The sequence below is a fragment of the Streptomyces nojiriensis genome (genome assembly GCF_017639205.1).
Lineage (GTDB): Bacteria > Actinomycetota > Actinomycetes > Streptomycetales > Streptomycetaceae > Streptomyces > Streptomyces nojiriensis.
Window position 1 is genome coordinate 55240 of sequence record NZ_CP071139.1, and the last position, 54434, is coordinate 109673.

The 54434-nt window shown below is 70.9% G+C and carries 58 protein-coding genes, 1 tRNA gene and 4 pseudogenes (1 of these 63 running past the window's edge); 30 read left to right on the forward strand and 33 right to left on the reverse strand.

What is annotated here, in order from left to right; all coding sequences use genetic code 11:
- The 5 genes from JYK04_RS40880 to JYK04_RS00330 form a co-directional block, all read right to left on the reverse strand.
- Window positions 1–67: the 5' portion of a hypothetical protein gene (locus JYK04_RS40880; RefSeq protein ID WP_229876902.1), read on the reverse strand. Its footprint begins 560 nt before the window's first position; the window shows 67 of its 627 coding nt (coding positions 1–67); it begins with the start codon at window positions 65–67; its stop codon lies beyond the left edge, outside the window.
- Window positions 64–228 (reverse strand): hypothetical protein, encoded by a 165-nt coding sequence (locus JYK04_RS00315; RefSeq protein ID WP_189747467.1) that lies wholly within the window; start codon window positions 226–228, stop codon window positions 64–66. Before JYK04_RS00315 ends, JYK04_RS40880 begins: the two co-directional genes overlap by 4 nt.
- A 400-nt stretch (window positions 229–628) precedes the next feature.
- On the reverse strand, window positions 629–1195 hold the full coding sequence (locus JYK04_RS00320; RefSeq protein ID WP_189747465.1) for a hypothetical protein: 567 nt from the start codon (window positions 1193–1195) through the stop codon (window positions 629–631).
- 148 nt (window positions 1196–1343) lie between these two features.
- On the reverse strand, window positions 1344–1538 hold the full coding sequence (locus tag JYK04_RS00325; protein ID WP_033215998.1) for a ferredoxin: 195 nt from the start codon (window positions 1536–1538) through the stop codon (window positions 1344–1346).
- Between the two features lie 5 nt (window positions 1539–1543).
- Window positions 1544–2755 carry a cytochrome P450 gene (locus JYK04_RS00330; RefSeq protein WP_189747463.1) on the reverse strand — a complete coding sequence of 404 codons (1212 nt, stop codon included), beginning with the start codon at window positions 2753–2755 and terminating at the stop codon, window positions 1544–1546.
- A 448-nt stretch (window positions 2756–3203) separates the two neighbouring features.
- Between JYK04_RS00330 and JYK04_RS00335 the strand changes: the two genes are divergently transcribed.
- Window positions 3204–3482, forward strand: coding sequence for a hypothetical protein (locus JYK04_RS00335; protein WP_189747461.1), 279 nt, complete (start codon window positions 3204–3206; stop codon window positions 3480–3482).
- A 9-nt stretch (window positions 3483–3491) separates the two neighbouring features.
- Here JYK04_RS00335 and JYK04_RS00340 read toward each other — a convergent pair whose 3' ends face one another.
- The 7 genes and pseudogenes from JYK04_RS00340 to JYK04_RS00365 all read right to left on the reverse strand — a co-directional run bounded on the left by JYK04_RS00340 (window position 3492) and on the right by JYK04_RS00365 (window position 8933).
- Window positions 3492–4859: an ISL3 family transposase gene (locus JYK04_RS00340; RefSeq protein ID WP_244372101.1), complete on the reverse strand. Its 1368-nt coding sequence runs from the start codon at window positions 4857–4859 to the stop codon at window positions 3492–3494.
- A gap of 490 nt (window positions 4860–5349) precedes the next feature.
- On the reverse strand, window positions 5350–6300 hold the full coding sequence (locus JYK04_RS00345; protein WP_189747459.1) for a hypothetical protein: 951 nt from the start codon (window positions 6298–6300) through the stop codon (window positions 5350–5352).
- Window positions 6297–6641: a PadR family transcriptional regulator gene (locus JYK04_RS00350; RefSeq protein WP_189747457.1), complete on the reverse strand. Its 345-nt coding sequence runs from the start codon at window positions 6639–6641 to the stop codon at window positions 6297–6299. The genes JYK04_RS00345 and JYK04_RS00350 overlap by 4 nt, the downstream gene beginning before the upstream one ends.
- A gap of 252 nt (window positions 6642–6893) precedes the next feature.
- Entirely contained in the window at window positions 6894–7358 is a 465-nt protein-coding gene (locus tag JYK04_RS40885; RefSeq protein ID WP_229876901.1) for a hypothetical protein, read from the reverse strand.
- Window positions 7359–7530: 172 nt separating this feature from the next.
- On the reverse strand, window positions 7531–7998 hold the full coding sequence (locus tag JYK04_RS41815) for a hypothetical protein (protein WP_229876900.1): 468 nt from the start codon (window positions 7996–7998) through the stop codon (window positions 7531–7533).
- 132 nt (window positions 7999–8130) lie between these two features.
- Window positions 8131–8643: pseudogene (locus tag JYK04_RS00360) on the reverse strand (S1 family peptidase); the annotation flags it as partial.
- A 2-nt stretch (window positions 8644–8645) separates the two neighbouring features.
- Window positions 8646–8933 (reverse strand): hypothetical protein, encoded by a 288-nt coding sequence (locus JYK04_RS00365; RefSeq protein ID WP_189747455.1) that lies wholly within the window; start codon window positions 8931–8933, stop codon window positions 8646–8648.
- Window positions 8934–9231: 298 nt separating this feature from the next.
- On the opposite strand from JYK04_RS00365, the gene JYK04_RS00370 reads away from it, so the two are divergent.
- On the forward strand, window positions 9232–10086 hold the full coding sequence (locus JYK04_RS00370) for a class I SAM-dependent methyltransferase (protein WP_189747453.1): 855 nt from the start codon (window positions 9232–9234) through the stop codon (window positions 10084–10086).
- Window positions 10087–10880: 794 nt separating this feature from the next.
- Here JYK04_RS00370 and JYK04_RS00375 read toward each other — a convergent pair.
- The 3 genes from JYK04_RS00375 to JYK04_RS00385 all read right to left on the reverse strand — a co-directional run bounded on the left by JYK04_RS00375 (window position 10881) and on the right by JYK04_RS00385 (window position 12363).
- On the reverse strand, window positions 10881–11141 hold the full coding sequence (locus JYK04_RS00375; RefSeq protein ID WP_189747451.1) for a hypothetical protein: 261 nt from the start codon (window positions 11139–11141) through the stop codon (window positions 10881–10883).
- The gene (locus JYK04_RS00380; RefSeq protein WP_189747449.1) at window positions 11141–11377 is read right to left on the reverse strand and encodes a hypothetical protein; all 237 of its coding nucleotides are present in this window, start codon (window positions 11375–11377) and stop codon (window positions 11141–11143) included. Before JYK04_RS00380 ends, JYK04_RS00375 begins: the two co-directional genes overlap by 1 nt.
- A gap of 728 nt (window positions 11378–12105) precedes the next feature.
- Window positions 12106–12363, reverse strand: coding sequence for a hypothetical protein (locus JYK04_RS00385; protein WP_189747447.1), 258 nt, complete (start codon window positions 12361–12363; stop codon window positions 12106–12108).
- Window positions 12364–12599: 236 nt separating this feature from the next.
- On the opposite strand from JYK04_RS00385, the gene JYK04_RS00390 reads away from it, so the two are divergent.
- Window positions 12600–13874, forward strand: a complete 1275-nt coding sequence (locus tag JYK04_RS00390) for a helix-turn-helix domain-containing protein (RefSeq protein WP_189747445.1) — start codon at window positions 12600–12602, stop codon at window positions 13872–13874.
- 373 nt (window positions 13875–14247) lie between these two features.
- On the opposite strand, the gene JYK04_RS00395 is transcribed toward JYK04_RS00390, so the two are convergent.
- Window positions 14248–14505, reverse strand: coding sequence for a hypothetical protein (locus tag JYK04_RS00395; protein ID WP_189747443.1), 258 nt, complete (start codon window positions 14503–14505; stop codon window positions 14248–14250).
- A gap of 18 nt (window positions 14506–14523) precedes the next feature.
- Between JYK04_RS00395 and JYK04_RS00400 the strand changes: the two genes are divergently transcribed.
- Both JYK04_RS00400 and JYK04_RS00405 read left to right on the forward strand, forming a co-directional pair.
- A complete protein-coding gene (locus JYK04_RS00400) occupies window positions 14524–14937 on the forward strand; it encodes a hypothetical protein (protein ID WP_189747440.1) in 414 nt (137 codons plus the stop codon).
- A 159-nt stretch (window positions 14938–15096) separates the two neighbouring features.
- Window positions 15097–15459 carry a hypothetical protein gene (locus JYK04_RS00405; RefSeq protein ID WP_189747438.1) on the forward strand — a complete coding sequence of 121 codons (363 nt, stop codon included), beginning with the start codon at window positions 15097–15099 and terminating at the stop codon, window positions 15457–15459.
- 59 nt (window positions 15460–15518) lie between these two features.
- Here JYK04_RS00405 and JYK04_RS42255 read toward each other — a convergent pair whose 3' ends face one another.
- Window positions 15519–16394: a hypothetical protein gene (locus JYK04_RS42255; RefSeq protein ID WP_229876899.1), complete on the reverse strand. Its 876-nt coding sequence runs from the start codon at window positions 16392–16394 to the stop codon at window positions 15519–15521.
- A 203-nt stretch (window positions 16395–16597) separates the two neighbouring features.
- Complete coding sequence (locus JYK04_RS00415; protein ID WP_189747434.1) at window positions 16598–17242, reverse strand: L,D-transpeptidase family protein; 645 nt, start codon at window positions 17240–17242, stop codon at window positions 16598–16600.
- Between the two features lie 234 nt (window positions 17243–17476).
- On the opposite strand from JYK04_RS00415, the gene JYK04_RS00420 reads away from it, so the two are divergent.
- The 3 genes from JYK04_RS00420 to JYK04_RS00430 all read left to right on the forward strand — a co-directional run bounded on the left by JYK04_RS00420 (window position 17477) and on the right by JYK04_RS00430 (window position 19398).
- Window positions 17477–18349, forward strand: coding sequence for a DUF2690 domain-containing protein (locus tag JYK04_RS00420; protein ID WP_189747432.1), 873 nt, complete (start codon window positions 17477–17479; stop codon window positions 18347–18349).
- A gap of 571 nt (window positions 18350–18920) precedes the next feature.
- Window positions 18921–19193 carry a hypothetical protein gene (locus JYK04_RS00425; RefSeq protein WP_189747430.1) on the forward strand — a complete coding sequence of 91 codons (273 nt, stop codon included), beginning with the start codon at window positions 18921–18923 and terminating at the stop codon, window positions 19191–19193.
- Between the two features lie 49 nt (window positions 19194–19242).
- A complete protein-coding gene (locus JYK04_RS00430) occupies window positions 19243–19398 on the forward strand; it encodes a hypothetical protein (protein WP_189747428.1) in 156 nt (51 codons plus the stop codon).
- A gap of 119 nt (window positions 19399–19517) precedes the next feature.
- Here the strand turns inward: JYK04_RS00430 and JYK04_RS00435 are convergent, their stop codons facing one another.
- The 4 genes from JYK04_RS00435 to JYK04_RS00450 all read right to left on the reverse strand — a co-directional run bounded on the left by JYK04_RS00435 (window position 19518) and on the right by JYK04_RS00450 (window position 22737).
- Window positions 19518–20336: an endonuclease domain-containing protein gene (locus JYK04_RS00435; protein WP_189747426.1), complete on the reverse strand. Its 819-nt coding sequence runs from the start codon at window positions 20334–20336 to the stop codon at window positions 19518–19520.
- 131 nt (window positions 20337–20467) lie between these two features.
- On the reverse strand, window positions 20468–20854 hold the full coding sequence (locus tag JYK04_RS00440) for a hypothetical protein (protein ID WP_189747425.1): 387 nt from the start codon (window positions 20852–20854) through the stop codon (window positions 20468–20470).
- 278 nt (window positions 20855–21132) lie between these two features.
- Window positions 21133–21483: a hypothetical protein gene (locus JYK04_RS00445; protein ID WP_189747423.1), complete on the reverse strand. Its 351-nt coding sequence runs from the start codon at window positions 21481–21483 to the stop codon at window positions 21133–21135.
- Between the two features lie 312 nt (window positions 21484–21795).
- Window positions 21796–22737, reverse strand: coding sequence for a helix-turn-helix domain-containing protein (locus tag JYK04_RS00450; RefSeq protein WP_189747421.1), 942 nt, complete (start codon window positions 22735–22737; stop codon window positions 21796–21798).
- 364 nt (window positions 22738–23101) lie between these two features.
- Between JYK04_RS00450 and JYK04_RS00455 the strand changes: the two genes are divergently transcribed.
- Both JYK04_RS00455 and JYK04_RS00460 read left to right on the forward strand, forming a co-directional pair.
- The gene (locus JYK04_RS00455; RefSeq protein ID WP_189747419.1) at window positions 23102–23848 is read left to right on the forward strand and encodes an SDR family oxidoreductase; all 747 of its coding nucleotides are present in this window, start codon (window positions 23102–23104) and stop codon (window positions 23846–23848) included.
- Window positions 23849–24115: 267 nt separating this feature from the next.
- Entirely contained in the window at window positions 24116–24868 is a 753-nt protein-coding gene (locus JYK04_RS00460; protein ID WP_189747417.1) for an SDR family NAD(P)-dependent oxidoreductase, read from the forward strand.
- A 563-nt stretch (window positions 24869–25431) separates the two neighbouring features.
- On the opposite strand, the gene JYK04_RS00465 is transcribed toward JYK04_RS00460, so the two are convergent.
- Entirely contained in the window at window positions 25432–26391 is a 960-nt protein-coding gene (locus JYK04_RS00465; protein ID WP_189747415.1) for an alpha/beta hydrolase family protein, read from the reverse strand.
- A 169-nt stretch (window positions 26392–26560) separates the two neighbouring features.
- Between JYK04_RS00465 and JYK04_RS00470 the strand changes: the two genes are divergently transcribed.
- Window positions 26561–27157, forward strand: a complete 597-nt coding sequence (locus JYK04_RS00470; RefSeq protein ID WP_189747542.1) for a TetR/AcrR family transcriptional regulator — start codon at window positions 26561–26563, stop codon at window positions 27155–27157.
- 805 nt (window positions 27158–27962) lie between these two features.
- On the opposite strand, the gene JYK04_RS00475 is transcribed toward JYK04_RS00470, so the two are convergent.
- Complete coding sequence (locus JYK04_RS00475) at window positions 27963–28616, reverse strand: potassium channel family protein (RefSeq protein ID WP_189747413.1); 654 nt, start codon at window positions 28614–28616, stop codon at window positions 27963–27965.
- A gap of 275 nt (window positions 28617–28891) precedes the next feature.
- Between JYK04_RS00475 and JYK04_RS00480 the strand changes: the two genes are divergently transcribed.
- On the forward strand, window positions 28892–30250 hold the full coding sequence (locus tag JYK04_RS00480) for a chloride channel protein (RefSeq protein WP_189747411.1): 1359 nt from the start codon (window positions 28892–28894) through the stop codon (window positions 30248–30250).
- Window positions 30251–30882: 632 nt separating this feature from the next.
- Here JYK04_RS00480 and JYK04_RS00485 read toward each other — a convergent pair.
- Entirely contained in the window at window positions 30883–31353 is a 471-nt protein-coding gene (locus JYK04_RS00485) for a lamin tail domain-containing protein (protein WP_189747409.1), read from the reverse strand.
- 720 nt (window positions 31354–32073) lie between these two features.
- Between JYK04_RS00485 and JYK04_RS00490 the strand changes: the two genes are divergently transcribed.
- Window positions 32074–32349 (forward strand): hypothetical protein, encoded by a 276-nt coding sequence (locus JYK04_RS00490; protein WP_229876908.1) that lies wholly within the window; start codon window positions 32074–32076, stop codon window positions 32347–32349.
- Between the two features lie 186 nt (window positions 32350–32535).
- Here JYK04_RS00490 and JYK04_RS00495 read toward each other — a convergent pair whose 3' ends face one another.
- Window positions 32536–33876, reverse strand: coding sequence for a hypothetical protein (locus JYK04_RS00495; RefSeq protein ID WP_189747405.1), 1341 nt, complete (start codon window positions 33874–33876; stop codon window positions 32536–32538).
- 157 nt (window positions 33877–34033) lie between these two features.
- On the opposite strand from JYK04_RS00495, the gene JYK04_RS00500 reads away from it, so the two are divergent.
- From JYK04_RS00500 to JYK04_RS00525, 7 genes and pseudogenes are all read left to right on the forward strand, one after another.
- Window positions 34034–34258 (forward strand): hypothetical protein, encoded by a 225-nt coding sequence (locus tag JYK04_RS00500; protein WP_229876898.1) that lies wholly within the window; start codon window positions 34034–34036, stop codon window positions 34256–34258.
- A gap of 208 nt (window positions 34259–34466) precedes the next feature.
- A pseudogene (locus tag JYK04_RS40895) lies at window positions 34467–34814 on the forward strand (helix-turn-helix domain-containing protein); the annotation flags it as partial.
- Window positions 34814–35479, forward strand: coding sequence for a VOC family protein (locus tag JYK04_RS00505; protein ID WP_202185909.1), 666 nt, complete (start codon window positions 34814–34816; stop codon window positions 35477–35479). The pseudogene JYK04_RS40895 and the gene JYK04_RS00505, both read left to right, overlap by 1 nt.
- Before the next feature lie 28 nt (window positions 35480–35507).
- On the forward strand, window positions 35508–35942 hold the full coding sequence (locus JYK04_RS00510) for a YdeI/OmpD-associated family protein (RefSeq protein WP_189747401.1): 435 nt from the start codon (window positions 35508–35510) through the stop codon (window positions 35940–35942).
- Window positions 35943–36023: 81 nt separating this feature from the next.
- Window positions 36024–36491 carry a DoxX family protein gene (locus tag JYK04_RS00515; protein ID WP_202185910.1) on the forward strand — a complete coding sequence of 156 codons (468 nt, stop codon included), beginning with the start codon at window positions 36024–36026 and terminating at the stop codon, window positions 36489–36491.
- A gap of 234 nt (window positions 36492–36725) precedes the next feature.
- Window positions 36726–37001 (forward strand): early set domain-containing protein, encoded by a 276-nt coding sequence (locus JYK04_RS00520; RefSeq protein ID WP_189747399.1) that lies wholly within the window; start codon window positions 36726–36728, stop codon window positions 36999–37001.
- A gap of 299 nt (window positions 37002–37300) precedes the next feature.
- Window positions 37301–37651: a VOC family protein gene (locus JYK04_RS00525; protein ID WP_189747398.1), complete on the forward strand. Its 351-nt coding sequence runs from the start codon at window positions 37301–37303 to the stop codon at window positions 37649–37651.
- A 64-nt stretch (window positions 37652–37715) separates the two neighbouring features.
- Here the strand turns inward: JYK04_RS00525 and JYK04_RS00530 are convergent.
- Window positions 37716–37844: pseudogene (locus JYK04_RS00530) on the reverse strand (IS5/IS1182 family transposase); the annotation flags it as partial.
- Between the two features lie 62 nt (window positions 37845–37906).
- On the opposite strand from JYK04_RS00530, the gene JYK04_RS00535 reads away from it, so the two are divergent.
- Complete coding sequence (locus JYK04_RS00535) at window positions 37907–38992, forward strand: hypothetical protein (protein WP_189747396.1); 1086 nt, start codon at window positions 37907–37909, stop codon at window positions 38990–38992.
- Between the two features lie 125 nt (window positions 38993–39117).
- Here JYK04_RS00535 and JYK04_RS00540 read toward each other — a convergent pair whose 3' ends face one another.
- From JYK04_RS00540 to JYK04_RS00550, 3 genes are all read right to left on the reverse strand, one after another.
- A complete protein-coding gene (locus JYK04_RS00540; protein ID WP_202185911.1) occupies window positions 39118–39864 on the reverse strand; it encodes a lytic polysaccharide monooxygenase auxiliary activity family 9 protein in 747 nt (248 codons plus the stop codon).
- A gap of 58 nt (window positions 39865–39922) precedes the next feature.
- Window positions 39923–41260 (reverse strand): fibronectin type III domain-containing protein, encoded by a 1338-nt coding sequence (locus JYK04_RS00545; protein WP_189747394.1) that lies wholly within the window; start codon window positions 41258–41260, stop codon window positions 39923–39925.
- Between the two features lie 417 nt (window positions 41261–41677).
- Entirely contained in the window at window positions 41678–41890 is a 213-nt protein-coding gene (locus JYK04_RS00550; RefSeq protein ID WP_189747392.1) for a hypothetical protein, read from the reverse strand.
- Between the two features lie 58 nt (window positions 41891–41948).
- On the opposite strand from JYK04_RS00550, the gene JYK04_RS00555 reads away from it, so the two are divergent.
- Window positions 41949–42524 (forward strand): hypothetical protein, encoded by a 576-nt coding sequence (locus JYK04_RS00555; protein ID WP_189747390.1) that lies wholly within the window; start codon window positions 41949–41951, stop codon window positions 42522–42524.
- A gap of 361 nt (window positions 42525–42885) precedes the next feature.
- On the opposite strand, the gene JYK04_RS00560 is transcribed toward JYK04_RS00555, so the two are convergent.
- Entirely contained in the window at window positions 42886–43866 is a 981-nt protein-coding gene (locus JYK04_RS00560) for a phage baseplate protein (protein WP_189747389.1), read from the reverse strand.
- Between the two features lie 713 nt (window positions 43867–44579).
- On the opposite strand from JYK04_RS00560, the gene JYK04_RS00565 reads away from it, so the two are divergent.
- The 7 genes and pseudogenes from JYK04_RS00565 (at window position 44580) to JYK04_RS00595 (ending at window position 51338) form a co-directional block, all read left to right on the forward strand.
- Complete coding sequence (locus JYK04_RS00565) at window positions 44580–45677, forward strand: hypothetical protein (RefSeq protein WP_189747387.1); 1098 nt, start codon at window positions 44580–44582, stop codon at window positions 45675–45677.
- Between the two features lie 229 nt (window positions 45678–45906).
- A tRNA-Gly gene (locus JYK04_RS00570) sits at window positions 45907–46025 on the forward strand.
- 569 nt (window positions 46026–46594) lie between these two features.
- Window positions 46595–48073: an MFS transporter gene (locus JYK04_RS00580; protein ID WP_202185912.1), complete on the forward strand. Its 1479-nt coding sequence runs from the start codon at window positions 46595–46597 to the stop codon at window positions 48071–48073.
- A 334-nt stretch (window positions 48074–48407) separates the two neighbouring features.
- Window positions 48408–48806: pseudogene (locus tag JYK04_RS42260) on the forward strand (zinc-ribbon domain-containing protein); the annotation flags it as partial.
- A 3-nt stretch (window positions 48807–48809) separates the two neighbouring features.
- On the forward strand, window positions 48810–50156 hold the full coding sequence (locus tag JYK04_RS00585; RefSeq protein ID WP_229876874.1) for a zinc-ribbon domain-containing protein: 1347 nt from the start codon (window positions 48810–48812) through the stop codon (window positions 50154–50156).
- 174 nt (window positions 50157–50330) lie between these two features.
- On the forward strand, window positions 50331–50639 hold the full coding sequence (locus JYK04_RS00590; RefSeq protein WP_229876873.1) for a hypothetical protein: 309 nt from the start codon (window positions 50331–50333) through the stop codon (window positions 50637–50639).
- 207 nt (window positions 50640–50846) lie between these two features.
- Window positions 50847–51338: a hypothetical protein gene (locus tag JYK04_RS00595; protein WP_189747061.1), complete on the forward strand. Its 492-nt coding sequence runs from the start codon at window positions 50847–50849 to the stop codon at window positions 51336–51338.
- A 118-nt stretch (window positions 51339–51456) separates the two neighbouring features.
- Here JYK04_RS00595 and JYK04_RS00600 read toward each other — a convergent pair whose 3' ends face one another.
- Window positions 51457–52395 (reverse strand): MerR family transcriptional regulator, encoded by a 939-nt coding sequence (locus JYK04_RS00600; protein ID WP_189747059.1) that lies wholly within the window; start codon window positions 52393–52395, stop codon window positions 51457–51459.
- A gap of 162 nt (window positions 52396–52557) precedes the next feature.
- The gene (locus JYK04_RS00605) at window positions 52558–53613 is read right to left on the reverse strand and encodes an MBL fold metallo-hydrolase (protein ID WP_189747057.1); all 1056 of its coding nucleotides are present in this window, start codon (window positions 53611–53613) and stop codon (window positions 52558–52560) included.
- Between the two features lie 312 nt (window positions 53614–53925).
- On the opposite strand from JYK04_RS00605, the gene JYK04_RS00610 reads away from it, so the two are divergent.
- Window positions 53926–54132 (forward strand): hypothetical protein, encoded by a 207-nt coding sequence (locus JYK04_RS00610; protein ID WP_189747056.1) that lies wholly within the window; start codon window positions 53926–53928, stop codon window positions 54130–54132.
- Window positions 54133–54434 lie beyond the last annotated feature (302 nt).

A 54434-nucleotide genomic window follows, 5' to 3' on the forward strand; every position in this document is an offset into this window, starting at 1 on the left:
GGACCCGGTGGCCGAGCAGCGGGTGTGCCTCGTGTCCGAGGCCGAGGTCGCGACCGGTGTTCTTCACGCCTCGCCCCCGTCGGTGTTCTCCCGCTCCTTGTCCTGACAGCCGAGGAACCGGGCCAGGCCCCGGTACGCGCGAGCCGGCAGGTCGGCAAAAGGGGCGCCGTAGCCGGGCCGGGCGGGGATCCGGCGGGTGTGCTCCGGGCCGTTGGTGGGTGTGCTCATCAGGGGCCTCCGTGCTGCCAGTGGAATCCCAACACCCCTGACGCTAGGGATCCGGGCAGAAGCCCCTCAACGTTCTCGCGGGAAATTGCGGACCTTCACCCGTGCGCTGCGGCGGCCCGCCTGATCAGGGTGGCGCGGGCGCGCGCCAGGCAGCGATGGCCGGATCGTGGGGCGGGGGGGCTCGGCAGCGGCCCGGGCCAGGGCAGCCACGCCTGGTCGTCGAGGGCGACGCCGCGCTCGCCTTGATGGCGTCGGGTCAGCGTGGTGGCCGCCCCCTGCAGTTCGCCGGGCAGCCGCGTTTCCCGCCGGATATGCAGTGCCCGGTACGGCCCGGTCGAGGCCGGTGCGCTCGTCGGCGATGCCGCGTTCAGGGAGGAGCGATCCGGGGCGGCCCCTTCTCCTAGGGGGCGGCGGGATCGGCTCCTGGCCTGCCGAGTTTCCGGAGGAAGCGTGTCCAGCGTGATGCACCCGGGCCGTCTTCGGGTGGGGCCGGCAGCATGAACTGAACGACCGGGTGCGGGCACCAGGTGAGGTCGCGGACGCAGTCGCCCGGGATGCCCAAAACCTCGACGAGCGCCGCGAGGGAGGCCTCGTCGTCGGTGTGCCGGCGGTCGAGCCACACGGTGACGCCCGTGTCCTCCACCTCGGTGAACTGGCTCAGCACGAAGAAGCGCCCGCCCAGTCGGAACGTGGCGACGTCCACAGCGCCCAGGTCCTCCCAGCTCTGCTCCACCTGCAGCACCAGCCTGTCCGCGTACGCCTTCATAGGCGGTGGGAGCACACCGATCGGCCGGTGGGAGAGGGCGATCGAATCCCACATCCCGTACTGCACCGCGGGATTCGGATTGCCCTGGTATCCGGGCGCGGGCTCCCAGTCAGGTTCCGGAGCGGGCACCGCGACCGGCTCCCATCTCTTCGGCTGCCGGTGTCCGGCCGACCCGTCCCCTGCGGATACGCGCCCGCTCATCGCTGCCCTCCCCTTGACACACCCTCGGACGGACATCATCCCAGGTGGCCATCACCGCGCCCCCGACGTCCGGCAGCCCGGCGTCGGAGGCCGTGAAGCGCCCCGGCCGAAGGTGCGGCGCTACGAGCCCGGCGGTCCGGGAAGTTGCTCAGCTTTCCGCGACGGTGATCGCCGAGACCGGGCAGGCCCGGGCGGCCTCCCGTGCGAGCGGGCTGCCGTGGCCGTCCTCGCGGCCCGGGAGCACCTCGCTGAGCCCGTCGTCGTCCTGGGTGAACACCTGGGGCGCGGTCAGCGCGCACTGGCCGGCGCCGATGCAGACGTCCTGGTCGACCGAGATCCGCATGCCGCTCACCAGGCCACGGGGAGTTCGAGCATGCCCTGGATGGTGTCCCCCGGCTTGAAGGGGATCTCGTCCGGGTCGGCCGCCAAGCGCAGGCCCGGCAGCCGCCGGAAGAGGGTGCCCAGGGCGATCTCCATCTCGGCGCGGGCCAGGTTCTGGCCCAGGCACTGGTGGATGCCGAAGCCGAAGGCCAGGTGGTGGCGGGTGGGCCGGTTCCAGTCGAGCGAGTCCGGCTCCTCGAAGACCGTCTCGTCGCGGTTGATGACGGAGGTGGAGAAGACCACCCCCTCGTCCGGCCGGATCGTCACGCCGCCGACCTCGATCTCCTCGGTGGCCACCCGCAGCATGCCGTCGGCGATCGAGAGGAACCGCATCAGCTCCTCCACCGCCTCCGACATCAGCGACGGATCGTCGCGCAGTTCGGAGAGCTGCTCGGGGTGGCGCAGCAGTGTGTAGGTGCCGAGGGAGATCATGTTCGCGGTGGTCTCGTGGCCCGCGATCAGCAGGATCACGGCCAGGTCGACCAGTTCCTCCACGGTGGTCTCGCCGGTGGCCAGCCGGGTTGCGATCAGTTCGTCCAGCAGCCCGTCGCCCGGATCGGTGCGCTTCCGCCGGATCAGGGTCTCCAGGTAGGTGTCCAGCCGGCGGCGAGCGTCCTCGACATCGGCGGGCTCGGGGCCGCGCAGCAGCCGCCGCGACTGCCCCTCGAAGAACTCGTGGTCCGCGTACGGGACCCCGAGCAGCGAGCAGATCACCATGGACGGGACGGGCAGGGCGAAGGAACTGACGAGTTCGCTCCGCGTGCCGCGCGTCACCATCGCGTCGATCAGCCGGTCCACGGTCTCCTGGATCTGTGGCCGCATGGCCACCGTCCGCTTGACCGAGAAGCTCGGGATCAGCATCCGGCGCTGCCGGTTGTGCTCGGGGTCGTCCACCCCGAGCAGGGCGGCGCGCCGGCTCTGGATGCCCTTGAAGCGGCGGGTGGGGGCGGGGAAGGCCTCCTTGGTGCGGTCGCTGGACAGCCGCGCGTCGGCGAGCAGGGCGCGCGCCTCGGCGTGGCCGGTGACCACCCATACGGAGCGGCCGTCGAAGAGGCTGACCCGCGAGAGGGGCCGGCTCTCCCGCAGCGGCTCGTACGCGGTGGGTGGGTGGTAGGGGCAGGTGCGGTCCTGGGGGAAGGTGACGGCATCCGGCAGGGCATGGGACAGGGCCTCGGTCATGGAAAGCAACACCTCGCAAGCGATGGTTCCGTTCACGCCGGACTCCATTACATGCCTAAGGCACCTATCTCATCCATGCCAGTTTCGGCCAGTCCGCCCGGGTTCACCCGGGTGCGCGTTCCCGAGCCCCCAGGGGGAACGGGCCGGTCCGTCCTGGACGTCGTACGGGGCGGGGGACGGCCGCCTTGCACCTCGGCCGCATCAAGGGTCGGCCGATGCGGACGGTGACCTCGGGGAGGGGGATGTCGGAAAGGTTCAGCTGGAGCCCGGCCAGGGTCAGGTAGGTCTGCGAGTCGGTCAAGGCGGAGGTGGTGGACGGCGCCGGGGTCTTTGGCTACGTAGGTCAGAACTTGCTCTGGTCCACTTCTTGTGGGGGCTCACGGACAGTGATGTCAGTGGTGTGTGGTGGGATGTCCGGACTCTGCCGTTGATCCGTTGGGAGGCCCTCGTGACGTCCTCGCACCCGTCCCTGACTCGTGCCTTGGCCGAGGCTTTGGTCGATGTCCTGTGGTTCATCGACGGTAGCGAGGACGAGCAGATGGATCAGGACGACGCGGTCAAGGTCATGGAGGGTGTTGCCCACGTGGTCAGCACGCTGCCGAGTGATCAGCGACAGGAGCTGATCGAGCTGGTCGGGGAGATGGCGGACGCCGAGAACAACCCGGCTCGCCGCGAGTTCCTGGAAGCGTTCCCGCAGGGCTTCGGGGTGATCGACGATGTGTTCTGAGCAGCCCTTTCAGGAGTAGAGCAGGACGCGCTTGCGGAGGAGTTCGAAGCCGGCGCGGCCGAACATCTGGCGTTTCAGCACCTTGATCCGGTTGACATGGCCCTCGACGACTCCGGAGTTCCACGGTTGCGAGAGTCCGGCGCTGACGGCGTCGAGGTCGCGCTCCGGGTGCCGGGCGAATCGCTGGGGAGGCTCGGCAGGTCGGTGGTGGTCGCTGCTTCGATCCATGCCGGCAGCTGGTGGGCCCTGCAACTGGGTGAGCATGTGGGCGAAGGAACGGACGTGTCCGGCGAGTGTGTCCAGTTCGGGGCAGTTGGCCAGTACGTCCTTGAGCTGGATCCGATCTCTCTCGGTCAATGCTTCGGGACGGGTGAGGATCCAGCGGGTGACGGCTCGGGCGGATGGCGGGCGGGGGCCGACAGGCTGGGGTTTGCCGCGTAGGTTCCGGCTGACGTAGGCGCGAACGTTGCCGTAGCCGTCCGGGTAGCCCTGTTCCTTGATCTCCTCCCATAACTTCCAGGCGTTGGTGCAGCCCTCTTGCCACCGCTCGTCGAGGTAGGGCTTGAAGGCGTCGAGCTTGGTGGGCCGGCTTTGCCACTGGCCGGTGAACAACTGCTCCGGCTCCGCAGCATGGGCAAAGCGGAGGACGGTGCTGAAGCCCATGCCGAGTTGCCGGGCGATGGATCGCTTGCTGTGGCCGACGGCGAGGAGCGCGTGGACGGTAGCGTGCTTGGCGCGGGTCCTCTCAGCGAACCGGTGCCCAGTCGGCCACGGCGATGAGGCGGGCGGTTCCGATGTTCGCTGGAGCTCTTCGAGCAGCGCCGGTGCCGGTCGCAGACAGGCGCGGTGCCGGAAGACGCACTTCTCGGCGGCTTCGCCGAGGTTGTGCCAGAGGTGCCACCTGTCAGCGACCTGGAGAGCCTGCGGGGCGCAGCGGGTGGCTCCTTCGGCGTAGAAGCGGGCGCGGTCCCGGCAGATGATCTCGATCCCGGGCCTCTCGGAAAGCCAGGCTGCGAGGGTGTCCGCCTCCCGGTTCGGCAAGAGGTCCACGGGGCGGCGGGTCTCAACGTCGACGAGTACGGTTCCGTAGATCCGGCCCTTGCGTTGGGCGTATTCGTCGACCCCGACCACGCGGGGCGTGGCGGCGGGCGGATCCGGCAGCGAGGTGATCAGCCTCAGCAGGGTGTTCCGGCCGACTCGCACCCCGAAGGCGTCCGACATCCGGGCGCCGGCACGTCCCGCAAGCGCGAGCCCGACAGAGACCAGCGTCAAACGCAGCCGCTCCGTCCGCCGGCCGAACCGACGAGTGAGCCCCGGCACCTGTTCGACAAATGTCCCGCGCGGGCAGGACGCCTCGACACAGAGGAACCGGCGCACTCATAGCGACACCACGACCCGGTTGCCAGCGGTTGGCAGGTCATGGGGAAATCGCAGGTAGGAGCCGTGTACTCGCTCTGACCAACACCCGCAACCGGGCAGGCCGCCCCAATGCCCGTGGCCCGAGCCTCCACGCGCACGAGGGCGTCGGCCACCTCGACCAACTCCACCGACACGTTCTCCACGGACCAGAACAGCAGCTCATCCAGCTGCGGCCGTACATCGCTCACGGGGCAGAACTGTCGACCCCGCTCTTCCCCGGCAGGACGATTTTCGGGCGACCTCGTCAGCCATTCATCGACAAGCAAAAGTCACGCTGCGTACGCGACCACAAAGAGTGGACCAGAGCCGAAACTCACCCACAAAGCCACCCAGGGCGTCACGTTCCGCACCGCCCGAGGAGGAGGGCCGCTGAGGTGTGTGGCTTCGGTTCGGGTGCGCAGGCCGGGCTGTCACGGCTCTTCGGGGCCGTGACAGCCCGGCCTGCGGTTCAGGTGGTGCGCTTCCGGCGGCGTTGTGCGGTGACGGCGAGGAGGGGGATCGGCAGGACCAGGCAGAGCAGCACGGTGTTGCCCGGCAGGGAGTCCGCCAGGTACGGCTGGTTGACGATCGCTTCGCCTCGGACGACCGCGAACGCGGCGACGGGGACGAGCCACCGGTAGTCGCCGGCGGCTGCCGTCAGCGCCCACGCGGCGGTCAGCGCGGCGGCCTCCACGGCGAACTGGCCCAGCTGGAAACGCGGATCCGTCGAGGTGAAGTGCAGGGAGCCGGCCACGAACAGCGCAGCCGCCGCGGGGACGAGCCAGCCGTACGAGCGGCGGCGCAGCGGGCTCGGGCGGTGGACCGCCAACACGGTGCAGGCGAGGAGCAAAAGCCCCGAGAGCACCAGGTCATCGGAGCGCAGCGGAGCTCCGAGCCCGTAGTAGCCGACTCCCATTACGCCTTCGTCTCCGAAGAGCGTCGAGCCGGCGATCCCCGATCCGGCCATGAGCATCGCCGCCGAGGCCGGCAGGGCGATCCACCGCAGGCCGCGCACCAGTGCCACCAGGCAGATCAGCGGAAGCAGACCGTACGGGAGGAACCGCGTCTGGGTTTCGGCGCTCTGCGCCCAGGGGAACCAGCCCGCGTGGTGGAAGCCGACGGAGTGGTCCGCGGGGTCGATGCGCAGGGCCCAGTGCCAGACGTCCTGCAGGTACGGCACCAGCGCGAGGGCGGCGAGGACGAGGGCGGTCAGGTGGACACCCTCCAGCCACCACGGCCGGGACGTGTTCTCGCAGGCGGCACGGGCGCGGGCCGTCGCTCCTGCGCGCAGCAGTGCGAGCGCTTCGCGTGGGGGCGGCCAGGAGCGGCCGGGGTACGCCTCGGACAGGCAGCCCAGCACCTCCTCCCCCTGACGGTCGCGGTAGTCCTTGGGGTAGGCGGCGAGCAGGAACCGGTTCATGCCGGCACCACCCTGAAGGAGGAAGGGCTGCGGCCGATGACGACGGCCGCCGCCTGCTGCATGCGCAGGGCCTCCTGCCGGAGTACGCCGTCGCCGTCCTCGGTGAGGCGGTAATAGCGTCGGGCCCGGCCGTCCACGATCTCCTCGTGATCGGCTGCGATCCAGCCGGACCGCTCCATCCGGTCCAGCGCGCCGTAGAGGGTGCCGACGGCGAGCTTGACCCGGCCGTCCGTGGCCTGCTCGGCGGCCTTGATGATGCCGTAGCCGTGCAGGGGGCCCTCCTGGAGGGCCGCGAGGATGAAGTACTGCGGCTCCGTCAGAGACGGTGATCGTTTCGCCATGAGGGCCACCATATATCGGCTGTCGATATATGTGGGAGGTGGGGTCCTTCCTGTCCGCGCTGCCCGTGTCCGCAGCCTGGCGAACAGAGTCCGCAGGGCCGTCGGAGAGGGGCAGTGCGGCGAAGTCGTACGAGCCGGCCCGTCTTGTCCCGGTGCTCGACAACCAGTTGGCAGTGGCCCGCTTCAGCGCGGAGGGCTTCGAGGCCGCCGCCGTGGGGGGACGAGCCGGAGCCGTGACGGGCCCGGGTGGTGTCAGCGGCTCCCGTCGTCGGTGAGATGGCAGCGCAGGAAGGCCACGGGGGAGGCGGCTCCGGCCCGGCGCTGGGCCGCTTCGGTCAGCTGGGGGGCGTACGGGGAGCCGCCGGGGTCGGTGCACCGGCCGGGGTGGGCGGCGTCGTGGGTGGCGTCGTCCCAGGCCGGCACCTGCCCGCTCCGCGGCGACCACTGGGTGTTGAAGTGGTTGTGGTTCGCGCCCGGCATCTCCAACTGCCGGAACCCGGCGGAGCTCCTGGCGGTCGCCTCGGCGGCGAAAAAAGCGAGGGCCTCACGGCCGACCTGGCCATCGCAGGTGCCGCAGACCGCGGCCACGGGCGTCTTCGTGATCTCGTACGCGCTCACGTCCTCGGTCATCACGTTGTAGGCGGGGGCCAGCGCCATGACCGCCCTGGCCTCGACGCCCTCGGGCCACTGGGCCCGGTGCGGTCGGCCGCCTGCCACGTCACCCCCGCGCCGCCGCGCGAGTGGCCCAGGGTGGCGACCCGGTGCAGGTCGACGCGATGCCGGAAGTCGACTCGCCGGGGCTCGCCCGTGGCCGCGTCGCGGAACGCCCCGACGAGACCGCCGCGGCCCGAGGTGGTGAGCTGCTGCCACAGGGCAAGGTGCCTGTTGATCAGGTCGGCCCGCGCGGAGGCGTTGATGCCGTTGGCGCTGAGGGAGACCACGACGAAGCCCCGGCCGGCAACTTCCTCGCCGAGGTAGTCGTAGCCGCGGTCGTTGGGGATGGGGGCCTGCCGGGGGCGCAGGGCCCGCTGGACAGCTTCTGGCCGGCGGCGGCGTACCCGTCCCAGTCCCCGGCCCGTTCCACTGCGGACCCGGCCGCCGCCGCGGCCGGGTCGGCGCAGGTCCCGTGCCAGCCGTGCAGCAGAACGACGAGCGGCCGCGGGGTGCTGCCGAGGTCCTTCGGGCAGTGCACGGTCTCGGCGAGCTCGACCGGATCACCGGTTCCCGGCAGCCCGTAGGCGCGCTCGCCGAGGTTGCCCCGGGTCCCCCGGGCGTCGGAGGCGGACGCGGAGGCGGACGCCAGGGCATGCGTCAGGACGAGGGCCGCGGTGGCGGCGGCGGGCGTGCAGCGCTTCAAGGATGTGCTCCAGGGGCGGGGGCGATGGCGACGGCAGAACGGGTGATTCCACTGCGCCAGACGCCCGACCGGGCCCGGGGTTGCCGCCGGGCGCCGCACGGATTGCGGTGCGACGCCCAGCGGCCGGCGGATTCAGGAGTTGTGCCTGATGGTCTGCCGGATCCAGTCCGCGTAGGCGGGCGCGCTGGTGTAGAGGCCCGGGCCGGCCGAGCACGGGACGCCGGGGGCGCCCGGACCCGAGGTCACTCCGATGAGCTCCCACCGCCCGTGGCGGCCCTTCTGGAGTTGCGGCCCGCCGGAGTCCCCGAAGCACGCCATGGCCGCAGGCACGCGGCTGATCGTGCACAGCCGGGTCCGGTCCGCGTAGCCGGGGGCGCATTCGGCCTCGGCGCCCCGGCGTGTCCGGAGCTCCCGCAGCCGCTCCGCGAATTTCAGTTCGGTGTCGGATGTGGTGCCGAATCCCAGGATCCGGGTCGGGGTGCCGGGCCGTCCGGGGCGTTCCGCGATCGGGACGGGCTTCTCGGAGACGGGGCGGTCCAGGCGGACCAGGGCGATGTCGTTCTGGTTGGCAGCCTTCCCGTCACCGGTCACGAAGCCGGGGTGGACGAAGGTCCCTTCGACGGCCCGGACGGTCCCCCCGGACTTAGTCAGGGCAGCCAGGTGCAGGAGCCCCCGCTCCGGCGTTCCCGGAGCTGCCAGAACTTCAGCGACACGCATGGCCTCCCCTGCGCGGCCGACGGCACCACAGGGCCGGCCGGGGAGGGACGCATCTCCATGCCGTCGAGCCCGCCGACTGTGCCGGGCAGCATCTTGGTGATCACTGCCCCGTGCGGCAGCGGGCGCGGAAAGGGCAGGGCAACCAGGAAGGAGAGCAGCAGCGGGCTTGCCGTGACCTGATCCTCATCGGCGGGTTCGGGCTTGCCGGGCTGGTTCATCGGAACAGCGTTGGACCGAACGTGCTGGCATCGGAATGGCTTTTACGTGCCCGCTCGAAGACACCGCCCCTTCGACGCGCGGGCCGCTCACGAGGGAACCTGGGGCGATCCCGAAGTCGACACCAGACTGCTCGCCGACCACGACTCTTCCAGCAGCACGACGGCAGACCACAAGGTCGCTCCCGACCCACAGGGTGGGCCGCCGTCGTGCCGGTGATGTCCAGGAAATCGGAGGCGCCGCTGCCCGTGCGTCTCATACCCTCGGCCCCCACCGACCCGTCGAATTCCCAAGGACTCTGTGAACCACTCCGATCTCCTCGCCAAGGCCCCCTCGCTCGCAGCCGGCATGGCCGCCGCCGATCACAGCCCGGACACCCAGCTGTCCCAGACTCGCCACCGCGCCGCGCTCGTGGCGAGCTGGCACATCACACCCGGCTCAACCGTCCTCGAGCTGGGCTGCGGCCAGGGCGACATGACCGCCGTCCTTGCAGAGGCGGTTGGCCCACATGGGCGCGTGGTGGCCATTGACGTTGCCGACCCCTCCTATGGGACGCCGGTCACGCTCGGAGAATCGGCAGCCCGGCTCGCGGCGGGCCCTCTCGGGCCGCGCATCGACTTCCGCTTCGGCACCGACGTCCTCGACCCGTCAGTCGACTTCCCCGAAAGCACCTTCGACCATGTGGTGCTGGCACATTGCTCCTGGTACTTCACATCGCTCGGACAACTGCGCGACACGCTGGCCCGGGTACGGCCGTGGGCGCGGCGCCTGTGGTTCACCGAGTGGGACCTGACGCCCACCTCCGACGACCAGTTGGCGCACCTGCTCGCCGTACTGATCCAGGGGCAGACCGAGGCCGCGGGATCGCATGGCCAGGGCAACGTCCGCACACCTTTCTCCCGTGAGGGCCTGCTGCGGCTCCTGCCTGAGGCCGGCTGGACGGCCGACGGCAGCAGGCCGGTCGATACCGGAGAACTGCAGGACGGCGACTGGGAAATCGCAGCTTGCCTCGACCTGGTGGGAAGCGATGGGCGTCTGGCCGCGCTGCCCGAGCCGGTGCGACAGCTCGTCCTGAGTCAGGCCGACGTTCTCCGGGCCATCGCCAAGCCGCGCGGCAACCGCGCGCTCGCCGCGTATTCAGTCACCGCGAGCTGACATAGGCCCCCGGCGGCCGGACCGGTCAGGGTTCATTGAGATCAGCCAGCCTTCACCCGCCTCCGCTCCCAGGCCGCCATGTCTGCAACACCGCCCCGTCAGGGCACCGCGCCCTCCCGGACCGACCCCGCGTCGGTGCCCCGCTCCCGACGATGCGGCCCTGCAGACCCCAGCACACCGCCCTCGGCTGCCGCCCGCGCCAGGTCGGCTCCCATTGCCCTGCGCCGTGGGCGGGCCGCCGTAGCATCGACTTACCTGCCTCAGGCCGTTCCGTGAAACTGCCGCCGATCACGCCCCCGCACAGCCTCACGAACCGCGACGACAGCACGCGCCCGCCCCTCCGCCGCCTCGAACGAGCCCTCCCACACAAGGCGGTGGGCATCGTCGAAAGCCGCTTGGTGCCACGGCGCCGCAGCACCTCTCGCCCATGCCATCCAGGAGGACACGCCCCACAACCGACTTCGCAACGTCATGAACAGCGAGAATACGTTTCCGCTTGAACCCGTCACCGCCGGGTGGTGTCATCCTCGACGCGGGCCGGAGGTCATCTCCGGCTCCGTCTGACGGGCATCCGGCCGAGCCGGGTCGGAGGGACCGGGTACCACCGGCGCTCCTCACCGCTGGCAGCACGCTCCGACACCCCCGGGCGAGTTCGGTGGGCCTGCGGCTGCTGGCCGGGACATGCGTAGTGGGTCCGCTGACCTGGCCGAACGTCGACGCTCTACGCCGAGGTAGGGCACAGCTCGTTGCCCCTGGGTCGAGCATCGGTGTCCGCCACCTGGGGCCTTCGTGGGCTAGACCTCGATGTATGCGACGACGACCACGGTGTGCAGGGCGGTGACGAAGTACAGGACGCGGACGGCTTCGAGGTCGTCGGCGTACTGGCGCAGCTGGGGGCCGGTGGCGTCGCCGGGGATGGGTTCGCCGATGTCGGGGTCGACGGAGATGACGACCAGGGCGCGGTCCAGGGCGTGGATCTCGCGTTCGGTGGTGATGTTCTCCAGCTGTTTGGCGGCGGAGTCGGAGAAGGCGATGCGGGCGCGGCGCGGATTCATCAGGCGACGGCCGGGCGCTGTGCGACGAGGCGGGTCAGGTGGGCCTCGCGGAGCTCTTCCCAGGGGGTGCAGTCCTCGACCGAGGGCAGTCCGTTGGTGGCGAGGTCCTCCAGGACGGCGGCGAAGTGGTCGGCGTTGGCGCGGGTCCTGGCCGCGTACGCGCGGACCGCGTCAGCGGCAGCCGGCTCCAGCATCTGCCGGGCAGCGGCGTCGGCGGGGGCCGGCTGTTCGTTCATCGAAGGCTCCAAAAGGGCGCGGAACTGGCTCACCTCACGGTATCGCCCGGCTCCCGGGGCCGGGATCCCCTCCGCCGAATCCCTGGAACCAACAGGGCGGATGTTGTGGTGTGCCGTCACCGGTCCCCCAGGGTCAGGAGCAAGGCCGGCACCTTGGCGTGGGTGGCCCCGGGCGCGGATTGCCACGCTGACGCGTCCGTGTCTTTCCGCCTGCACGGCTTCGTCCGGTGGCATGCACGGGTTCGGAAGGCTCCCACCGGAACTCGTGTCCGTCAGCGGGCCCGGTGCTCCGTCCGACGCCGGGGCCGCAGCGAAGGTTCCTGCGCGGTCGTTCAGGGGAGGGGCGGCTATCGCCCCTGGTCCCGCCGTCGTCGTGCCCGTGGTCCCCCGCTGCCGGACGGCGGAAGGAGCGCCCGCCTCCGTTGCGGTCTCCACCCCCGTCGGCCACTGCGGGTGCGTGTCCGGTGGCAGGGCGAAGGGCACCTCGGTTCGGTCGTGCACAGCCCGGCGGAGGCAAGCCGTCAACTCCACACCCGCTCCTCGCCCGTTGGAGACGAGGAAGATGTTCACTCATGAGGGTGACACGACGGGCCGGGCATGCGCGGCGGCGCGGGCCGCCGGTGGTGGCGATCCGCGCCGTTTCTGATGGTGAGCCGGGGACTTCGTGCGGTGTGGGCGATGGGCGGGGGCGCTGTGTGGAGCGCCCCCTCGGCTTCGCGCCGGTGTCGTCAACGGCGCCGCAGGAATACGGCGATCAGGGCGGCCGTCAGCGGGGCGGCGACGGCCGCGACTGCCATGACCGGCTTGGTCAGATTCGGGTGCGCGGCGACCGCGTACCCGACACCGCCCAGGAGGACGAGGACGACGAGGGCCAGGAGCAGCAGGACGAGCGGGTCTGCGCCCGGGTTTCCCGCGGGCGGCCGCTGCGCCGGAGCCTCGGGCTCGGCCTGGGGCTGGGGCTGGGGCTGCGGGGTGTTGGCGGGCATAGGGGTTCCCTCCCGTGAGGGCCCGCGGGCGGTCCGCGGGCTGTAGCTCGCGGTCGGATCCGCGGCCTGGTTTCAGCCTCATGGGGGCGGTGATCTTGCGGGAGAGGGAACGGATGTTACATCGCGATCGGCAACGATCCGACCGCTCCGGCAAGGCGTTCCAGGGGTGTCACAGACTGCGTGACAATCGGGCAATCGCGCTGGTGGACAGCGTGTTTCCGGAGGAAGGGCAGGCGATGGGCGCACCCGAGGGCACGGTCGCGTACGCGTACGCGACCGCACTGCGAAAGGCCTTGGACGGCTACCTCACCGGCGGCGGCACCCAGACGAAACTCGCCAGAGCGCTGAGCACATCCAAGGCCAGCGTCACGCGGTATCTGAACGGGGACCGGATCGCCCCGCGGAGACAGCTGCCTGCCATCAAGGCCTTCCTCGAAGGGCAGGGTTTCCCCTGCCCCGTTGAGGTCTGGGCCGAGCTGGACGAGCTGTGCGGCAGGGCGCATCTCGCCAGCGGGGCCGCCGCCGTCCAGCGCGACCATCTCAAGGAAGAGCTGGCCCGCGCGTGCGGCGAGCACCAGCGAGCCCAGTGGATCGCCGAGAAGCAGCTGCACGGTCTGCAGCAGCGGGCGGACCGCCTCGCTGAAGACCTCAGGCAGGCTCTGGCCCGCGCGCAGCGCGCGGAGCGCACACGCCGGATCCTCCAGGAGCGTGTCACGGTGCAGGACCAGAGCCTGCGCAAGGCCGGGGACTTCGTCCGCGGCATCGAAGACGAACTCGCACAGCAGAAGAAGCAGTCCGGCCTGCTCGGTACGGAGAACGGCGTCCTGCGTGAGCAGAACCGCCGGCTCCTCGAGGAGAAGCCCCCGGTTGCCGCCCCGGCAACGCAGCTCAGCCACGTGCCCACGCCGCACTACATCTACATCCCGGTTCCCGGCCTTGCCGTCGAGACGGGGACCGCGACCGCGGACGTCACTGGGGCGGCGAGCTCTCCCCAGAGGCAGGTCCTGCCGCAAGAGCTGCCGAGCGCCGGGCCGGCCGAGCTGTACGGGACGACTCCCTTCCACGAGGAAGATCAATACGGGTACGAGGCGTACGGCTCCGGCTACTGGACCCCCGACCCACCCACCTACGACGCGCTGTTCGCGTACGACGTCGCGGGCACCCAGCCCGCCTCGTACTACTACCAAGGCAACGCGACCACGTACCCCTACTCCCAACACGACGCATACTCCTACCAGGCTTGGGCCGCTGCCCCCTGCGACACAGGCACCTATGACGCACGGGGCTACGGGGAGTGGGCCTCCAGCCCTCTCCCCGCCCCAGTGGACGGTGAACCGTCCCTGCACGCACCGGCAACCCCGCCCGCGCCTCTCCTCCACCAGGACGACGAGAACGCGCAGCAGCCGGCCCCGGCGGCCCGGCCGAACCGCACGGCTCCCCCGCGCGGCAGGGCGGGAGCGCTGTCGGCCCTCGCTCTTCTCGCCGTTCTCGTCGGCTCCCGCGTCCTGTGAACTGCGGCGCCCGGAGGGCAGTCGGCTCGCCGGCGCGGCATGTGTAGCCGGAGGCAGCGCGCCATCGGCCCGTGCGGTGCCGGAGATGCACCTTGCCCGGCTGGGGAAAGGCCCCGACCGGCCGGGGGGGAGGGCCGGGTCGGGGCCGCGCCCCGACCGGCGGGGGGGGGTGCCGGGCGGAGCGGTCAAGGGGTGGGGCGGGAAAGGGTGGTCGCCTCACGGTGGAGGGCTCTGCGGGGCTTCGGCCGAACGATCTTCCCCACAGGCACAGGTCGGGCCCGGGGACATAGTCCCCTCCCGCACCCCACAGGTGAATGAACGGTCACCCAAACCGGAATGTTCCCACCTATAAGAGGTATACCGCCGCCCCAGGTCAGAAGACGACGGGAACACGCGGACCGAGAGTAACCGCCGCACGCCGACGCCCCGCGCGAACGGCAGCGAGCTCCGCACGCACATCCGTCGCCGCCCGCTCGCCGGCGGCGGCGGCGAGGGCCCTGGCGGCCGCCGTGTGCGGCTCGGCCCGCGCGGTCGCGTCGTCGCCGGGGAGCACCGTGATCTCGGCGGCGTCCGCGACCGCGCCGACCAGCCGCGCCACCTCGGCCGTGGACGGAGCGCGTACGCCGGCCAAGGCCCGGCCCATCGCGCCGTGCCGCAGCCGGTCGGCAACGTCGATGGAGTCGGCCCCGACACATCGCGCCCAGCAGCGACATCATCTTGGCGGGCGCGCAGCCCCACCGGTGTTGTCGGCCGCCTCGATACGAACCGTGGCGGCCAGATCAGGCAGCCCGACCCGCTCGGCGAGCACGACCAGCGGCAGCAGCCCGGCATCCGCGATCAGATTCGGCTCGCCGAAGAGCGCGGAGACACGTATCTCGGAAGAGCCTTGTCGATCGCGCGCACCGGAAGCCTCACAACTCCCAATCATCGCAGGTCACAAGGCTCTTCCTCGTTTCCAGAAAAACTGTCCACAGGCATCAACCGCTGGATCCGGGCTGAGCCGAACCTCCCTGAATCCTCAACTCCGCTTAACGGAGGCAAAGTTATCTTGATCAAGATCTGATCACGATGCGGGAATCGTCGTTGCTGACGGCTCGCCGCGAGGCCGATGCTTAAAGCACCCCTCCACCCCCGAAAGGGGTCACCTGCGGTGCCCCGACCCGGCCCGCCTTAAGACTGACGGACACACCGGTGGAGAAATGGTACGGGAAGCGGAGAAATTGTGAAGTTCGGAATGCGTGCGGCAGTACTGACCGCCGGAACGGCTCTGACCCTGTGGGGGTTCGGCACCACCGCCCAGGCCGCCATCCCCACGTCCACCACCATCGCCACCAACGGCGTTGAGGCACGGGGCACCATCCAGTGCCGCCCGGACAGTCACAAGTACACGGTGAAGAGGATCGCGCCGGTCCGTAAGGGCCCGTCCCTCAACGCCGCGCAGATCGACGTCCGCTACCCCGACAATGAGGTACACAGCTATAACGAGTGCGTCAATGGCGGCAAGATCTTCATCTGCATCGCAAGCTGCCACGTTTCGGACGATGGCATTCGTGGGCATTGGATGTTCCGCGGCGACGTTCGCTGATTCATCTTTCACATATTGCATGCGCTAAATTTGATGCGCTTGGAAACGCCACGCCGGGCCTACCCGGCGTGGCGTTTCCGTGTCTCAGCTCGGGCCGACAGGTTCGTACACACGTTGCCGCTGAGGGCGAAGGCAACGGAACTGGGCTCCCGGCCAAGGGAATCGCAGCATTGACGCTTGTCGTCCTCATCGTGCTCTTCAACACCGCGAGCATTGCCAACAGGACGGACCGGACCCGGCCGGAGAATCCAGGCGATCAAGCGATACCGCGCGACCACGGGTACGGGCCTCAAGGAGGCCAAGGACGTGGTGGAGCGCACGCCGCGACCCTGGACCTGGTCGCCGGCCTCATCCGGGGCCATCTGAACAGGATCGGTTCGCGGTGGCGCAAGCTCGCGCCGCACCGCATCGCCCTCGTTGTCCTCGCGGTCCTGCGGCTGGCCCGCTTGGGCGGCGACGTGTACGAGGGCTGGACCACGACGGCATCGCTCCAGGGAGCAAGGCGCGGCTCCCACAACGGACGGGCAGTCTCCTCCAGATCGATCTGGTCGAGCAGGTCGTAGGGCGGGAATGCCGTGGTCGCTCAGCAGGTCGATGGAGCGGCCGGCGGTCCCGCTGCGGCCTTGCTCGACGTCGTTCGAGTGTTTCTCGGCGCAGGTGACGGCGGCCTCGGCAGCAGCGCGCGCCTGCTCCGCGTTGAGGTGGTCGCGCATGCCCAGTTCCAAGCGGTTGGCGGTGGTAGCCGTGTCACTTCCGTCCCAATCATGAATATGGGGCAGAAGGGCGGAGCGTTCCTCGATCAGCACCGCGTGCCGGGTCGTCAACTCGGTGAAGTTCTGTGCGAGTTCGCTGCTGAGCTCCTGAGCGCGCGACCAGTTCTGTTCGGCCTGGCGCTCCACGTCGGCGAGGTCGGTAGCCGATCTGAGCGTGCTCACGCGGTCGTCGGCTTCCTGTGCAGAGGCCTCAGCGGCCGCGACGACCTCCTGTGTCCCCCACCCGTTACTTGTCCCTTCGTCGCGGCCCCCGTCCCCGGCGTATCGCCCGGGACCGTGCATACCAGCCTGTCCGACAGCCGGGCATGGCCCCCGGCGGGGTGCGCCGGGGGCCACGGATGGCGGTCGAGGTGCTCGGCTGTGTGTCAGCTGACCTGCAGGGTCAGGTTCTTCGGCCAGTGGGCCTGGTTCAGGCGGGAGAACAGGTCTTTGATGTCGGCGGGCTTCAGCTTGATGCAGCCCAGGGACTTGTAGTCGCTGTCGCCGTCCCACCGAGTGGGCTCGGTGGAGCCCTGGCCGCCGTTCTTGGTCATCTCGCTGTGGATGAACAGACCGTCGCGGTTGACGGCCTTCTTATCGGACTCGGGGCGGCACGCCTTGTCGGAGAGCTGGATCGCAAAGCCCTTGATGTCGCTGTTGCGGTTGGTCTGGTGCCCCTTGACCTGGTAGGTGCCGCTGGGAAGCCATCCCTTCTCGCTGCGGCACTCGTCAGTGACTCCCAGGCCGGATCCGGCGCGGTAGCTCTTGACCGGGATGCCGTTGTGGACGAGGGAGAGGGTCGAGCGGTCGGGGTGGTTCCGGTTCTTGGTGAACTTCAGGTAGTACCCGCGAGGGCCGTGCTTGGCCTTGGTAGAGGGGTGCGAGCCGGGGCGAGCAGAACCCCCCTTGCCAGTGTCATGCGCGGCGGCAAAACCGGGGGTCGGCGCCAGGCCGACGACCGTCAGGGTCACGAGGGAGGCCGCTGCGGCGGCAACAGCGCGGAAGCGAAAACGAGGTGCGGCGTTCATCATCTTTCATCCTTTGCATGTCGTGCCTCCGCAGCCCCCGGAACGTGCCAGGGCATGGCACGGCCACGGAGTTCAGAGGCGGGATCGGCCGGGACCTTCGCACCGGCTGACAGCAACTTTGCCCCGCATTCCTCGTTGGTTCTACGCTGCCCGCGTCACCGGCCATACGCGCATATACACGGCGCCTCGTATGGTCTCTGACCTGGTGTTTTGAGACGTAGGAGACAGGAGTGCGTCGTGGACGCTCAGCAGAATGCCGATCCGTTAGGCGATCAGCAGCCCGTCGGTCCGGCACGCGTCCAGCTGGCCCAGCTCCTGAGAAGCCGGCGTGAGGTGAGCAACCGGAGCCAGTCCTGGGTCGCCAAGCAGCTGCATACCAACCAGCCGACGGTCTCGCGCTGGGAGTCGGGGAGCACCCTGCCCGCTCCCGAGACGATCCGTGCGTTCTGGCAGATCTGCGCACAGCCCGCGAAGTCCGCAGTGAGCGCCCTGGAACTCGACCAGGCTCTGGCCCTCCACCGGCGCGCGCTGGAGGAGAGGGCACACGTTCCGAAGCAGACGCCGCCTGCGACGGGAGAGACACCGCTACCGGACCAGCCGTCGCCACACCCACAAAACGGGAAGGGCCGGCTGGTGGCACTCACAGCTGTGGGAGCGGTTGCTCTCCTGGCGGCCGCGGCCTGGGCCGGCGTCCAGTACGGCGGCTCGGCACCCAAGGATGCGTCATCCCCCGCGGCGCCCTCGCCGGCCGCGGCCCGGCCGGCGCCCACCGCAGCCTGCGACGGCGACTCGTGCGCGTCGCTGGAGCCGGCCACCACGACATGCGCGAAGGACGCCACCACAACCCAGACCGGCTACGACTACGGCGTCCGCGTCGAACTGCGCTACAGCGCCTCGTGTCACGCGGCTTGGGCCAAGATGAGCGGCACCTCGGCAGGAGACAGGGTCATGGTCACCCCGAAACAGGGGAACGCCCAGGAGTACCGCCAGCAATACGGACACGACGCCCACACCCGGATGGTCGCGGCGCTGAGCCCCGACAACGCCCGCGCCTGTGCGATCGTCGACGGCCGCGGCACCGTATGCGCCACCAGTGCCGCCCAACGGTGACGGACGGCACGCTACCCGGCGACTCCGCCGCGGCAGGCCCGAGATATCGGGGTTCTTGAAACACAGCCGATGAGCTGCCTCCGAAGTCCGGCTGCTTCGCGGATCCGGGTGCCGATGCACCTCGGCGCCCACAGGGGCATGCCACCACTGACCGGAGGTCGTCTCCCCCGGGTCCTCGTGGCTTCGTAGGTCAGTCGCGGGAACGTCTGTTGCTCGGCGGCGAGAACGCTTCTCGCGAGGAGGCAGCCGCCGGCGACGCCATCCTGCTCGACAGCTTCGGAGTGGCGGAGAAGGAACTGCTCTCCTTGGACGGCCACGCCGTGGAAGAAATCGCGGATCTCCGAGCTGTTCCTCTCCAGCGGCCCGTGCCGGCTGCGCCGCACCCCGGGCGAGGCGGAGGCGCAGGTGTACGCGGACGTCCGCCGGAGCCCGGACGAGGGCGGCTACCTCGACCCCGAGGAGCAGGCGGAGGACGCAGGCGCGTTTCTTCGGTGAACCCGCTCCCCCAGCGGAGTGAGCCATCCCCAACCCGGCTCGGCCCGGCGACCGCTGCCCCGGTATCACCAGGCTCATGATCAAGAACATGCGCCGGGGCCTCATGGCCACCGCCCTCACCTTCGCCTCCCCCGCCCAGGCCGACGAGGTCACCCTCATCGACGGGATCACCGCACTGCCGGTCGCGGAGGAGATCCGCGACGGCTACAAGCGGGAGCTGTACCCGCACTGGAAGGACGACGACAAGAACGGCCGCACCGCCCGCAACGACGTCCTGATCGCCGAGGCCATCGAGGCCCCGACCATCGGCGCCGGCTGCTCCCTGACCGGAGGGGTGTGGCACTCCTGACCACGACGACGTCCTCGTCCAGGGCCCGTCCGGCGTCGACATCGACCGCATGGTCCCCCTCGCGGAAGTCCACGACTCGGGTGGCTACGGCTGGACCACCGAACGCCGACGCCGCTACGCCAACGACCTCGGCTGCGACGTCACCCTCGTCGGCGTCACCGCCCGCTCCAACCGCCGGAAGTCCGACCAGGACCCCGCCGTCTGATCCCTGCGGCCCCTACATACGGGGCGGGTGAAGCCAGGGGCGAGACCCCAGCACCCGCCTCCGGCCCGGCATCACCGGTCTGCCGTGCCCAGCCCCGGCCTGGCGGGGCCGGCGGCCGGTCAGGGTTGGCTGTCGTTCCGGCGCATTCGAAGGGGGAGTCCTTCGAAGGGGTCGAAGCCGAGCATCATGATCTTGCGTTGGCGGGTCGATTCCTTGGTCCGCCACTCCTGACCTGCGGGGTAGACGAGGGCGAGGGCGGCTGCGGGCGGGTTGCCCATGTAGTCCGCGTTGGGGCAGTCGGTGACGTGCGGGCATTCCTCCAGGGTCCGGTTGCAGAACCGGCAGAGCAGGCCGCGGACGTAGCCGGTTTCGTGGTCGTGGTCGACCATCGCTCCCGGGTACAGGCCGCAGACCTGGCAGTCGGGGCCCAGGGCGGCAACGAGCGCCTCGCGCAGAAGTCTGATGGAGCGGGTGCGTGCCGGCGATGGAGGCCAGCTGGCGGCCGCCGTATAGTCCCCGCCCTCGCAGCGCTGGCGGGGCTCGACTTCTGCCGGCGCCTGTTCCGGGCCGAGGGTGCGGACGTTCCACACGTGGTGAAGGGAGTGCCAGGCGCCCTCTTCCAGCACGGTGCCACGGTCGCTGAAGTCCTCCGGCCCGGTTCCCCGGTCGATCCAGGAGCAGTACCCGTGGTGTTCCCAGCCGTCCGTGGTCGGGGCGGCGGCGCACAGCATATGGCCGCCCCGGACCAGGTGATAGCGGCCGTCGTTGCCAAGGAGGACGGCGGTGGGGCCGGATGGTACGGCCGGGCCGGTGGGCATGCTGCAGGGCCGACCCTCGGCTTCGCGCACGAGCCTTTCCACACGGTCGACGCCTTGGTGGGCCCAACGCCACAGCAGCTTGGCGCGCCGGTACGGGGGCAAATCGTCCAAGGTCGCCATGAAGGCAATGGTGACGCAGGGCACTGACATCGACCGGGGTCAGCCCCGATCCACAGGTGCACCCGGCGCCAGACGCGAACACAGACCCCACCGGACGTTCCGGTGGGGCCCTGAGTTCGCGTGAGCCGGTGTCAGCGCTGCGGTGGAACGGGTGGTCGTCGTCCCGTCTGCGCCTGGGCGCGGGCCATCAAGGCGTCGGCGATGCCGGCGTATTCGCCGCGGGCGGCGGACTGCAGCATCTCGCAGAACGCGGCCAGTTCCCCGATCCGCCCCGCCGGGCTGCCCAAGACATGGCTGAACCCGGCGCGCACGCGGGCCGCGGCATCAGGGACGCGCAGGCTGTAGGCGTGGAGCAGGCCTGCGTCGAAGCCCACCGGCACGCTGCCCCGGCGTTCCCGGTCCATGACGGTGAGCGGGGTGCCGGTGAGGTTGGCCCGGTGCAGGCCCGCGTGCCCGGTCGCCCGCTCGATCCGGTCCGGGGCGTCGATGCCGAGGGAGAGCGGGAAGGAGCGGCGCATCCACAGCGTCCGAACCGCCTCCCGGTCCGCCGGCACTGCGGCCAGGACGCCCAGCGCGCCGCGCAGCTCGGGGTGAGATCGACATCCGCCTCGTACAGCGGCCGGTCGCCGATCGCATCCCAGTCCAGCGGGTACTCGGCGGCTCCCCGTCATCCGCATGCGCACCTCGCCCGGAGCGCCTCGGCGCGTGGTCGGCAGTGCGGGCCGTCGTAGGCCGACCAGTGCTGCGTGGAGGGGTCTTTGAGTGAATCCCGCGGCCAAGGCCACTCCGTCAAGCATTAGCCAGTGCCAGTGAGTTCGCGCCCGGTGAGCTTCCCGTCGGGGGTGAGAGTGAAGGCAGTGGGGTCCATGCTCGTGGTGCCGTGGGCGGCCTCGCCGTACGCCTTGAGCGTGATCGACTCGGCCTTGCCCATGTGGATCTCCGCCTCGGCGGCGTGCGCCCAAGCGTTGACTCGGATGTGCGCCGACCAGTGCAGTACCTCTTGGGACCGCCAGCCGCCCCATGTCGCTTCGGGGAGAAGGCCCGCCGCCGGGCCCTGCCGGACGGCGAAGACGCCGGCGGCCAGCAGTACGGTGGCCAGGATGAGGTAGATCGCCGTCACGCGGGACGGGCGGCGTAGCGCGGGCACGGGGGGCTCCTGTCGTTCGGTCGACGGCGGCGTTCTCGTCGCACCATCCGGGGGTGGAGACGGTCGTGAGCGCGCGCCCGTTCCCGAACGGCGGCGTGGCCTCGGTCGTGGACTGGGTCGTGGACTGGGTCGGCCGTGACATCTCGATATCCGACGACATCCCGGTGGCCGGCTTCCAACTACTGCGTCACGGCTCATCTGCCCTGCGCGAACGCCGCGCTCAGAATGGCCACCGAAAGCGCACAGTGGCCAAAGTGGGACGCCCAGGGCGCCGACTGTCGGTGCCGTTCGCTCCCCCGCCTCGACTCCGCGTCACCTGCCGCGCCCCGCCCCCTTGGCGGGCGCGGGCTGCGGCCGGTGGGCGGAGGCCCCGGCCGGGGCCCCATCGGCCTGGGTTCTGTCCCTGTGGGTGTTGCTCGCGGTCCAGCCCGCGAGCATGCGCAGGGCGTTCTCCGAGGGTGAGCCGGGTTCGACGGTGTAGAGGCCGAGGGTCTGGTCGGGGTCGCCGATGGGGGTGAGGGCTTCGAAGGCGAGGGTGAGGTCTCCGGCGAGTGGGTGGCGGTAGCGCTTGGAGCCGTATTTGGGCTGGTACACGTCGTGCTCCGACCACCATCGTCGGAAGTCCGGGTCGCTCGCGGACAGTTCGCCGGCCAGCTGTGCCAGCCGGGGATCATGCGGATGGTGGCTGGCGTACAGGTGGAGCATGCCGACGTTTTCGCGGGCGGTCTCGGGCCAGTCGGCGTAGAGGTCGCGGGCCTGTGGGGCGAGGAACATGTAGCGGGCCATGTTCCGCTCGCCGGCCGGCAGGCCCTCGAAGTCGCGGTAGAGGGCGCGGGCCAGGTGGTTGACGGCCAGGATGTCCAGGCGGTGCCCGAGCAGCAGGGCCGGGACGTCGGTGATGTTCTCCAGTACGCGTAGCAGCCCGGGGCGGGCACGCTGGGCCGTGGTCGTATCCGGGTGCTGCCCGGCGGGGTTGGCCAGGGCGAACAAATGGCTACGTTCGGTGTCGTTGAGTTGCAGTGCGTGAGCGACGGCGTTCAGGACGGCCGCGGAGACGGACGTGGTGCGCCCGCGTTCGAGCCGCACGTAGTAGTCCACGCTGACCCCGGCCAGCCGGGCGACCTCCTCACGCCGCAGGCCGGGCACCCGGCGTGCCCCGGGGTACGGGGCAAGGCCGGCCTGTTCCGGGGTGACGCGGGCCCGGCGCGTGCGCAGGAAGTCCCGGATGTCGGTCTCCGGCACGGGCTGGCTCATGTTTTCAGGCTAGGCCGTCTCTTTCGGATCTTGTCGGATGAGCCCGGGTCGTCCGGTGCGGTGCATCTCCCCCAGCTACCGCTGGGAGGTGCCCCCGGGCGGAGGGGCGCTCGTGTACTGGACGTACTCGAGTGCCCCGACACGCGGCGAGGTGCCGGGCGGGCCGGGCCCGGCAAGATCCGGAAGAGACGGCCTAGCGCTGCCGGCCGGCCCCGCCCCGTGACCGAAGGGGGGGTCTGCTGGACCCCCGGCAGGGCGAGCCCCGGGACGAGGAGGGTTCTGCCTGGGATTCCGGCCGGCTGGTGCTCTGGATGTGTCGCCCGGCCACCAGGGCCGGCACACCATCCCAGGAAGAAGCACAGCCATGAACCACACCACCCCGTCCGCCACCCGCAAGATCGTCCTGGTGACCGGCGCGTCCGGCGGCATCGGCGAGGCGACCGCCCGCCACCTCGCCTCCGAAGGCCATCACGTCGTCCTCGGCGCCCGGCGCACCGACCGCCTGGACGCCCTGGTCACCGAGCTCACCGACGTCGGCCACCGCGCCGAGTCCGCGCAGCTGGACGTGACCGACCGCGCCAGCGTGGAGGCCTTCGTCTCCGGCGCCCTGGAGCGCCACGGGCGCGTCGATGTGCTGGTCAACAACGCCGGCATCATGCCGCTGGGCTTCATGGAGGAGCTGCGCGTCGAGGAATGGGACCGGATGATCGACGTGAACCTGCGCGGTGTGCTGTACGGCATCGCGGCGGTCCTGCCCGCCATGGGCGAGCGCCGCTCGGGGCACATCATCAACGTCGCCTCGACCGCCGGGCACCGCGTGGACCCGACCGGGGTCGTGTACTGCGCGACGAAGCACGCCGTGCGGGCGGTGTCCGACGGCTTGCGCCAGGAGACCACCGACGTCCGCGTCACCGTCGTCAGCCCGGGCCTGACCAAGACCGAGCTCACCCACTCCGGTGGCAATGACGAGCAGCAGGGCGCGGTGCGCTCCGCGCTCGAAGCGGTCGGGATCGACGCCTCGGCCATCGCCCGGGCCATCGGCTACGCCATCGCCCAGCCGGACGACGTCAACGTCAGCGAGGTCATCGTCCAGGGCACAGGACAGGTCTGACGCCGCGCCGGGGCGGACCGGCCGCTCGCGCGGTCGCCGGCCTTGGCCCAGGCGCCGCCGCTGAACCAAACCGGGTCACCACAGGTCGCCGGCTGAGCGGACTCGCTCCCGTGGCCATCGGCGGCACCTCGCCTCTCCTCCGGTGCGAGGTGCCGCCGGTGCCCCGGCCGCCGGACCCGTGTCTGCGGGTGACCGGCGTGCTGCGGCGCTCCCGGCGGACCGCCGCGTACAAGACGACATTCCACAGCGACAAGAAGGATCAGAGAGATGACTCAGCAGTTTGCAGGCGCCTCGGCGCTCGTCACCGGCGGCGGCAGCGGGATCGGGCGGGCCTCCGCCCTGGCCCTGGCCGCAGAAGGGGCGCTGGTGACGGTCGCCGGCCGCACCGCGGAAACACTGAAGGAAACCGTGCGCCTGATCGAGGCGTCCGGTGGCTCGGCCCGCTACGTGGTGGCCGACATCACCGACGAAGCCCAGGTGGAGAAGGCCGTCCAGGCCGCCGTCACGGACACCGGCCGCCTGGACATCGCGCTGAACAACGCCGGATACGACGGCGAGTACCAGCTCACCCGCGACTACTCCGCCGACATGCTCGACCGGATGATCGCCCTCAACCTGCGCGGTGTGTTCCTGTCGATGAAACACGAACTCCGGCACATGACAGCCCAGGGCTCCGGGGCCATCGTGAACATGTCCTCCGGCGCCGGCCTGATCGGAGTCCCCGGCTTCTCCGGCTACGCGGCCACCAAAGCCGCCGAGATCGGCATGACCAGAAGCACGGCGGTCGAGGTGGCACCCCACGGCATACGCGTCAACGCCGTGTGCCCCGGCCTGGTCGACACACCCATGATCGCCGCCCTGGACACGGACCAGCGCACATCACTCGACGCCGCCCACCCCCTGGGACGGATCGCCCGCGCCGAGGAAATCGCCGACGCCGTGGTCTGGCTCGCCTCCGACAAGGCCAGCTTCGTCACCGGCATCGCACTTCCCGTCGACGGCGGCTACACCGTGCCCTAAAGGCAAACCGGTACGAGCCGCTCCCCGCGCAAGCGAGGCGAGGCGCCGTTGATCCCCGACAGGGCGGGGATCAACGGCGCCACCCGCTACCTCCGACATGGTCCGCCCGCCGATCCCGTTGAGGTTCCCAGCCCCTGTGCCGCGCCGACAGCACGCCGCCAACGACCGCGACCGCGACCGACGGAGACGGAAACCGATGCGCCGTGAACGACCAGCACTTTCAAGTGATCGTTTCCGACAAGCAACTCAGACCGCCCTGCCCAGCACGGCTGGCATGTGTTCACCGGCTGCGCAGCCTCGATGCGCGAGGCCATGCGAAGCGCACGCACAGCCCACGGCACCGCCCTCACGGCCGAGCCAACATCCCCTGCGAACACACCGGCGGCCGGACCGCACGAGCACTGCGCCCCGGAATGAACTCGAGGAGCACGGCCCCCAACACAGCACACCGGCCGCCGCAAGGCAGGAACCAGGGCGTTCGTGGAACGCGGGGACGGCGGCCCCTCTGCGGCGAGCCGGGCGACGGCGGCCGGGCCGTCCGATGCGGGAGGCGGCTGTGGGGGCTACTTGGATTCGACTTGTCCTATCGGGTCGAGTCCGGCCGTCAGCGCCTCGCAGGCGTTCTGCCAGGTGGAGGCGCCGGGGTGGAGTTGGGTGTGGAGGTAGGCCGCGGTGAGCCGGGCCAGGGCGGCGACTCGCTCGGGGTTCTCGTCGGTGGTCTCGGCGGCGTCGTATCCGGCGATGCCGCCGAGCCCGTGCTCCGCGTCGAACAGGGTGAGCAGGGTCTTGGGGCCGGGGGCGAGGGTGTAGGGGTCGGCGTGCCAGTCCGGCCCCATGTCCGTGAAGTGCCGGGGGTCGTCCTTGTCGCCGGCGACGACCAGCGCGGGTGCGGTCATGGTGGAGAAGTCGACGGCCCCGATGATCGGCCACTGCTCGGCCACGGGCCCGTTGAGGACGTCGCCGCCCCTGCCGGGCGCGGCGAGCAGTACGCCCGCCTTGATCCGGGGCTCGGCGAGGTGCACCACGTTCCCGGTGTCGGGGTCGGTGAGCCCGGCACCCAGCAGGAGGGCGGCGGTGAAGCCTCCGAGCGAGTGTCCCGCGAGGCCGATCCTGGTGTGGTCGATCCGTCCGGCGAGCTGCGGTACGGCGTTCTCGATCACGTCGAGCCGGTCGAGGATGTGGGTCATGTCCTCGGCGCGGGAGCGCCAGAAGTCGGGTGCGCCGGGGGCGTCGGCGACCAGGTGGGTCAGTGTGCTGGAGGTGAGGTGGGTGGGCTGGACGACGACGAATCCGTGTGCCGCCCAGAAGTTGGCGAGCGGCGCGTAGCCGTTGAGTGAGGAGAGGTTGTTCGAGGGGCCGTGGCCGTGGGAGAGGAGGATGACGGGGAGGCCGGTTCCGGTCGCGGGTGCGGAGACGCGTACCTGGAGGTCCACGGGACGTCCGGGCACGGACAGGACTACGGGGCTGAAGGACAGGACCGGGACGGCCGTGCCCAAGGCGTCGGCGGTGGTGGCTGTGCTCACGGTGTGGATTCCCTTTCGGTGGCGCCTGCCGCCCGCCGGTCTCTTGCGGCTGGCGGGTGGACAAGGCGGTCAGGGGCGTCCCGTTTCGGCTAAGCTGAAACGGAACGCTGCTCCATTTAGTATCCGGAGCATCGCTCCGTTTTGTCAATCGGTGTCGAAGGAGAACGTGATGGCCGCCGAGGGTCCTGCAGGGGATACGCCGTCCCGAAGCAAGCGGGCCGACGCTCAGCGCAACCGGGAGACGGTGCTCACGGCCGCGGCCGAGGTGTTCGTGACCTCCGGCGTCGACGCGCCGATCCGCCAGATCTCAGCCCGGGCGGGCGTCGGGATGGCCACGATCTACCGCCACTTCCCCACACGGGCGGACCTCGTCACCGCCGTGTACCGGCACCAGATCGAGGCATGCGCCGAAGCCGGCCCGAACCTGCTGGCCACCACCGCCTCCCCGCTCGACGCACTGCGCCAATGGATCGGCCTCTTCGTCGACTTCCTCGTCACCAAACACGGCCTCGCCGACGCCCTGCAGTCGGACAGCGACCGCTTCGCCGCGCTGCACGCCTACTTCCTCGACCGCCTGCTGCCCGTCTGCGCACAACTGCTCGACGCCGCGGTCGAGGCCGGCGAAATCAGGCCCGGCACACAGCCGTACGAGCTGATGCGCGGCATCGGCAACCTCTGCATCGGACGCGACAACGACCCCCGCTACGACCCCCGACGCCTGATCGCCCTCCTCCTCCAGGGACTCCAGCGACCGCAGACGCCCTGACGCCGACGCACCCGGCGACCGGCCCCACCTCCGCCGGCAGCACCCGGTCCTCGGCCGAAACGAGCGGGGAGATCCACCCGAGCCGCACGGCGGCGTCGAAGTCGGTACGGCGGACGCCGAGCCGGCGGGCGGCCTGGTCCGGGCCGAGGGGAACGTATCGGCCGAGGAGGGCGGGCCGGTCCCTGCGGCGGTCGGGCGTGTCGAGCTGCCAAGGTGGTGATCGACGATGGCCAGACCCGTCTGGCCCGGGGTCCTCTCCTTCGGGCTCGTCTCTTCTCCGAACCGTCGATCTCCAGGGTCACGACGTTGTCGCCGCTGGTCGAGAGGGTGCCGCCGATCTCGACCCGGTCGACCTGGCCGCCGGACTTGATGCTGAGGGCGATCGCCTTGAGCACCACCCGCACACCCTTCACCAGGCTCAGGCCCCCGCCGCCGGGGTGACGTCCCCTGCCACGCGGAGCGTGCCGAGGGGCGTTGCTGACCTGGATGCCGACCGAGCCGTCGCCGGTGGTCTCGATCCCGGCGAACCGCGCCTCGCGGAGCGGCCCGTCGTAGAGGTCGAATCCCCGGGCGCCCTTGCCGTGCGTCCGGATCGGGGCCTCTACGTCCGGCAGGTCGATGTCACCGAAGTTCACGAAGCCGATACCGCTCGGCCCCTGCGAAACCAACGGCACCGGTGCGGTGGCGGTCCACGTGGTCACGGTGCCCCAGTCGTCCAGCACCATGTCGTTCCGCCCGTACGCGGTGACCGGCCCGGCGCTGGTGACCTGTTCAGCCCGGGCGCCGGAGATGACGAAGACGCCGGTCACTCCCCCGCCTGGGGGTTGTTCGTGGGTGATTCACCCGATTGATCGGGCGGCGTGCCCTGCTGGCTGCGGCTCGGCGGGGAGACGGCGGGGTCGTCGCCCCGGCCGAGGGTGGCCTGGGTGACCCCGAGGACGACCTTCAGAGCCACTCCGACGAGCAGCAGATCCGCGAGTACCTGCACCAGAACGGTGACCCTGGCTCCCTGGGTGAGCGGAGCGATGTCGCCGAACCCCACGGTGGCGAAGGTCGTGACCGTGAAGTACAGCGAGTCGGTCCGGTTCAGTGCCTGGGTGAAGATGCCGGCCGCGCTCCTCGCCATGAGGAAGTAGGTCGTGGCGAACAGCAGGATGAAGAGGGAGAAGACCGCGGTGACCGCCTCGATGGCGCGCAAGCGGGGGTAGGGCGATTTGGTGATGCTGATGGTCTGCCAGACAAGCAGCCCGCTCACCAGGACCAGGCCAAAGACCAGTGCCGCCACAGTGTCGGCGCTCATCGGCCGGTCCATCGGGAGGAGGTAGTACGCCACCACCAGGCCCACGCTGGTCACCACGAGCCGGGCGATCGCAAGCAGCACCAGGATGCGTCGCCGCCGCCGGGAAAGGGCTTCGAAGTCCTGGCCGTCCACCCCGTCATCCCCGCTGGTCACTCTCATGCGGCCACTGTGCGAGACCACACGGGACCCCGCCTCCCGGCGGAGCCGATCGGACCTGCTCGTCCCCGTCGGACGGACCGGCGCGCCGCAGGCAGACGGCCGATCGCATGAACCACCCGGTAAGGAGTTCGGGCCGCCTGAATGACCGTCACACCACCGCCGGTCAGCGGCGGCGAGCCCGCCCTGCCCGGGCAAAGCCACGTGCTATGACCTCAGGGAGACGCAGGTGAACCACCGGGTTCCCGACGGACGTCGATGCCGAGGAGTTGATTCGCATGTCGGCCGATGGTCCCGTCGGAGCACCGGGGGCGCCGCCGCCCGATCCCTTCGCCCAGGTCAGGAACCGCAGCTACATCAGGCTCCTGGTCATGGCCGCGGTGCTCGGGGTGCCGATCTCCGCAGGCGCGTACGGCTTCCTCGCGCTGGTCGATGCGCTTCAGCCCTGGACCTACACCGACCTGCCCAAGGCGCTGGGTTTCCAGGGGACCCCACCTTGGTGGCCCCTGCCCCTGCTTGCCGTGGCAGGACTGCTGGTGGGAGCGACGATCCGCTGCCTTCCCGGGATCGGCGGCCACAAGCCGGCCGAAGGGTTGTCGACGGCGGGCGCGCCGAAGCCGCGCGAGCTGCCCGGCATCCTCCTCGCAGCCGTGGCCACGCTGGGCCTCGGCGCGGTCCTCGGACCGGAGGCTCCGCTCATCATGCTCGGCAGTGGCGTGGCCCTCTGGCTGGTACGCCTGCTCAAGCCGGACATGCCCGAGCAGGCCGGGGCCGTGGTCGGCGCGACGGGGAGCTTCGCAGCGGTCAGCACCCTGCTCGGATCCCCCATCACCGGGGCCTTCCTCCTCATGGAGGCGTCGGGGCTCGGCGGGCCGATGCTCGGGATCGTGCTGGTGCCTGGCCTTCTCGCGGCCGGCATCGGCACGCTCGTCTTCATCGGCCTGGACAACTGGACCGGCCTCGGCACGTACTCCCTGGCCATTGCGGAGGTACCACACGCGAACTCGCCCACCGTCGCCGAATTCGCCTGGGCACTCGCCATCGGACTGGCGGCTGCCTTCGCCGGCACGGGGATCCGGCGGCTCTCCCTCTGGCTGCAGCCGCGCGTCGAACGGCACCTGCTTCCCGCCACCGCACTGATGGGCCTCGTGATCGGCGGGCTCGCCATCGCCTACGCCCAAGGCACCGGAAAAGCCGCGACCGAGGTGATGTACTCGGGGCAGGCCGCGATGGGCCCGCTGCTCGCGAACAGCGCCGATTACACCGTCGGCACGTTGACGCTCCTCCTCGCCTGCAAGGGGCTCGCGTACTGCGTCTCGCTGAGCGCCTTCCGGGGCGGACCGATCTTCGTGGCGATGTTCCTCGGGGCGGCGGGCGGCATCGCCCTGTCGCACCTTCCAGGGCTGCAGCTCACCCCGGCGTTCGCCATGGGCGTCGGAGCCATGTCGGTCGCCATGCTCAAGCTCCCCTTGACGTCGGTGCTGCTGGCCACCCTGCTGCTGGGGGCGCAGGGCCTTACCGTCATGCCGCTGGTCATCGTCGCAGTGGTGGTCGCCTACGTCGTGACGCTCAGGCTCAGCCCGGCCCCGACCGGCAGATCCGAGGCCGGGGCGCAGAAGGGCTCTGCCCCGGCATGACGCACCACAGGCGTGGCCGGCCCGGGCATCGCGGTAGAGGACACACAGGGTGTCCTGAGCTTGTGCCAGCAGTTCGCGGGTCGACGGCACGCACCTCCGAACCACTCCCGACATCGAAGTACACGGGACCCGGATCACCACCGCGGCCCCAACAACCGGTGCAGTTGGACCGAGTCGGCCGCGCAACGCGCACACGGCGTCAACATCCCACATCCACCCATGCGGGTGAACTTCACGGGGCCGGGCTGCGCCTGCAAAGGCGCGGGCCGCCGGCGGTAGCGATCCGCGCCAGTCCGTCTGCGCCACCACCGTCTTCCGAGAACTCGGCGACCGCCACCTCGAAGGCCGGGCGCTGAGTGCTTGGGCAATTACGCACAACGAGCGCTGGCTGAAGCGAGCTGAGCAGCCTTCGCCCTCTTTGGATGGCCCGCGGCCGCGGCGGCGCTGCGCAGGCCGGGGGCGGCACCCCTTCCGGAGTTCGGACAGGGACCGCCCGCTGCGCGCAGCAGTGCGGGCCGTCGCCCGGTCGGGGCGACGGCCCGTGTGCGCGTGCCGGTCAGTGGCTGGTTGCCGCGTGGTCCGGCTGCGGGTGGGTCACATCACGCAGGGTGCGCGGCCTACGCGTGACGGGGTTAGCGGCGGCGTCCCCAGGACTCGGTGTCGACCGTGCGCCCGCGGTCGTCGCGCAGCGTCGCGGTGTCGGAGCCGTTGTCCCAGACGTAGTCGCGGCGGTCCTGGTAGAGGTCGGTGCGGGTGTCGCGGCCGTTGCCGGTGTGGATGCGGATGGTGGCGTGGCGTGCGATGCGGACGTTGTCGAAGCGGTAGCGGTTGCCGTCGCGGTCGCGCAGCGTCCAGCCCCGGAGGTTGATCGCGTCGCGGGTGGTGTTGGTGATCTCCACCCACTCGGCGTTCAGGGAGCGGTTCGAGCGGTCCTCGCGTCCGGGGCTGTCGGCCTGGACCCGGCTGATCTCCACCCGCGGACGCTGCTGGTGGTGACGGTCACCGTCCGCGGCGGACGCCGGCAGCGCGGCGGCCGAGACGACGGCACCGGCGGCCAGGACCGTGGCGGCGATACGGCGTACGGAGGAAGAAGCAGAAGACATGGGTGACGCTCCCTCAAGAACAGCGCCCCACCAGCCGAAACAGGTCGGTAGAGGCAGTTCGGAGTCGGCCCGGATGAGCCGAGGGCCACACTCTCGACCCGACACGGGCCCCGCCGCAGCCCCCGCCGACGCCGGTTACCGGACACGGACATATCCGTCACACTCGCCTGCGCACAGCACGCATTCCCCACGAACGTGCCCCTGACATTCACTGACCGCTACACCCACCCGCCCCGGAAGCCGCGCCCACGGCGTGGCGTGCTCCGGCGCACCACCAGGCGCACTCTTCCCCCGCCTCACCCGCCCGGGCTAGTTGATGAAGTAACAGCCGTTCTGCGGAATTCTTCGCACTTAGGCCCGTGATTCGCGCATATGTCCAGTCTGGCGGCAGGTCGATGCCCTCGGGCACGAGGGGGGCCTCGGCCGCTTGCGCCATCACGGCTCACTGCCCGCGACCGGAGCAACTGGCGAGTCGGCGAGCCCGGGAGGCGCAGAGCATCCCGACGAAGTCGCGCGGCGGCCGGCCACAGCCGGCCCGACGGGGAGCGGGTTCTCCCGGTCGCCGGCCTGCGGTCCGCACGCGCCGTCGGGCGAAGTCTTCGGACGGCACGCCGGATTCGGGCATTTCTCCCGGTGTGCCGCCTGACCGCATGTTAGGGATATAAGCGCAAAGATCCGCTAAGCAGGAGGTATGTAACGATGCGTACGACTCTTCTTCGTGTGGCGATCGCGCTGGGCACCGCGGCAGTGCTGGCCGCCGTCGGCGCCGGCGCGGCCGGCGCCGACGGCCTGGGCAGCTCAGGCATCGGAAACCATGGCGTCGGAAACGCCGGTGTCTTCAACGACGGTGTAGGCAACGCCGGCGCCTTCAACAACGGTGTAGGCAACGCCGGCATCGCCAACTGGGGACTGGGCAACGCAGGCATCGCAAACACCGGCATCGGCAGCCACGGCATCGGCAACTCAGGCACCGGCACCGCCGGCATCGGCAACTGAGACAGCCCGCAGGACCCGCACGACCGAGTGACACGACGCGCCCGGCCACCGGCTGGGCGCGTCCGCCCGAGCCGCGCCCCTCATCCGCTGCGCACGCCGGCCCGGGCGCATCCCGCCAAACAGTCGACCCGCGACCGGCGGAAGGCGTCACGGCCCGCCCGTCCGAACCGCTGCCCCCGGCCCCGCTCACCCCATCGGAGGGAAACCGCACGTGTAGTCGTGCGGCTCGTCGGCGGCGGGGGCGTTCCTCACGTCGCGCACCGTCATGAGGATGAGTCCGGTCAGGAGCATGAAGATTCCGCTGCCGATGCACCACCATCCGGCGGTCGTCGGGCGGGCTTCCGCCATCGGGCCACTGGTGTGCAGGAACGGCCCGACGAAGAAGAGCGCCATGCCGACCACGATGGCGCCCGCGGATGCCGGCTTCAGCCCGTCGGCGCTGTCCGTCGGATCCGGCTCCGGACCGGACTCCACCGACGACGGCGCCGCCATGTCCACACCGGCGTCGCTTTCGGTTGCGCCCCCGGCAACCTGCGACCGGCCTGCGGATTCGACGTCTTCCCGCAGGGCGGGGTGGCGGTCGAGGACCTGGCCGACGGCCAGCAGTGCCGGGGCGGGCATCACGTCCTCGACGGGGGCGTCCTGGCCGACTTCGGCTGCGGCGAGTTCCACCTGGAGGCCTACCAGGTCCTCGCGCAGCCGGGCGGACTCGAGGCGGAGCCGGTCGCGTTCCTGGCGGAGGGCTGTCGCTTCGGCGGCCGAGTCGTCCAGCAGGACCTGGAGGGCGTGGATTTCGTTCTCCTGTGCGAGCAGGTCCTGGCGGAGGCGCGCTTCCTCTTCTTCCCGGGCCCGCAACTGCTCCTCGCCCTCGGCTCGGGCCTGGTCGAGCCGGGTGTCGAAGGTGGTGCGGTCGCGTCGGCGGGCGTCTTGTTCTTCTTGGAGCAGGGTGTTCAGGCGGGTGGTCTCCCGCTGGTGGTGCTGTTGCCGCGTGCGGAGTTCGTCCTCGGCGGTGGCGAGGGCCTGGCTCGTCGTCTCATGGCGGGCCAGGAGGTCGTCGCAGTCGGCCTGCCGACGGCGATGCTCGCCGAGGACGTCCTCGAGCCGGGCCTGGACCTGGTCGTGGAGGACGACGGTCTCCTCGTAGGCATCGGCCATCAGCAGGCGTTCGGCGAACGCCGGGTGCGCCTCTCCCAGGGCTGCGGTGTGCAGGCGCAGCGACAGGGCCCGGACCTCCTCGCTCGCCCCGCAGAGCTGGACGATCGCCTCGACCGTGGAACGGTGGGGAAGCCGGTCTCCCGAAAGGTTCTTCGACAGGGCCGAGGCGCTCATGGCCACACCTGGGGCGACGTGCTTGCTGGCCAGGTCCGCGACCTCGATCAGGGACCGCAGGTGCTCGACGAGCGCCAGCTTGTGCGGGCGGTTCTCGAAGACCTCCGGCTTCAGCGGGTTGAGTGGCCGACGGGCCGGCCGAGTTTCCCCGCCGGCGGATCCTTCACTTCCGCTTCCCTCCCCGGCAACACCCGTCATGCCTGTTCTCCCAGTTGACAGTTGCGGAAAGAAGATCGTTTCCCTTGGCGCACCCGCTGCCGGGCGGTGACGCTCGAACCACACCCCGCAGCACGCCGCTCCAGCAGCAGAGCGATGGTGACGTCCTGCGACCTTCCGTGTACTGAGGAGAACCATCGTGCCGAGCCGTCGTGCCCCGCGTGGCAGCTTTCCCGTGGATCTCGCCGTGTTCCTGGCGATCCTGGCCACCGGCGTCGTCCTCGTCCTCGTCGGCCATGCCTCCCCCGAGGCTCTCGCCGGCTACGCCTCCGCTCTCGCCGGCCTCTACGCGGCCTGGCACCACCGCCCCCGGGCAGACACTCGGCGGAATCCGCCCGAGGCCCCGCCCGCATCCGAGCGGTAGACACCGTCGTCCCGGCGTCGCAGCGCCGCCTACGCCGAGAACATCGGCCACCCGTGCCGCAGATTCCCGCCGCAGGCACGACGGCTGTTCCGCCGGTATGGAGAGTTACGAACGGGCAGGGCAGGGGCCAGACCGCCTGAACTCACACGCGGGTCTGGATGCCGGCGACCGGGGCGGTGACCGCGACGTGTCGCACGCCTGTTGTGTGCACATGTCCGCCGGGCACCCGAGTCGGCAGTTCCGGGCCGCCTGCGATGAGTCGCCGTACGCGTACCTGATGGCGCGTCGCATCGAGCGGACGACGGCGCCGTCGCGGTGGAGCACGACCGACCTCAGCGCCACCGAGGGCCGCTTCGCGGTCGGCTGCGCGTCGCGGGGACGTTCACCACCCGATTCACCGAGCCGGTCGGCATGCCGCCGGGGGCCTTCCGGCACCAGGCGGCCGGCGTGCACGGCGTACAGGGCGTGCACGGCGTACAGGGCGTGCACGGCGAGGCAAGTCTCAAGACCGGTCAGGAATCGAGAAGCCCCGGCCGCCGCGCAGCCCCTAGCGTGATGGTCATGGCAACCACCACTTCCACCGCAGCCAACACCTCCCTCGCGTCCGTCACCCTCGAGGTGGACGACCCCGAGGCCGCCCGCAGCTTCTACAGCGCCTTCGGCGTGGACGCGTACATACGCCTGCGGGCCTCCGAGGCACACTCCACCGGATTCCGCGGCTTCACCCTGGCGCTCACGGTGGCCGGGCCGGCCACCGTCGACAGCTTCGTCGGCGCCGCCGTGGACGCCGGCGCCACGGTGCTGAAGCCCGCCGCGAGGTCGCTGTGGGGCTACGGCGGCGTCGTCCAGGCCCCGGACGGGACGACCTGGAAGATCGCGACCTCGGCGAAGAAGGACACCGGCCCCGCCACCCGCGAGATCGACGAAGTCGTCCTGCTGATCGGCGTCGAGGACGTGAAGGCCTGCAAGCAGTTCTACGTCGGCCGGGGCTTGACCGTGGCCAAGAGCTTCGGTGGCAAGTACGTCGAGTTCGCCCCCGGTCAGTCCGGCCCCGTCAAGCTGGCGCTGTACAAGCGCCGTGCCCTTGCCAAGGACCTCGGCGTCCCCGCCGACGGCGCCGGATCGCACCGCATCGTGCTCGGCGGAACCGCCGACGCCTTCACCGATCCCGACGGGTTCGTCTGGGAGGCTGCCGCGTCGCCCGCCCCCACACTGTCCTGACTCCCGACACGACAGCAGGAGGAAGATCATGAAGTTTTGGGCCCACGTCGAGCCGCCCGAGCCCATGCGGGGCCTGGAAGTTCCGCCCGAGGTGGTAGCAGCGCTCGGCGGGGGCGCGCGGCCGCCAGTGACGATCACGGTCAACGGGCATTCCTGGAAGAGCCGGGTCGCCATCATGCGAGGCCGCCACCTGCTCGGCCTCAGCAACGCCAACCGGCAGGCCGCGGGTGTCGCGACCGGCGAGGAGGTCGAGGTCGAGCTGGAGCTCGACACCGAGCCGCGCGTCGTCGTCGAGCCCCCGGACTTCGCCCGAGCCCTGGACGACGACCCGGTCGCCCGCGCGGCGTACGGCAACCTTGCCCACAGCCGCAAGTACGAACATGTGCGCGCCGTCGAGAGCGCGAAGAAGCCCGAGACGCGGCGACGGCGTATCGAGAAGGCCATCGCCACCCTGCGGGGCTGACCCCCGAAAGCAAGGACTCCGGCGGCACTGCGATCGCCGTCCGGAGGCCTGACCCTGCCCACTTCTCCTGAGGAGACACGTATGTCGAAGCGACTCATGACCGGTCTGTACTGGTTCCTGGCCTTTGAGTTCACGCTGGGCGCCGTGACCAAGTACTGGCCGGGCGACACGCTGTTCAGCTCGGCTTACTCCGCGAAGTTCGTCGAGTGGGGTTACCCGTCCTGGATGCGCTTCGTGGTCGGTGCCCTGGAAGGTGCAGCCGCCGTCCTGCTGGTGATCCCCGACAGGCGAACACGCTTCCTGGGTGCCACGACGCTGATGTTCGTGCTCACCGGCGCGGTCACCACCCACATCGTCAACCACGACCCGGCGGTGGAGAGCTGGGCCGCGCCGACCCACCTGCTCATCATGGGCATCCTCGCGCTGGCCCATTGGCCTGCCGACTGGCGAGACCTCCTGCGGTCTCCTACCGCGTCGCGTCGGCGGCCCGAACAGCACGTCCCGTCCGACGAAATGACAAGGGTGCAGCGCTTCGGAGGGAATCCCTGACCTGCACCGACCCTCGGCGGCCCCATCGCTTGCCGCCGGACCCGGGCGCCGATCAGGGCGGTCCTCGCGCGGCGCAGCGCAGCGCCGGCAGTCGGGGTCGGGCCCGGCAGCGGGCAGCTCGCATCCACCCGGGTGGCCTCCGCCCAGCCCACGGCGCTGTACCGCCGCACTGGACGCACGTCGCCGCGAGGATGCGCGGGCCGGTTCGCCATCCTCGTGGCCGGAGTCGTTTCCGTGCTCGAACGCCAGCAGCTCAAGGGCTGTACGAAGGTCATGTTCATCCTCCCCGAGGACACTCCGGTCGGCCCTGTCAGCGTCGTCGGAGACTTCAACCACCGGAACCCCACCGGCCACCCCCTGGAGCCCCGCGGGGGCGGTACCCGCGCCGCAACCGTCGTGCTCCCCGCCCACAGCGCATACTCGTTCCGCTGCCTCGCGGCCAGCGGCCGCTGGTTCGGCGACGACCACGCGGACAGCCACGACGGAACCAACGGCCGGATCCACACCTGATCCGCCCCGGCCGCACCCGAGCCGGAAACACGCCCGGCGCGTTTCCGGCTGGGGCCCGCCGCTCATGGAGCGTGCCGGCCTGCCGGCCGGACACGGGCGCCTCCGGCAGCACCAGGCCCTGGTCTTCGCCCCCTGGGCAGTCCGCCCGACCCGGCCGGAACCCGATCCCGGATCCCGTTGTCCGTTGGACATTCAAGTCAGCCACCGTGTCGTCGAACCCAGCCGAGGATCTTCCGGACCTCGGCATGCCAAGATGCCGGGGACTCGACCGTCAGCACGTTGATGGACAGGGGCCGGTCATGATCAGCGGTGCGCATGTCATCCTCTACAGCCAGGACGCCGAGGCGGACCGTGCTTTCATCCGTGACGTCCTCGACTTCCCCATGGTCGACGCGGGTGGCGGCTGGCTCATCTTCAAGCTGCCCCCGGCCGAAGTCGCCGTACACCCTGCCGACGGCCCACCCCGGCACGAGTTCTACCTGATGTGCGACAACCTTGATTCCCAGCTACGCGAATTCCGCGCCAAGGGCGTCGAGATCACCCGCCCGGTCAGCGAACAGCGCTGGGGCAGACTGACGGCTGTCCGGCTTCCCAGCGGCGCCGAACTTCCGCTGTACGAACCGTTGCACCCCACCGCCCACGGCTTGTGACTTCGGCGGCACCCGGCTCGGCCCGTCGCACGACGCGTCCGAGGCCGGCGGCGCCCGCGGCGTGGCGACGAGTGATGAGGCAGGTGGCGAGACGGGGGAATGCCTCTTCGATGTCATCGCGCCGTTCCCATCGGACGCGTGGCCGACGGAAGCCGTGGAGCCAGACGAGGGTCCGTTCCGCAACCCACCGGTGGCAGTCCGCGATGTTCGAACGGTCCTGGCGTGAAGGCGCCGGACAATCCTCATGCTTAAGGTGTGCCGGTGATCTTCAAGAGGAAGCGGAAGGCTTCGGGCCTCACCGCCACTGTGTCCGAGCTGGAAGAGGCGGTTGCCGCTCGCGACGGCGACCGCACCGAGCGTGCCTTCACCGCCGTGATGAAGGGTGTGCAGTCGGCGTCGGACCCTGAACGTGTCCTGGCAGGGGCCCGGCTGGCCGCGCTGCTCCCCGCCTTCCCGCCCACCGGTCCGCGGCCGATGCTCGCGATGGCGGCCGGCTTCTGCGTCGAACGCGGGGCCGATCCCGTGGCCTGCGCCGAACCGATCCTCGACAGCGTCCACCGGGACTTGCTCGACGCCCTCGAGTTCGCCCGCCGCTGGACCGCCACCGGCGCGGCCAAGGACGAACTGCCGGAGCCGGACGAGAAGATCATTGACGACGCTCTGCTGGCCCGCCTGGGCGGCGACGTGCACGAGGCCACTCTGCTGGCGCTGGCCTGGTGCTCGGTCGAAGAGTGGCAGCCGCCCGCGCTGGCCGTGCTGTGCCGCAGCGCCGAGGTTCGCCGCCGGCACGCATCCGCGATCCTTCCCACGTGCCGCGACCTGGCGGCCCTGGAACGGCACGACCTCAAGTGCCTGGCTTACGCGTTGGCGGTTCTGGACGACGAGCCCCTCGTGGTGCTGCACAGGCCCACGGGGACCGGGTTCGAGATACGCATCGGCGGCATCGGGGACAACTTCCAGCTGCACACACTGCTCGCCCATGTCCTCATCGGCGGCGGCCACGTCCCCGGCACCAGGCCTTCAGCAGAGAGCGTCCGCCTGGCCACGGACCCCGAGCCCGCCCAGGGCCGTACCCGAGCAATCGCGACCGGGGCCTTCGAACTCCTCGCCCCGGACGGCGAGCGGATCTGGAACGAGGGGCTGCCCGACGACATCCCCGTGGTGGAAGGACGCCGCCTGCTCGTGCTCGACGAGCCGGCATACCAGCGCAGCTGGGACGCCGACCGGTTCTTCCCGCACCTACCGGGCACAGCCGATCTGGCTCGCGTCCTGACCGCAGACGAGACACGGGCCTGGCTCGCCCGCACATCGCCCAGCAGCCTCATCCGCCGGCCTTCCTGACCCGGCGGACCGGGCCGTCACCACTGCGGGCGCCTCCTGAGCGTGGCGGCCCGACGGCCGGAGGCCGGGCCAGGTAGTCGCGGGAACGTCGGTGCGGTCCGCGACCGGCCTGCCTCGGCGTCCGTCTACTTGAAGGTGACGTCCGAGCAGGAGTAGAAGGCCTCCTCGCTCTGGAAGGAGCCGTCGGGCCGCTTCAGTCCGTGCCAGATCGTGTAGATCAGGTGCTTGCCCTTCTTTTCGGGGAGCACCGCCTTGAACGTGAACGCCTTCGCGCCGAGGAAGCCCGGGGGTGCTGCCGTGGCCGCGGTGTTGTCGGCGCTGAGGAAGGGGGTGTCCTCCAGGTCGGACCACTTCAGCGGCTTCTTCGGGTCGTAGCCGTCCTTGGTGACGTACATCTCCATGCGGTACGGGTTGTGCAGCGCGCTGATGTCGTAGCGGATGTCGTACTCGGCGCCGCCGGGCAGTGTCGTCGAGGGGAAGTCGTCGCGTGCCAGGTCCAGGCCGGAGAACTGTGCGTTGCCGGCGCTGCACAGCTTGCCGTCGGGTATGCGGGCGCGGTGCTGCGGGGAGGAGGTCGGGGTGCTGTGGTCGATGGCGCGGCCCTGGACGATCGACTTCCAGTCGCCGGGGATGCCGGGGCTCTGGGCGAGGGCGAGTCGGCAGGCCTCGCTCGCCTTCGGGTTCTTGGTGCAGGCGACGCTGCGGCTGACCGGGTCGGCGGTGGAGCCGTGTGCGGAGGCGGGCGCGGAGCCGAGGGTGGTCACGGCGAGGGGGAGGGCCACGAGCGCGGTGAGGCGCAGGAAGGCGGTGCGGCGGGCCGGGGGCCGTGCCGGGTCGGGGGAAGCCGTGGCGGCGGGGCGGGTCGTGCTCATGAGGGGGAGGCTCCTGGTCATGGGGTCGGTCATGCGTGTGGGGCGGCGGGCGGGGTGGTCAGCCGCCTGTCTTCACGGTCAGCTCGCGGGAGAACGGGCCCCACGTGCCGTCGCCGAGCCGTGCCCGGATCTTCACGGTGTACGTCGTGCCGGGGTGGGCGCCGACGAGCACCTCGCGTGAGCCCTTCGTCGCCGGGACCGGCAGCACCGGGTCGCCGGTGCCCCACATGAAGGTCTGGGCGGGCCTGCCGTTCAGGTAGACCTGGTAGGTGGTGATCTGGCCGACGCCCTGCGGGACGGCCCAGGTGAGGTTCAGGTAGTGCTGGGTGACGCCGCCGTCCTGCTTCGTGGCGGTGGTGGCGGCGAAGTCGCCGGGGGCGGCCTTGCCGCCGTTGCCGTCGGGGGCCGCGGTGGTCGTCACCTGTGCTTCGCGGGTCGGGTCGGACTCCTTGCCGGAGGCGTCGACGGCGGTGACCTTGAAGCGGTAGGCGGTGCTCGCGGTCAGGCCGGAGACGGTGGCCGAGGTGGCCTTGGCGTCCGCCTCCTGGACCTTGGTGCCGTTGTGGTAGATCCGGTAGCCGGTGACGGCGACGTCGTCGGTCGCCGCGCGCCAGCGCAGCAAGGCCTGGTACGGGCCGGAGGCCGTCGCCTCCAGGTCCGCGGGGATGACCGGCTTCGCCTTGTCCTGGCCGGGTGCGGCGAGGGTGGTGAGCACGATGTCTTTGCTGAAGCCGGTGGTGCGGCCGTCGGCGCGGACGGCGCGGACCTTGAACGTGTAGCGGGTGGCGGGGGCCAGCCGCTCGATGTCCGTCATCGTGTCCTTGACGGTCTTGACCTGCTTGCCGTCCTGGAAGACCTCGTAGCGCACGATTTCGGCGCCGCCGGCGGGCGGCTTCCACATCAGGTGGACGGCGGTGTCGTCCTTGACGAAGGAGCCGCCGTCGGCGGGGACGGCCGTGTTCGTGCCGGTGTCGCTCCCGTTGCCCGACGGGCCGTTCACGCGGCATCCGGTGATCTTGGGTATGCCCTTGCCGGCGGGGTTGATCCCGACCTTGACGGCCCGGTTGCCGTTGGCGGCCACGTCGGCGCGGTCGGCGATCGGCTTGACGGTGACGTGCTTGCCGGTCTGGCGGAGTTCGTACGCCCAGGGGTTGTCGAGGGTGACCTGCCCCTGCGACACGTCGAACTCGGCGGTCCAGTCCCGTACGGGCCGGTCCCCCTTGTTGGCCAGGGAGACCTCGCCGGACGCCCACCACACGGTGGCCTGGTCCGCGACGCGGCAGGCGGCGCTGAGGCCGTCCTTCTCCTCTCCCGCGTTGGCGGCCACGGGGATGACGACGGAGCAGACCCCGACGACCACGGCCGCGCAGGCCAGGGCAATTCGCTTTCGGGACATCAGAAACCTCTTGGTAAAGCCGATCCGCCGGTGCAGCGGCGGCATCGAAAGTGTCTCGGTCAACACCCGTGACCCTAAGCACGGTTTGCGGCCGGAACGGGCCTCCGAGGGGCTGCGGGCCCGCTGTTATCCGTCCCTTAAGGTCCGGATAGGACGCTCTTGATCCCCTGTGCTCGCCCTTCGACCCTGCGGACACTGAAGATCACGCTCCGTTCCCGGCCCCGGGTGCTTCATCCGCTGCCGGACCGCGGTGACGCTCTCCGCGGGCACGGCGCGCACGGCACCGTGACATGCGCCGGCCGCCGGCCCGGCCGGCGTCGGCGTGTGATCGACCAGACCGGCATCGGGCACCGCGTCGGACGTGACGGCGCGCGGGGAGCACGGACGCACAGGAGGCCGCGGCGTTCTCCGCCGGGGTCAGGCGGGGCTGACGACCAGCCCCACCGTGGCCGGCACACCCGCCGCGAGGGCCAGGAGCACGGTCCGCTGCGTGCCCCGCAGGCAGCCCTTGCGCAGCCGGCGCTCCTGGCGGACCGTCGACATCGTCCCCATGTGCAGGCGCTTCATGTCATGGGGGGCGTGGACCAGCGGGTACCGGTGTCCGACGAAGTGCGCGGTACCGAAGTTCACGTACGACACCACGCCCCCTGCCCGAGACGAAAGGCGTGCCGTCTCCATCGAGTTGAGGGTGCCGGCGGGGGGCGACCCGACCGTCTACCGGGTCAAGGACGTGAGCGCGGCCGCCGCCACGGTCTTCGCCGACGTGGTGAACGCCGCGCTGCCCGAACGGGCCGGGGGCGAGCCCCTGGTCGACGGTTCCGCGCTCGTCGTCACGCGGAGCCTGGTCTCGGACGCGGAAGACGGGGAGGAGGGCGTACCGGTCGGGCTTCCCTCCCCCGCCAAGTGGGCGACCTGCACCGCCGTCTCGGCGATCGCGGTTCTCACCGTCGTCGTCGGGCTGCTCGGCAGGAACTGGGGCCGGGGGATCGCGACGCTGCTGCTCGGGGAACTCGGCGTGGGAGCCTCCTTCCTCGCCTGGCCGGGGCTCGTGTCCACGTGGGAGGACTGGTACCTGTGCCGTCACGGCATCACCGTGGACGCGCGGCAGGTCTACCGGAACGGCACGGACACCAACGCCTACACGGACTCCGCCGGTACGTCGGCGGGAGCAACAAGGGCAGGCCCGTCCAGGTCGCCTGCCACCCGCGGAAGCCTCGGGCCGCGGTGGTCCGCACCGGGCGGGGCGAGCGGGCAGGCACGCTGATCCTGTTCTTGGTGATCGCCGCTATCGCGGCACTGATCGGCTACGGGACGTTGCGACTCGTGCTGCCCGCCTTCGGAGGGTGAGAGGGATGTCCGTCCTCCCTCCGCGCCGCCACGGCAACTTCCGTCTTTCCTGCCCTGCCTGACACCCGCCTGCGGGCACATCTGGCCCGGGAGTCCGCGACACGGTGAAGGACGATCCGCTCGGACCCCGGACCCGGACCACTCCCCCGGCGGACCAGGTCCTGGGGCACCGGGCGGCGCCGCAGGGCGGCCCACCGGTCGATCGGGACGGCCGGCCGGTCGCCGGGACATCCGACCGGGGGCCGGCGGCGGACGACGGGCCGCCGGGCGGAGATGGCTCAGACCAGCGCGTTCTTGTAGAAGATGCTGGAGCGCCGGTCGCCCTCCACGCCGGTGGCGAAGCCGATGAAGAGGCGGGCCTCGCCGGCGTCGGTGCGGTAGATCGCCAGGCCCTCGGGCTCGCGGTGGTGGAGGGTGGAGCCGGCCTTGGTGAGGACGGGGCCCTGCGTCAACGTGCCCTTGTTGATGTCGATGCTGGTGATGTAGGAGTTGCCGTCGCCGGTGGGGGTGCCGTCGCCGGGGTACGCGTCACCCGTCAGGTAGTACATGTACGAGCCGTAGAGGGTGTAGCCCTGTGGGGTGCCGGGGATCGTCGGCTGCTTGAAGTCGACGAGCGGTGAGCCGAAGCTGCGTGTCTCGAAGGCGGAGAGGGGGTACACGGCGATGCGCTTGCCGGCCCTGGTGTGGTAGCGAACGATCATGCGCCGGTAGACCGGGTCGACGGAGCAGGTGTACTCGGTGGCCCCCGGGATCGGCCGGTAGGCGGCCGCGGCAGCCGGCGAGGCCAGGGTGGTGTCGGCGGTGTAACGGATGGGGGCGAGCGCGGTGCCGTACCCGCTGGTGTTCGCGTCGCACTCGATCCACAGCTCGGTCCCGGAACCGCTGGGCAGCGCGGCGAAGGCGACGCCGTGACCGAAGCCGTTGAGGTGCATGTACGAGATGTAGTTCCCGTCGAAGTCCATCTTGTTGATGCACAGGTCGCCGTCGGACTCGTCGCTTCCGCTCCGCTTGGTCGCCACGAACAGGAACTTGTTCACCCAGTCGAAGGCGAAGCTCTGCTGGACCCGCGCACCGTGCGTGTCCTTGGACCGGAACAGGTCGTACGACGGCTCCGCAAGGTCGAAACGCTTGGTCGCGGTCACGTCGGCAGAAGCGGTCTGAGCTCCGGCGACGCCAAACCCGAGCGCGGCAAGCGAGGCGCCGACACCGGTGCGTATGAGGCCGCGGCGGGAGAGGGAGAAGCCAGGGGCTCGATTCATGGGGGGCTCCGAGGGCATGGGGGGAGGGCGAGGCCACGATGCTAACCGTCACAGAGCCGGCGTGATCTGCCGGGTCCCGATGGGCAGTTGGGCGTCCGGGCACCCGGGAGCCGGGCACACCCTGCCGGCTGTCCGGCGGCCTCACGGGCACCGCCGCCTGCTGTGTTCGCGTGAGCGGGCTGTACCTGCCGGGCGCGGTGCGGCTGCGTGGCCCACGGCGGCATGTCCCTGAAACCCTCGGCCTGTTGCGCTACGGGTTTGTCTCCCAGGACCAGCGGACCGCGCTCGTGCGTGTCACGGGTGGCTTCGGCATGCTGTGGTACACCGCCCGGGCCGGTATCGGGCTCATCGGGCCAGGCCCTCGCCCTGTACCGGTGCCGCGCGGCCGGCACAGGGACCGGCCTGCCCCGCGCCCCGAGGCGCAATGCCTTGCGGCTCCGCCCCGGAGTACAGCTCTTGGCAGTCCGCGGTAACGACGGTACCCGGCCCCGATGTGCGGTCGTTCCGCGCACTCGGTCTCGGTCCTGTCGCGTGGGCTCGCGTGGAGACGCGGGAGCAGTGGGCCCGACAGCCTGCGGGGCGCGGTCCGCGGGCCGGCGTCCGGTTCACGCCTGCTGGACGGGTGGAGAGAAGCCCCCGCAGCGGATTGAAAACACGTTGGCCGGTCTGCCACGGAGCTGCGACGATGCCCCTGTTTCCCGAGCGGAGGACGTTTGTTCGTTTTTGTGTGCGTGCGGTGTGGTGCCGAGCTGACCGCCCCGTTGTCCCAGGTCGCCCTGCCGGTTCACGCTCGTCAGCAGTACGGGAACGGGCTTCAGCTCCCGGTGCTTATGGAATCGGGGACGTTCGCCGTGGAACCGGAGCCCTGGGGGCCGCCGTGGCGAAGGTGGGAGGAGATCGATCCGGATGAGGCGGCTGCCCGCGGCATCTACGCGCCGCTCCAGGCCCTGTCCGACGGCGCGCCCGGCGCGGTTGTCATCGCGCCGGGAGACACCCGTGGCGCCGTGCTGATCCCCGAGAAGCGCGGCGGCGCCTGCTGCGGCTTCGCCGGGGGCGACGGCCCCAATATGGCCTGCGCGGCGTGCGGTCTTCCCGTAGCGAGCAGGATCGACGACTGCTCGCTCTGGCAGGCGGTGTGGCTCGCCCCGAACGCCGTGCGCCGCCTTCCCGCCGAAGGCGCCGACGCCGGACCGCTGTCCTGGACAGAGCTGCTCGCGGAGGGGACGGGTGTGCCCCCGTCCGAGCCGATCACCTCTTGGGGAGAGCCGTTCCGGGCGGGCGACCGGTGGCACTGGAGCCCCCAGTGGGTGGCGGCAGCCGGGCAGGGGCTCGCCCACCTCCTGGTGGCCTCGGAAGGCCAGGCGGTAGCCGTTCAGGACGGCTTGACCGCAACGATGTTCCAACGCGCCCTCGACACCCTGCTGCCGGGCGGCAAGCCGACGCGGCGCGCCGTCCTGGCCGGACCGGGACAGCCGGCCCGCGACGCTGACGCAGACATCCTCCTCGTGCCGTCCCACCCGCGGACCGGGAAGGCATGGACCCCCGCCGCTCCGGCGTACCTGGTGCCGTTGCCGTTCGGGGTGTGGCTCCGGCTGGTCTTCCCCGAGCCGCAGCTGCCTGTCCCCGCATCGGGTCGGATACCCGACGGCGTCCTTCGCGACGACCCGCCCACGCCGAGTGTCCATAACGTGTTCCGGATCGACCGGGAAGTCTTCCTGCGAACCCTGGCCCGACTTCCAGCCGTCCGCACCCCGTGGCTGCGCGAGATCACCGAGAACCTCACGCAGCACATGCGCACCGGCCTCTTCTAGCGGACCGACAGCGTGCCAGTGCCCAGTATCCGACCTGTTCCGCAATCGAACAGTGCCGGAAAGCGCCGCCTCCCGAAGTAGTGAACATCTGCTGTCCGTTCTCAGGCTCTGGCACAACTTCTGTGGACCCATGGCAGAGGTCTCCGGCTTCCCGGATAAGGATTCGTCCGCAGCGAACGGTGTCTCTACCCTGAGTCGCAGCGGGAGTGCGCGCATTCCCGCAGGTTGCAGTGCCGTGGCAGAGCGGCCCATTGCGATCGACGTGGGCGAGGTCCCTCCCACGGCGACTGACGGAGACGGAGCGGACCTGCTCCCATCTGTCCGCGGGTTCAAATCCCGTCGGCACTGCAGCCGACCTGGACGTGGTCCAGCGCACGGACCTGTCGCATCGCGCCAGGTCCACAGAAGTTGTGCCAGAGCCCGTTCTCACGAACAAAGCCAGCCTGCCCCTGCTGATCGGTCTCTTCGGGTTCGCCGCCCTCTCGGCGGTCATCCTGAACTAGGCGATGGGCCTGGTCGTGGTTCTCGTCGCGCTGCCCGCCCGGCTGGTGGCGGTCCCGGCCGCCGAGGTCGCCGGGCGGCGGCCCGTCGCGGTCAAGCTGCCGGCCGGCAGCCTGCTGGGGGCCTGGGCCGGAGCGAGCCGGGCGGTGCGATGTGCAGCACCTGCACAGAGCAGGCCGGTGGGGCACCGCCCAGGCGGTATGCCGGGGCGGGAGCCTAAAGGGCTTTCGGGGCCGGGTCGATGACTTCAACACCGGGAGCGAAGGCTCCCCACGGCGAACTGGCCTCCCGCTCGTCGGGCAATCACAGGCCTGAGGAAGACCTCATGGTGGGCGCCTTCCTCGACAGCCCCCGGACCACTGCGTGAACGCGGCCGCCGATGGAAGCCCCCGGCCTCCGCCCGGGCATCGACGGGGGTGCTGACGGCAACGTGTGTCTCGGCTTTCGTCGTGAACGCGAACACGTTCGCGGTCAGCATTCTTCTGCCTGCCATCAGTGAGGACACCGGCGCCTCCCTGGCCACGTTGCAGTGGGCCGTGACCGGCTACTCGCTGGTCGGTGCGGCCGTGATCGTCACCTCGGGCGCCTTGGGCGACACCCTCGGGCGCCGGCAGATCTTCATCGGCGGCCTGCTGCTGTTCGTGGCCTCGTGCGTGCTGATCGCTCTGGGCGACAGTGCCGGATCCGTAATCGGCGGCCGCGCGATCCAGGGTGCGGCGGGCTCGACGATCCTGGCCTGTGGGCTCAGTCTGCTGTCGGCGGGTGCCTCGGGCGAGGCCCAGATGCGTTCGGTGTCGCTGTGGGGCGCGGCTTCGGCCGCCGGTGCCGCCGCGGGCCCCTTGCCGGGTGGGGTGCTTGTCGACGTCACGGGCTGGCAGGGACTGTTCTGGATCGACGCGGGGATCGCGGCTGTCTGCGTACCTCTGACCCTGCGCACGGTGCCGGAGTCCCGTGACCCTTCGCGTCCGCGTTCCGTGGACCTGGCCGGGACCGCACTGATCGCCGCGGTACTGGTCCCGTTCGTGTTCGCGGTGACCGAGGGTGCGGACTGGGGCTGGCTCAGTGTCCCGACCCTGGTGTGCTTCGTGATCTCGGCCGTGGCGGTGGCCGGTTTCGTCATGGTCGAGAAGCGGGTGCGTACCCCCCTGATCGACCTGGCGTTGCTGCGCAACAAGATCCTGGTCGGTTCGAGTGTCGCCATTCTGGTGGTGGCGGGATGCATCAACGCGGTGATGTACGTGTGCAGTCTGTACTTCCAGAACCCCGATGGTCTGGGCATGACGCCGCTGGAGGCGGGTGTGGCCACGTTGCCCGCGGCGGCCGGGATCGTGGTGACCGCTCCTTTGATCACGCGGTTCGTCGACAGGCTGGGGGCTCGAAGGGTGATCGCCGGGGGGTTCGGGATCGCGACGGCGGGGTTGGCCGTGTTCGCCTTCGTCGAGGCGTCCTGGGAGTACGCCGTGTTCGTCGTGCCGCTGGTCGTGCTCGCCGTCGGCCTGGGGCTGGCGAACGGGCCGGCGTCGTCCGTCGCCACCGCCTGTGTGACGGACGACCAGGTCGGTGCCGCCTCCGGCGTCTCCAACATGGGCCGCTATGTCGGGGCAGCCGTCCTCACCGCCGTCACCGCGGCCCTGTTCGACTCGGTCTACACCCATCAGTACATCAGCGGCACCGCGGTGGCGGACGCCCTGGCGGCCGGGTTCTCCCGCGCGGCGATCGGCCTCGCCCTGTTCTGCGCGTCCGGTATCGCGCTGGCCCTGCTGGTCGGCCGCATCCGCCCCACCGGCCCGCCCACAGCCGCTCACTACGCGGCAGCGGCGGCCGCCGGCTCGCACACCCTCCCCACCTGGCCCACCGCCGAAACGACGGGCCCGGCGAACGGCACGCCTGCCTGAAGCCGCTCGCCATGCGACTCGTGACGCCGAACGGGCACCGATCGGGCACCGGTCGGGCAGGGCGCACCCCGGCTGATCGGCCCAGGTCGGTTTCCGGCCCGGCCGGTCGGCGTGGGCTGCCCGGGAACCAGCCGAGGCTGCCGGGTTCCGCCCCCTCCGGGCTCGTCTCGGCGCAGGGTGGGTTGTCAGTGGGGCGGTCGATACTGCTCAGATGGTGACCGCAGCAGACTCGCCCGGCCGGCCTCGTAGAGGTGAGCGTGCCCGCAGGCACGTGCGGGACGGCGTTACGCGCCCGCCGCGACCTGGTCAGTCTCTTGCCGAGCGGCTCCCTGTGGTGGCCCGGGACTGGGACAGGGCAGGCAACGGTGGAATCGGCGCCGGCCAGGTCGCCTGGCGTAGCAGTCTGCTGGCGGCGTGGCGCTGCCATCGCTGTGGCCACCGCGGAGAAAACACGGTCGCCGGGCGGGTCCAGATCTTTCTGAAACGCGGTCCCGCGTTCGGGTGCCGGCGCTGCTCCATCCGGCGGCGGGATGCTCCGAGGGCCGGCCGGTCTCTGGAGGAGGCACGCCCCGGCTTGGCCGCGGAGTTCCATGCCGGGCTGAATGCTCCGTTGACGGCTTCGGATCTGACACCTGGGTCACAGCGCAAGGTGTACTGGCACTGTGTGTCCGACCCAGATCACCCGCCCTACATGCAGAGCGTGTGCAATCGCCGCAAGAGCGGTTGCCCTGCCTGCGTGAACAGGGTGGTCACCCCGGCCAACAGCCTTCTGGCAGTAGCCCCGCAGATTGCAGCGCAGTGGCACCCGAGCAGGAACGGCTCCTTGACTGCGGACGCGGTCGTTGCCGGCTCCAACCGGCGGGTGTGGTGGAGGTGTGCTCGGGGCCATGAATGGCAGACCCAGATCAACACGCGCGTATTGCAGCGAACGAGGTGCGGTCTGTGCTGCCGTGGCCAGCAGTCCGGTGCTGAGGTCGCTCTGTTCGCCGAGCTGCACGTGTTGCTGGTTCCGCTCCTGGGCGGCGGCGCGGTACGTCGGCATGTGCGGCCGGACGGGGTGGCCATGAGGATCGCCAGGTGCGACATCCTGATCGACCGCCTGGAGAGGCCCGTGGTCGTGGAGTACGACGGAGCGTACTGGCATCGCAGTCGTTCAGGGCCGGATCGGGAGAAGGCCCTCGCGATACGGGGTGCCGGGCACCGCATGGTGCGGGTGCGTGAAGCGCCTTTGAAGGCGCTGCACCCGGACGACGTGGTCATAGGCGCCGGCGCGGACGCTCATGCTGCTGCCGCGGCGGTGCTGGGGCGCATGGTGGAACGGGGATGGCTGTCTGCCCGGGCGGCATCGGCGGCGGCGGAGTACGCCGCTGCCGGCCGGCCCCGGGGCACAGAGCTGTGCGCTGCTCTGCTCGGTGAGGTCGATCGCCCGGATCTGGGTGCCGAGTCTCTGGCGGTCACCCATCCGGGCCTGGCAGGTGAATGGGACGCCGAGGCCAACGCGACGCTGACGCCCCGCCACGTCGGCGCGAGTACCTCTGCTTCCTGCTGGTGGATCTGCCCCGTGGGCGACCGCTACCCCTGCGCGCCTCGTGAGCGGGTCGCGGGGCGTGGATGCTCGGTGTGCAGTGGGAAGCGGGTCAACGCCCGCACCAGCCTGGCCGCCTGCCGCCCCGATCTGGCCGCCGAGTACGTGCCGCGGGAGGGGCGCAGCGCCGATGACATCGGGGCGGGGTCCCACCAGCGTGTTCTTTGGCGCTGCGGGACCTGTTCCCATGAGTGGCAGGCCGTCTTGCGCAGCCGGACCCGTAACGGGGCGGGGTGCCCCGCATGCGCGGGCAAGGTCGCCACGGCAAGCGTCAACCTGGCTGTCGTGTACCCGGCGGTCGCTGCGACCTGGCACCCGGTGTTGAACGATGGTCTGCGCCCCGCCGGCGTGCGGCCGAAGTCGAACAAGACGGTGTGGTGGCTGTGCCCTGACTGTGAGAAGCCCTACCGGGGAACGGTCGTGGACCGGGTGGCGGCCCGGCATGCCTGTTGTGGTGCCTGCGCGCGCCTTCGGTCCTGGAGCACTCGCAGAGCGTAGGGGCTGTGCTCGCCGTGCACCGCACCGCCAACGGCTCGCTGTGCGCCGGATGTTCGCCTCCTCCTCCGGCTCACCGTCGCGGCACCGTGGGCATGCCGGAGGCCGGGTGCGCTCCACGTGCCCGTACGGTTGGTCGAAGACCAGGGCGGGTCGGCCGCTGGTTCGGGAAAGCACGTGGATGGCGCGTTCGCCCGCACCGACCTGGACGAGACTCTTGCGCAGGCGTTCACCACCGGCTGGGCCCTGCACGAACTGCGCCGCCGGCACGTCCCGCGCACCGACACCGAGACCCTTCAGGCCGCCGCCGGCCTTGCCGGCCGGCTGCTGGAGCGCGGTGCGGTCGCCATCTGCGAGCGCTACCGCGGTGGCCGCCCCTGGAACCCGGCGGCATCGCCGTCGGCGTCGCCCATCGCCAGCAGGCCGACCTGGTCGGCAAACTCGCCCGGCACCGCGTCGCCGCCTGATCCCAGCCGGTTCCTCTGACGGCACGGGTGCCTCGTCCGGTGCCGGCAGGCCGGGGTTCGGCCGGACTCGCGTGGACCGTCGGCCGGGGAGGAGTCTGGTACCCGCCGGTAGGTTTCTAACTTGGCTTGTTTACAGTGTTGTTGACCGACCGTCGGCGATGTTCGAGGCCGGCGGGAGAGCGTGGCGTGCGGCGGCGTGCCGTCGCACGCGGGAACAAGGGAAACAATGAGTTCGATACACAAGCGCGTCGGCGCGGTCCTCGGTACGGCCGCCCTCTTCGTCGGCATGGCCTTCACGGCCGGTGCCGGCACCGCCAGCGCCGACGAAACGGGCGACCTCGCCTCCGACGTCGACTTCTCCGTGTCCGCGAGCGGCATCACCGGTCTTACCGCGATGGAGTCGGACGGATCCCTCGCGATCACCGTCGTCAGCCCCACGGACCACCGCACGATGGGCTTCGCGCGGTGGAACGCCGACCCGCAGCCCGCGCCCAACATCCCGGGCGACTCCCTGGTCGCCAAGGACACCCGCAGTGACGGCTGGGGCATCGAGGCCGAGCTGAGCACGGGCCGCGTCGCCTCCACGCGCGGCCACAAGGCGCCCTACATCGCGATCGCCTCCGGCAACCTGCCGGAGGGGCACGCGTACAAGCTGCGCGCATGCGTCGTGAAGGGCAGCGAGCGCCAGTGCAGCCAGTGGTACGCCGTGCGCGCGTAGTGCGCTGCCGGGTTTCCGGGCGGCAGCGCCGCCCGGAAACCCGGCCGGGCGGGGCCCGTGATGCCCGGCGGCGGGCGGCCCCGGCGCCGGCGCGGGGTGAGGGCTGCCGGTGCGGCGGCTACGCCTCGCGGTCATTTCGCAGGGCGTGGATGAGCCAGGGGTACATCGGCTCGAGGTTCGGCACCACCTGCCAGCCGTTGACGATCCACACCAGCCGCCAGTAGCGGTCGACCCGGGGATCGTGCGCCTCCTCGAACTGCCGGGCCATCCAGTCCCGGAACTCCGTGTCAGGGGTGCGCGCGAACACCGCGGCGAAACGGTGGACGAGGTCGTCGACGACGCGTGTGCCCCCGTCTCCGAGCGGGTCGATGCCCGACTCCACGGCCTCGGCGACTTTCCGACGGGTGAACTCCATCAGTTCCTCGCCGGCCTCGCTCTCGATGTCCGGCGTTCGCCCGGTGGCCTGGTACACGGCCGTGCGGCGCATCCGGGCACGGAAGTCCTCGTCGCCGACCAGCCCGGCGAGTTCCACCCACGCCTCGACCTGCTCGCTGGAGGGATCGTCGGGGAGGTCGGGAGTGGCGGCACGGACCATGGCCACCGCGGCCGGGGCGGCATCCGCTGTGCCGAAGGTGCCGTCCACGAAATCGTCGATCAGCCGTCGGCGTTCCTCGCCGGACAACTGCGTGAGCCTGTGCATGAGTTTCGTCTCCTCGGGACCGGACCCGCCTCTGGCCACGGCTCGCAGGACGCTCCGACGCAGTTGCAGCACCCGGATCTGGATGTCCAGAGCGTCGGCGTGCGCCGCGGCGACGTCCGCCATGGCGAGCTCCCGGTCCAGCACCCGTCGGACCGTGGCCAGGTCCATGCCCAGTTCACGCAGGGTGCGCAGGAGTTCCAGACGGAGCAGTGCGTGGGCGTCGTAGAGCCGGTAGCCGGCGGGACTTCGTGTGGTCGGCGCCACCACCCCCGAGTCGGAGTAGAACCGGATGGTCCTCACGGGCAAACCGGTCCGGCGGGAAAGCTCCCCGATCGAGTAGAGGGTCGTGGCGTCCATGTCCCCCACTCTGCTGTCTCCAGTGGCTGGAGACTCAAGGCGGTTCCCCGTCCGGGTCTCCGACCGAGAGGTCCTCGGGGTGGCTGAGGCATGCGTGTCGTGAGCTTCGCCGCCTCATCCGCGCGTGTCCGGCGTCCGGCGTCTCCCCCGCCGTGCGCACCGTTACCGGGGCGGTGGGGGGTTGCGGAGTGTGGGCCGGGACCAGGGTGCGTCGGCGTCGGCGTCGGCGGCCGGCTCCGGGCGGAGGCCGAGTTCGCGGAGCTGGTTGAGCGCCATCATGGCGGTGAACATCTCGTTCGGGTTGGCGCCGCCCGCCCCGAGCTCGGCGATGGCCTGCGCGTAGCGGGTGGTGAACGTGCTCGGCCGGATCGGCCCGCTCCCGCCGGTCAGCCCGAGTGCCGCCTCCTGCAGGGCGGTGGCCTGCGCGAGCAGGCCGTCCAGATGGGACGCCGCTTCGGCACCCCGGCGCACGGCGAAGGTGTGCCCGTCGGTGAGGACTGCGGCTTCCTCCTGCTCGAAGAGGCCGGCGACGGCGCCGAGCACGGTCTGGATCTTGAGCTGGTCGGCGTCGACCATCGCACCGCAGGGGCCGTTGCCCTCGTCGGAGAGGTGGAGGACGCCGCAGTCCCCCAGGTGCACGATCACGTGCCCGGCGCAGTGGCCCTGGCTGCGCAGCACCCGGACCGCGCCGTCGGCGAAGGTCCAGCCGGTGAACCGCAGCGAGCCGATCCGGATCCGCTCCGGCGGCCGCTCCTCGTAGGTGCGGGTCGTCGCGGCGAAGGGCCGCATCGGTGCGAAGAGCGACATCACCTTGTCCGCAAGTGCGGGGGCCGGCAGCGGCGCCGCCCAGGCGATGCGCTCGAAGGACCGCACCCAGTAGGACTCCGGGTCCCGCATCTGGTCGAGGTCGGGGGCGGGGACACAGTGCTCGGCGGGCACGCCCAGCTCGTCGGCCAGGTCGTTGTTGCCGACGTGGTCGGGGTGACCGTGCGTGGTCAGCAGCAGCGCCCGGGACCAGGGCCCGACGCGGTCGGCCGCCGCCCGCAGCGCCGCGCGGAAGGCCGGGGTGACGCCGGTGTCGACGAGCACCAGGGTGTCTCCGGCCCGGTGTACCAGGGCGTTGGCGACGTCCGGCTGGTCGTGCGCGAGGTCCAGTTCCTGGCCGAGGACCAGCACGGTCCTGTCGTCGATCTCGATCAGGTCGCCGAGCGCGGTCATGGATCCTCCCGCCGTCTGGTCGGGGCCGGCCGGAGCGGCTGCTCCGAGCTGCCGGGAACACCAGTCTCCCGCCGCCGCCCGTGCGCCGCACCAGCGCCCCGTACGGGCGGCAGAGCGCGGCCGCCGGGCCGATCGGGCGCTCCGGGGAGCTGTGCGCCCACCCCTGCCGGACGGCCTGCGCCCGTCGGCGGGTCGGCGGCGTCGAGCTGCGGGCCTCATATGGAGCGCCCATGCTGAGTAGGAGGGCGTCCTCGTCCTGGCACTGGTCCCTCCCGAAGGCCGAACGGAGGCGCCTGGGAGGAGGAGGAAGCCATGCGGATGCGAAGAATCCTGGGCCTCGCCCTGGCCGCGGCGGCCCTTGTCGGCGTGAGCGCCGTCGGCGCTGTCAGCGCTGAAGCCGCCTCGTCTCCCGGCATCACCAGAGACGAGTGCACGGCTGCGGACGGACAGGTCACGTCACAGCCCTACGCCGGCTACGTCTGCGTGCTGCCGGACGGGACCAGGCAGCCGATCACGTGATCGGTCTCCCGGCGCCTGCGGCGCACGATCGGGCAACCGGTCGGACCCGTGCGCTCGATCTCGACGCGGGGCGGTCACGCCGTCCGGCACGAGCGCGGCGGGTGCGAGTCCGGCGGCGTTGAGCAGTACGGCGGCGGTCGGCGGGGCGCGGCCGCTCGTCCTCGGGATGGGGCCGGCGCCTTTGCGAGGCCGCCGTGCGTCGGCCGCGAGCACTGGGTTCGGGGGTCTACGCCGTGCCGGTCGGCCGCGGTACGGTGCCGCGGCTTGTCGAAGCCTTGCCCGACCCGGGAGTTGCCGCCCCG

Excerpts from the sequence above, each read along its gene's own strand:
- JYK04_RS00315 (WP_189747467.1), bottom strand. The coding sequence starts at position 228 with ATGAGCACACCCACCAACGGCCCGGAGCACACCCGCCGGATCCCCGCC.
- JYK04_RS00320 (WP_189747465.1), bottom strand. The coding sequence starts at position 1,195 with ATGAGCGGGCGCGTATCCGCAGGGGACGGGTCGGCCGGACACCGGCAG.
- JYK04_RS00325 (WP_033215998.1), bottom strand. The coding sequence starts at position 1,538 with ATGCGGATCTCGGTCGACCAGGACGTCTGCATCGGCGCCGGCCAGTGC.
- JYK04_RS00330 (WP_189747463.1), bottom strand. The coding sequence starts at position 2,755 with ATGACCGAGGCCCTGTCCCATGCCCTGCCGGATGCCGTCACCTTCCCC.
- JYK04_RS00345 (WP_189747459.1), bottom strand. The coding sequence starts at position 6,300 with ATGAACCGGTTCCTGCTCGCCGCCTACCCCAAGGACTACCGCGACCGT.
- JYK04_RS00350 (WP_189747457.1), bottom strand. The coding sequence starts at position 6,641 with ATGGCGAAACGATCACCGTCTCTGACGGAGCCGCAGTACTTCATCCTC.
- JYK04_RS00365 (WP_189747455.1), bottom strand. The coding sequence starts at position 8,933 with ATGAACCAGCCCGGCAAGCCCGAACCCGCCGATGAGGATCAGGTCACG.
- JYK04_RS00375 (WP_189747451.1), bottom strand. The coding sequence starts at position 11,141 with ATGAATCCGCGCCGCGCCCGCATCGCCTTCTCCGACTCCGCCGCCAAA.
- JYK04_RS00380 (WP_189747449.1), bottom strand. The coding sequence starts at position 11,377 with ATGAACGAACAGCCGGCCCCCGCCGACGCCGCTGCCCGGCAGATGCTG.
- JYK04_RS00385 (WP_189747447.1), bottom strand. The coding sequence starts at position 12,363 with ATGCCCGCCAACACCCCGCAGCCCCAGCCCCAGCCCCAGGCCGAGCCC.
- JYK04_RS00390 (WP_189747445.1), top strand. The coding sequence starts at position 12,600 with ATGGGCGCACCCGAGGGCACGGTCGCGTACGCGTACGCGACCGCACTG.
- JYK04_RS00415 (WP_189747434.1), bottom strand. The coding sequence starts at position 17,242 with ATGATGAACGCCGCACCTCGTTTTCGCTTCCGCGCTGTTGCCGCCGCA.
- JYK04_RS00425 (WP_189747430.1), top strand. The coding sequence starts at position 18,921 with ATGATCAAGAACATGCGCCGGGGCCTCATGGCCACCGCCCTCACCTTC.
- JYK04_RS00430 (WP_189747428.1), top strand. The coding sequence starts at position 19,243 with ATGGTCCCCCTCGCGGAAGTCCACGACTCGGGTGGCTACGGCTGGACC.
- JYK04_RS00435 (WP_189747426.1), bottom strand. The coding sequence starts at position 20,336 with ATGGCGACCTTGGACGATTTGCCCCCGTACCGGCGCGCCAAGCTGCTG.
- JYK04_RS00440 (WP_189747425.1), bottom strand. The coding sequence starts at position 20,854 with ATGCGCCGCTCCTTCCCGCTCTCCCTCGGCATCGACGCCCCGGACCGG.
- JYK04_RS00450 (WP_189747421.1), bottom strand. The coding sequence starts at position 22,737 with ATGAGCCAGCCCGTGCCGGAGACCGACATCCGGGACTTCCTGCGCACG.
- JYK04_RS00455 (WP_189747419.1), top strand. The coding sequence starts at position 23,102 with ATGAACCACACCACCCCGTCCGCCACCCGCAAGATCGTCCTGGTGACC.
- JYK04_RS00460 (WP_189747417.1), top strand. The coding sequence starts at position 24,116 with ATGACTCAGCAGTTTGCAGGCGCCTCGGCGCTCGTCACCGGCGGCGGC.
- JYK04_RS00470 (WP_189747542.1), top strand. The coding sequence starts at position 26,561 with ATGGCCGCCGAGGGTCCTGCAGGGGATACGCCGTCCCGAAGCAAGCGG.
- JYK04_RS00475 (WP_189747413.1), bottom strand. The coding sequence starts at position 28,616 with ATGAGAGTGACCAGCGGGGATGACGGGGTGGACGGCCAGGACTTCGAA.
- JYK04_RS00480 (WP_189747411.1), top strand. The coding sequence starts at position 28,892 with ATGTCGGCCGATGGTCCCGTCGGAGCACCGGGGGCGCCGCCGCCCGAT.
- JYK04_RS00485 (WP_189747409.1), bottom strand. The coding sequence starts at position 31,353 with ATGTCTTCTGCTTCTTCCTCCGTACGCCGTATCGCCGCCACGGTCCTG.
- JYK04_RS00495 (WP_189747405.1), bottom strand. The coding sequence starts at position 33,876 with ATGACGGGTGTTGCCGGGGAGGGAAGCGGAAGTGAAGGATCCGCCGGC.
- JYK04_RS00505 (WP_202185909.1), top strand. The coding sequence starts at position 34,814 with ATGGTCATGGCAACCACCACTTCCACCGCAGCCAACACCTCCCTCGCG.
- JYK04_RS00510 (WP_189747401.1), top strand. The coding sequence starts at position 35,508 with ATGAAGTTTTGGGCCCACGTCGAGCCGCCCGAGCCCATGCGGGGCCTG.
- JYK04_RS00515 (WP_202185910.1), top strand. The coding sequence starts at position 36,024 with ATGTCGAAGCGACTCATGACCGGTCTGTACTGGTTCCTGGCCTTTGAG.
- JYK04_RS00525 (WP_189747398.1), top strand. The coding sequence starts at position 37,301 with ATGATCAGCGGTGCGCATGTCATCCTCTACAGCCAGGACGCCGAGGCG.
- JYK04_RS00540 (WP_202185911.1), bottom strand. The coding sequence starts at position 39,864 with ATGAGCACGACCCGCCCCGCCGCCACGGCTTCCCCCGACCCGGCACGG.
- JYK04_RS00545 (WP_189747394.1), bottom strand. The coding sequence starts at position 41,260 with ATGTCCCGAAAGCGAATTGCCCTGGCCTGCGCGGCCGTGGTCGTCGGG.
- JYK04_RS00560 (WP_189747389.1), bottom strand. The coding sequence starts at position 43,866 with ATGAATCGAGCCCCTGGCTTCTCCCTCTCCCGCCGCGGCCTCATACGC.
- JYK04_RS00595 (WP_189747061.1), top strand. The coding sequence starts at position 50,847 with ATGAGTTCGATACACAAGCGCGTCGGCGCGGTCCTCGGTACGGCCGCC.
- JYK04_RS00600 (WP_189747059.1), bottom strand. The coding sequence starts at position 52,395 with ATGGACGCCACGACCCTCTACTCGATCGGGGAGCTTTCCCGCCGGACC.
- JYK04_RS00605 (WP_189747057.1), bottom strand. The coding sequence starts at position 53,613 with ATGACCGCGCTCGGCGACCTGATCGAGATCGACGACAGGACCGTGCTG.
- JYK04_RS00610 (WP_189747056.1), top strand. The coding sequence starts at position 53,926 with ATGCGGATGCGAAGAATCCTGGGCCTCGCCCTGGCCGCGGCGGCCCTT.